The organism is Streptomyces sp. NPDC033229, assembly GCF_055576875.1.
In genome coordinates, this window is sequence record NZ_JBVIQR010000037.1 from 1 (window position 1) to 55,492 (window position 55,492).

General features: G+C 70.9%; 54 protein-coding genes and 3 pseudogenes (1 of these 57 cut by a window edge). 35 read left to right on the plus strand and 22 right to left on the minus strand.

All coding sequences use genetic code 11. The features are described from left to right. Window positions 1-78: 78 nt before the first annotated feature. Entirely contained in the window at window positions 79-945 is an 867-nt protein-coding gene (locus ACZ53N_RS27555; RefSeq protein ID WP_469143503.1) for a leishmanolysin-related zinc metalloendopeptidase, read from the minus strand. 735 nt (window positions 946-1,680) lie between these two features. On the opposite strand from ACZ53N_RS27555, the pseudogene ACZ53N_RS27560 reads away from it, so the two are divergent. Next, a pseudogene (locus ACZ53N_RS27560) lies at window positions 1,681-1,995 on the plus strand (allantoin permease); the annotation flags it as partial. A gap of 164 nt (window positions 1,996-2,159) precedes the next feature. Here ACZ53N_RS27560 and ACZ53N_RS27565 read toward each other — a convergent pair. Further along, on the minus strand, window positions 2,160-2,444 hold the full coding sequence (locus ACZ53N_RS27565; RefSeq protein ID WP_469143504.1) for a hypothetical protein: 285 nt from the start codon (window positions 2,442-2,444) through the stop codon (window positions 2,160-2,162). 40 nt (window positions 2,445-2,484) lie between these two features. After that, window positions 2,485-3,171, minus strand: a complete 687-nt coding sequence (locus ACZ53N_RS27570) for a helix-turn-helix domain-containing protein (protein WP_469143505.1) — start codon at window positions 3,169-3,171, stop codon at window positions 2,485-2,487. Between ACZ53N_RS27570 and ACZ53N_RS27575 the strand changes: the two genes are divergently transcribed. Further along, on the plus strand, window positions 3,165-4,055 hold the full coding sequence (locus ACZ53N_RS27575; RefSeq protein ID WP_469143506.1) for a terpene synthase family protein: 891 nt from the start codon (window positions 3,165-3,167) through the stop codon (window positions 4,053-4,055). The two genes, ACZ53N_RS27570 and ACZ53N_RS27575, sit on opposite strands and share 7 nt — an antisense overlap. 123 nt (window positions 4,056-4,178) lie before the next feature. Here ACZ53N_RS27575 and ACZ53N_RS27580 read toward each other — a convergent pair. Further along, window positions 4,179-4,322, minus strand: a pseudogene (locus tag ACZ53N_RS27580) (peptidoglycan-binding protein); the annotation flags it as partial. Window positions 4,323-4,639: 317 nt separating this feature from the next. Here ACZ53N_RS27580 and ACZ53N_RS27585 point away from each other — a divergent pair. From ACZ53N_RS27585 to ACZ53N_RS27600, 4 genes are all read left to right on the plus strand, one after another. Continuing rightward, window positions 4,640-5,002 carry a tyrosine-type recombinase/integrase gene (locus ACZ53N_RS27585; protein WP_469143507.1) on the plus strand — a complete coding sequence of 121 codons (363 nt, stop codon included), beginning with the start codon at window positions 4,640-4,642 and terminating at the stop codon, window positions 5,000-5,002. Between the two features lie 29 nt (window positions 5,003-5,031). Next, a complete protein-coding gene (locus tag ACZ53N_RS27590; RefSeq protein WP_469143508.1) occupies window positions 5,032-6,648 on the plus strand; it encodes an alpha/beta fold hydrolase in 1,617 nt (538 codons plus the stop codon). A 32-nt stretch (window positions 6,649-6,680) separates the two neighbouring features. After that, complete coding sequence (locus ACZ53N_RS27595) at window positions 6,681-7,325, plus strand: MBL fold metallo-hydrolase (RefSeq protein WP_469143576.1); 645 nt, start codon at window positions 6,681-6,683, stop codon at window positions 7,323-7,325. Window positions 7,326-7,398: 73 nt separating this feature from the next. Next, window positions 7,399-8,178 (plus strand): exodeoxyribonuclease III, encoded by a 780-nt coding sequence (locus ACZ53N_RS27600; protein ID WP_362214820.1) that lies wholly within the window; start codon window positions 7,399-7,401, stop codon window positions 8,176-8,178. A gap of 70 nt (window positions 8,179-8,248) precedes the next feature. Here ACZ53N_RS27600 and ACZ53N_RS27605 read toward each other — a convergent pair whose 3' ends face one another. Beyond that, on the minus strand, window positions 8,249-10,114 hold the full coding sequence (locus tag ACZ53N_RS27605; RefSeq protein WP_469143577.1) for an SGNH/GDSL hydrolase family protein: 1,866 nt from the start codon (window positions 10,112-10,114) through the stop codon (window positions 8,249-8,251). A 148-nt stretch (window positions 10,115-10,262) separates the two neighbouring features. On the opposite strand from ACZ53N_RS27605, the gene ACZ53N_RS27610 reads away from it, so the two are divergent. Further along, window positions 10,263-10,703, plus strand: a complete 441-nt coding sequence (locus ACZ53N_RS27610) for a DUF6278 family protein (protein ID WP_469143509.1) — start codon at window positions 10,263-10,265, stop codon at window positions 10,701-10,703. Between the two features lie 297 nt (window positions 10,704-11,000). Here the strand turns inward: ACZ53N_RS27610 and ACZ53N_RS27615 are convergent, their stop codons facing one another. Next, entirely contained in the window at window positions 11,001-11,750 is a 750-nt protein-coding gene (locus ACZ53N_RS27615; RefSeq protein WP_370422339.1) for a GntR family transcriptional regulator, read from the minus strand. A 197-nt stretch (window positions 11,751-11,947) separates the two neighbouring features. Here ACZ53N_RS27615 and ACZ53N_RS27620 point away from each other — a divergent pair, with 197 nt between their 5' ends. The 4 genes from ACZ53N_RS27620 to ACZ53N_RS27635 are packed head-to-tail and all read left to right on the plus strand — an operon-like array spanning window position 11,948 to window position 15,188. After that, a complete protein-coding gene (locus tag ACZ53N_RS27620; protein WP_469143510.1) occupies window positions 11,948-12,691 on the plus strand; it encodes an amino acid ABC transporter ATP-binding protein in 744 nt (247 codons plus the stop codon). Window positions 12,692-12,709: 18 nt separating this feature from the next. Then, a complete protein-coding gene (locus tag ACZ53N_RS27625) occupies window positions 12,710-13,654 on the plus strand; it encodes a glutamate ABC transporter substrate-binding protein (RefSeq protein ID WP_469143511.1) in 945 nt (314 codons plus the stop codon). A gap of 29 nt (window positions 13,655-13,683) precedes the next feature. Further along, the gene (locus ACZ53N_RS27630) at window positions 13,684-14,328 is read left to right on the plus strand and encodes an amino acid ABC transporter permease (protein WP_469143512.1); all 645 of its coding nucleotides are present in this window, start codon (window positions 13,684-13,686) and stop codon (window positions 14,326-14,328) included. Further along, on the plus strand, window positions 14,325-15,188 hold the full coding sequence (locus ACZ53N_RS27635; RefSeq protein WP_469143513.1) for an amino acid ABC transporter permease: 864 nt from the start codon (window positions 14,325-14,327) through the stop codon (window positions 15,186-15,188). The genes ACZ53N_RS27630 and ACZ53N_RS27635 overlap by 4 nt, the downstream gene beginning before the upstream one ends. A gap of 183 nt (window positions 15,189-15,371) precedes the next feature. On the opposite strand, the gene ACZ53N_RS27640 is transcribed toward ACZ53N_RS27635, so the two are convergent. The 6 genes from ACZ53N_RS27640 to ACZ53N_RS27665 form a co-directional block, all read right to left on the minus strand. Further along, window positions 15,372-16,967 (minus strand): CocE/NonD family hydrolase, encoded by a 1,596-nt coding sequence (locus tag ACZ53N_RS27640; protein ID WP_469143514.1) that lies wholly within the window; start codon window positions 16,965-16,967, stop codon window positions 15,372-15,374. Window positions 16,968-17,142: 175 nt separating this feature from the next. After that, window positions 17,143-18,333 (minus strand): globin domain-containing protein, encoded by a 1,191-nt coding sequence (locus ACZ53N_RS27645; RefSeq protein WP_469143515.1) that lies wholly within the window; start codon window positions 18,331-18,333, stop codon window positions 17,143-17,145. A 94-nt stretch (window positions 18,334-18,427) separates the two neighbouring features. Further along, entirely contained in the window at window positions 18,428-18,889 is a 462-nt protein-coding gene (locus ACZ53N_RS27650; RefSeq protein WP_469143516.1) for an RrF2 family transcriptional regulator, read from the minus strand. 111 nt (window positions 18,890-19,000) lie between these two features. After that, window positions 19,001-20,908: a trypsin-like serine peptidase gene (locus ACZ53N_RS27655; protein ID WP_469143517.1), complete on the minus strand. Its 1,908-nt coding sequence runs from the start codon at window positions 20,906-20,908 to the stop codon at window positions 19,001-19,003. A gap of 150 nt (window positions 20,909-21,058) precedes the next feature. Further along, window positions 21,059-22,645, minus strand: coding sequence for a S1 family peptidase (locus ACZ53N_RS27660; RefSeq protein WP_469143518.1), 1,587 nt, complete (start codon window positions 22,643-22,645; stop codon window positions 21,059-21,061). A 152-nt stretch (window positions 22,646-22,797) separates the two neighbouring features. Then, window positions 22,798-23,304, minus strand: coding sequence for a hypothetical protein (locus tag ACZ53N_RS27665; protein WP_469143519.1), 507 nt, complete (start codon window positions 23,302-23,304; stop codon window positions 22,798-22,800). A 781-nt stretch (window positions 23,305-24,085) separates the two neighbouring features. Here ACZ53N_RS27665 and ACZ53N_RS27670 point away from each other — a divergent pair. The 7 genes from ACZ53N_RS27670 to ACZ53N_RS27700 all read left to right on the plus strand — a co-directional run bounded on the left by ACZ53N_RS27670 (window position 24,086) and on the right by ACZ53N_RS27700 (window position 32,197). Beyond that, window positions 24,086-24,259, plus strand: coding sequence for a hypothetical protein (locus ACZ53N_RS27670; RefSeq protein WP_469143520.1), 174 nt, complete (start codon window positions 24,086-24,088; stop codon window positions 24,257-24,259). A gap of 176 nt (window positions 24,260-24,435) precedes the next feature. Continuing rightward, a complete protein-coding gene (locus tag ACZ53N_RS27675) occupies window positions 24,436-25,329 on the plus strand; it encodes an SGNH/GDSL hydrolase family protein (RefSeq protein ID WP_469143521.1) in 894 nt (297 codons plus the stop codon). 113 nt (window positions 25,330-25,442) lie between these two features. Beyond that, window positions 25,443-27,275 (plus strand): gamma-glutamyltransferase, encoded by a 1,833-nt coding sequence (ggt, locus tag ACZ53N_RS27680; protein ID WP_469143522.1) that lies wholly within the window; start codon window positions 25,443-25,445, stop codon window positions 27,273-27,275. Between the two features lie 320 nt (window positions 27,276-27,595). Then, entirely contained in the window at window positions 27,596-28,438 is an 843-nt protein-coding gene (locus ACZ53N_RS27685) for a nitrilase-related carbon-nitrogen hydrolase (protein WP_469143523.1), read from the plus strand. A gap of 77 nt (window positions 28,439-28,515) precedes the next feature. Then, entirely contained in the window at window positions 28,516-29,790 is a 1,275-nt protein-coding gene (locus tag ACZ53N_RS27690; RefSeq protein ID WP_469143578.1) for an aspartate aminotransferase family protein, read from the plus strand. Further along, a complete protein-coding gene (gene hydA, locus ACZ53N_RS27695) occupies window positions 29,787-31,187 on the plus strand; it encodes a dihydropyrimidinase (RefSeq protein WP_469143524.1) in 1,401 nt (466 codons plus the stop codon). The genes ACZ53N_RS27690 and hydA overlap by 4 nt, the downstream gene beginning before the upstream one ends. Window positions 31,188-31,198: 11 nt before the next feature. Then, window positions 31,199-32,197 (plus strand): TIGR03842 family LLM class F420-dependent oxidoreductase, encoded by a 999-nt coding sequence (locus ACZ53N_RS27700; RefSeq protein ID WP_469143525.1) that lies wholly within the window; start codon window positions 31,199-31,201, stop codon window positions 32,195-32,197. Window positions 32,198-32,216: 19 nt separating this feature from the next. On the opposite strand, the gene ACZ53N_RS27705 is transcribed toward ACZ53N_RS27700, so the two are convergent. Then, a complete protein-coding gene (locus ACZ53N_RS27705) occupies window positions 32,217-33,272 on the minus strand; it encodes a lipoate--protein ligase family protein (RefSeq protein WP_469143526.1) in 1,056 nt (351 codons plus the stop codon). A gap of 727 nt (window positions 33,273-33,999) precedes the next feature. Here ACZ53N_RS27705 and ACZ53N_RS27710 point away from each other — a divergent pair. Next, the gene (locus tag ACZ53N_RS27710) at window positions 34,000-34,827 is read left to right on the plus strand and encodes an inositol monophosphatase family protein (RefSeq protein WP_469143527.1); all 828 of its coding nucleotides are present in this window, start codon (window positions 34,000-34,002) and stop codon (window positions 34,825-34,827) included. A 28-nt stretch (window positions 34,828-34,855) separates the two neighbouring features. Then, the gene (locus ACZ53N_RS27715) at window positions 34,856-36,280 is read left to right on the plus strand and encodes a phytoene desaturase family protein (RefSeq protein ID WP_469143528.1); all 1,425 of its coding nucleotides are present in this window, start codon (window positions 34,856-34,858) and stop codon (window positions 36,278-36,280) included. 174 nt (window positions 36,281-36,454) lie between these two features. On the opposite strand, the gene ACZ53N_RS27720 is transcribed toward ACZ53N_RS27715, so the two are convergent. Then, window positions 36,455-37,048, minus strand: a complete 594-nt coding sequence (locus ACZ53N_RS27720) for a Clp protease N-terminal domain-containing protein (RefSeq protein WP_469143529.1) — start codon at window positions 37,046-37,048, stop codon at window positions 36,455-36,457. Window positions 37,049-37,050: 2 nt separating this feature from the next. Beyond that, window positions 37,051-37,275, minus strand: a complete 225-nt coding sequence (locus ACZ53N_RS27725) for a hypothetical protein (RefSeq protein WP_469143530.1) — start codon at window positions 37,273-37,275, stop codon at window positions 37,051-37,053. A gap of 145 nt (window positions 37,276-37,420) precedes the next feature. On the opposite strand from ACZ53N_RS27725, the pseudogene ACZ53N_RS27730 reads away from it, so the two are divergent. Together ACZ53N_RS27730 and ACZ53N_RS27735 are read left to right on the plus strand one after the other, a co-directional pair. Next, window positions 37,421-38,892 (plus strand): annotated as a pseudogene (locus ACZ53N_RS27730) (AlkA N-terminal domain-containing protein). A gap of 151 nt (window positions 38,893-39,043) precedes the next feature. Then, the gene (locus tag ACZ53N_RS27735) at window positions 39,044-39,550 is read left to right on the plus strand and encodes a methylated-DNA--[protein]-cysteine S-methyltransferase (RefSeq protein ID WP_469143531.1); all 507 of its coding nucleotides are present in this window, start codon (window positions 39,044-39,046) and stop codon (window positions 39,548-39,550) included. Between the two features lie 41 nt (window positions 39,551-39,591). On the opposite strand, the gene ACZ53N_RS27740 is transcribed toward ACZ53N_RS27735, so the two are convergent. Continuing rightward, entirely contained in the window at window positions 39,592-41,352 is a 1,761-nt protein-coding gene (locus ACZ53N_RS27740; RefSeq protein WP_469143532.1) for a BCCT family transporter, read from the minus strand. Window positions 41,353-41,652: 300 nt separating this feature from the next. On the opposite strand from ACZ53N_RS27740, the gene ACZ53N_RS27745 reads away from it, so the two are divergent. Further along, the gene (locus tag ACZ53N_RS27745; RefSeq protein ID WP_469143579.1) at window positions 41,653-42,774 is read left to right on the plus strand and encodes a glycerate kinase; all 1,122 of its coding nucleotides are present in this window, start codon (window positions 41,653-41,655) and stop codon (window positions 42,772-42,774) included. Window positions 42,775-42,984: 210 nt separating this feature from the next. Next, window positions 42,985-43,788 carry an SGNH/GDSL hydrolase family protein gene (locus ACZ53N_RS27750; RefSeq protein ID WP_469143533.1) on the plus strand — a complete coding sequence of 268 codons (804 nt, stop codon included), beginning with the start codon at window positions 42,985-42,987 and terminating at the stop codon, window positions 43,786-43,788. 136 nt (window positions 43,789-43,924) lie between these two features. On the opposite strand, the gene ACZ53N_RS27755 is transcribed toward ACZ53N_RS27750, so the two are convergent. Both ACZ53N_RS27755 and ACZ53N_RS27760 read right to left on the minus strand, forming a co-directional pair. Continuing rightward, window positions 43,925-45,112, minus strand: a complete 1,188-nt coding sequence (locus tag ACZ53N_RS27755; protein ID WP_469143534.1) for a site-specific integrase — start codon at window positions 45,110-45,112, stop codon at window positions 43,925-43,927. After that, window positions 45,105-45,617, minus strand: coding sequence for a helix-turn-helix domain-containing protein (locus ACZ53N_RS27760; RefSeq protein ID WP_469143535.1), 513 nt, complete (start codon window positions 45,615-45,617; stop codon window positions 45,105-45,107). Before ACZ53N_RS27760 ends, ACZ53N_RS27755 begins: the two co-directional genes overlap by 8 nt. A 115-nt stretch (window positions 45,618-45,732) precedes the next feature. Between ACZ53N_RS27760 and ACZ53N_RS27765 the strand changes: the two genes are divergently transcribed. The 9 genes from ACZ53N_RS27765 to ACZ53N_RS27805 all read left to right on the plus strand — a co-directional run bounded on the left by ACZ53N_RS27765 (window position 45,733) and on the right by ACZ53N_RS27805 (window position 50,805). Next, the gene (locus ACZ53N_RS27765; RefSeq protein ID WP_469143536.1) at window positions 45,733-45,954 is read left to right on the plus strand and encodes a DNA-binding protein; all 222 of its coding nucleotides are present in this window, start codon (window positions 45,733-45,735) and stop codon (window positions 45,952-45,954) included. Next, window positions 45,951-46,196, plus strand: coding sequence for a helix-turn-helix transcriptional regulator (locus ACZ53N_RS27770; protein WP_469143537.1), 246 nt, complete (start codon window positions 45,951-45,953; stop codon window positions 46,194-46,196). Before ACZ53N_RS27765 ends, ACZ53N_RS27770 begins: the two co-directional genes overlap by 4 nt. Beyond that, window positions 46,193-46,492 carry a hypothetical protein gene (locus tag ACZ53N_RS27775; RefSeq protein ID WP_469143538.1) on the plus strand — a complete coding sequence of 100 codons (300 nt, stop codon included), beginning with the start codon at window positions 46,193-46,195 and terminating at the stop codon, window positions 46,490-46,492. Before ACZ53N_RS27770 ends, ACZ53N_RS27775 begins: the two co-directional genes overlap by 4 nt. Next, window positions 46,489-47,364, plus strand: coding sequence for a bifunctional DNA primase/polymerase (locus ACZ53N_RS27780; RefSeq protein ID WP_469143539.1), 876 nt, complete (start codon window positions 46,489-46,491; stop codon window positions 47,362-47,364). Before ACZ53N_RS27775 ends, ACZ53N_RS27780 begins: the two co-directional genes overlap by 4 nt. Further along, window positions 47,361-48,779, plus strand: coding sequence for a DNA primase family protein (locus ACZ53N_RS27785; protein ID WP_469143540.1), 1,419 nt, complete (start codon window positions 47,361-47,363; stop codon window positions 48,777-48,779). Before ACZ53N_RS27780 ends, ACZ53N_RS27785 begins: the two co-directional genes overlap by 4 nt. A gap of 207 nt (window positions 48,780-48,986) precedes the next feature. Next, window positions 48,987-49,133, plus strand: a complete 147-nt coding sequence (locus tag ACZ53N_RS27790) for a hypothetical protein (protein ID WP_469143541.1) — start codon at window positions 48,987-48,989, stop codon at window positions 49,131-49,133. 14 nt (window positions 49,134-49,147) lie between these two features. Continuing rightward, a complete protein-coding gene (locus ACZ53N_RS27795; RefSeq protein ID WP_469143542.1) occupies window positions 49,148-49,849 on the plus strand; it encodes a hypothetical protein in 702 nt (233 codons plus the stop codon). Window positions 49,850-50,092: 243 nt separating this feature from the next. Further along, on the plus strand, window positions 50,093-50,497 hold the full coding sequence (locus ACZ53N_RS27800; RefSeq protein WP_469143543.1) for a phage terminase small subunit: 405 nt from the start codon (window positions 50,093-50,095) through the stop codon (window positions 50,495-50,497). A gap of 47 nt (window positions 50,498-50,544) precedes the next feature. Continuing rightward, window positions 50,545-50,805: a hypothetical protein gene (locus tag ACZ53N_RS27805; RefSeq protein ID WP_469143544.1), complete on the plus strand. Its 261-nt coding sequence runs from the start codon at window positions 50,545-50,547 to the stop codon at window positions 50,803-50,805. Window positions 50,806-51,071: 266 nt separating this feature from the next. Here the strand turns inward: ACZ53N_RS27805 and ACZ53N_RS27810 are convergent, their stop codons facing one another. Beyond that, on the minus strand, window positions 51,072-51,431 hold the full coding sequence (locus tag ACZ53N_RS27810; RefSeq protein WP_469143545.1) for a DUF6415 family natural product biosynthesis protein: 360 nt from the start codon (window positions 51,429-51,431) through the stop codon (window positions 51,072-51,074). A 91-nt stretch (window positions 51,432-51,522) separates the two neighbouring features. On the opposite strand from ACZ53N_RS27810, the gene ACZ53N_RS27815 reads away from it, so the two are divergent. Together ACZ53N_RS27815 and cyaB are read left to right on the plus strand one after the other, a co-directional pair. Then, window positions 51,523-52,368 (plus strand): helix-turn-helix domain-containing protein, encoded by an 846-nt coding sequence (locus tag ACZ53N_RS27815; RefSeq protein WP_469143546.1) that lies wholly within the window; start codon window positions 51,523-51,525, stop codon window positions 52,366-52,368. A gap of 15 nt (window positions 52,369-52,383) precedes the next feature. After that, window positions 52,384-52,938, plus strand: coding sequence for a class IV adenylate cyclase (gene cyaB / locus ACZ53N_RS27820; protein ID WP_469143547.1), 555 nt, complete (start codon window positions 52,384-52,386; stop codon window positions 52,936-52,938). Between the two features lie 53 nt (window positions 52,939-52,991). Here the strand turns inward: cyaB and ACZ53N_RS27825 are convergent, their stop codons facing one another. From ACZ53N_RS27825 to ACZ53N_RS27835, 3 genes are all read right to left on the minus strand, one after another. Continuing rightward, window positions 52,992-53,141: a hypothetical protein gene (locus ACZ53N_RS27825; protein ID WP_469143548.1), complete on the minus strand. Its 150-nt coding sequence runs from the start codon at window positions 53,139-53,141 to the stop codon at window positions 52,992-52,994. A gap of 145 nt (window positions 53,142-53,286) precedes the next feature. After that, entirely contained in the window at window positions 53,287-55,305 is a 2,019-nt protein-coding gene (locus tag ACZ53N_RS27830; RefSeq protein ID WP_469143549.1) for a cell division protein FtsK, read from the minus strand. A gap of 180 nt (window positions 55,306-55,485) precedes the next feature. Then, a protein-coding gene (locus ACZ53N_RS27835) for a hypothetical protein (protein ID WP_469143550.1) crosses the window boundary here: on the minus strand, window positions 55,486-55,492 show its end. The gene runs 224 nt beyond the window's last position; the window shows 7 of its 231 coding nt (coding positions 225-231); its start codon lies off the right edge, out of view; the stop codon is at window positions 55,486-55,488.

A 55,492-nucleotide genomic window follows, 5' to 3' on the forward strand; every position in this document is an offset into this window, starting at 1 on the left:
CGTCAACGTCATCTGGGCACTCATCCGTGACCGACGGTGCTACCAAGTGGTACCGCCCGTCACCTCCATGGCTTGACTTCAGCATTGGGAAGCGGTGACCAGGCTGTCCGAGGGCAGCACGGTCGGAATGGTGGGCAGCACGATGCCGACGTCGATGGGGGCGATGTGCGTCCGCAGCTGGCCCTCCTCGGCGAGCGCCAGGAGGCTGGGCAGGCTGTAGTCGTCGGCGGCCTCCAGGTCCACCACGTAGCCGAGGTCCCTCAGGCCCCCCGCCGTCATACGGCTCAGCGGATTGGGCGCTTCCTTGACGAACCCGGTCATCAGCTCGTTGGCGAACACCTTCTCCCTCCAGTGCGCGTCGCGCGTGCCCGGCTGCCCCTCGTTCTCCACCGGTACCGGCTTGAGCTGGTCCGCGCCCCTCAGCTTCCGGTATTCCTCCTGGGCCTGCTGACCACGGAAGACGGGATTGTCGCCGCCGACGCCCTGGACCAGCCCCTTCTTCAACGCGGGTGCGGTGACGAGGCCGACGACGTGCCCCATCTCGTGGGTGATCACATCCACCAGTGTCCCCTTGGCCTGCATGCTGGCCAGGTCGTCCTTGTCGAAGGACATGATGCCCGTCGCGGGAAGGAACTCCCCGGGCCCGTCGGCCGGTCTGAGCAGCCCCGGTCCCGCCTGCCCCAGGATGGTTCCCGGTCCGTCGATGGTCGCGCCCTGGGCCCGGATCAAGAGGTCGTCGATGATCCTGCCGTTGACGTTCACGTCCGGCAGATCTCCCACGATGACCTTGGCCCAGCGGTCCGCCGCGGTGGCGAACGCGGCCTTCTGGGCCTCGTTCAGACCGCCGAGGAACTCCACCTCGATCGTGTACGGGGATGTGGTCGAGGCGAGTTCGCGGGCACGCGCCTCGTCGGCTCTCGCACAGTAGGTCTCGTATTCAGCCATGATCTCCCTCCTCCACGGAAGGGCCTCCGCGGCCGCACCGGAGCACCACAGGAGATGCCTGCGGAAGCAGGGGCCGTGCGGGGAGTTGTCCATGGAGATCGGCTATGTGTGCCTCATGCGGCGAGGGCAAGCTCTCAACAGGTCCCGATCAGGCTTCGACAGGCCCCGGCACATCGCGCATCGGCTCTACGCTGTGTCGTCTCGCTGACACGGCGGCCGTCGATGCTTCCCGAGCAACGGTCGGGTCGCCGCCCAGTACTTACTACGCTACGCTCCCTCGCCCGCGTATCAACCCAGAAGAGGCCGGAGTCGAGGTGGCCGCCGCCCCCGCCCCGACGGGGGAATCGCCCTTCACGTGGCCGTGCGGTGCGGGGAGCTGCACCGCGTGTGCGAGCGCCAGGGTCACCTCGCGCACCACGGCCGCCGACGAGACGTCCAGCAAGGGCCGCGGCCATTCCGGCTCGACTGCCCCGAGTGCGCGCAGACCTGATCGGACCGGCGGCGCGAAACACTCCCTTCATGCACGAGGGGCGAGCCGGAAACACAGCCTCCTTAGCCTTCCGGGCATCCGCGAAGCCCTTGCGGTGACACCGCGCCCGGGAGGCACCATGAGTACCGAGCCACGGCTGATGGAGAACGACAGCCGTCGACACGCTCCGCGTGCGGGGGGCGCCCCCGACCACGCGGCCGAGGAGACCTTGGAGGACTACACCCTCCGCTTCGCCCCGCGTACTCCACGCCTGGGGCGACACCCTTCAGCCGTACTCGCCGGTCGCGGCGGCCCTGATCGCCTTTGTCCTCACGCCGCTGATGGCCGTACTGACCAAGGGGCGCTACTACCTGCGCCGCGCCACGGACGGCATCGACGAGCCACTGCTCGACGAGGACGGCAACCCGAGCGCCACCCTGCACCAATGCCACGTATGCCGCCAGGAATTGGAACGCCCCGACGTGGCGGCCTGCCTGACGCACGGAGCTGTCGTCTGCTCCCTGTGCCTCAGCACCGACAAGATCGGCGACCATGTGCTCCCGGCGGCGCCCACCGGATGAAACGCCGTGGACAGCCGCCCACCCCGCCTACGTCGGCCCCGAGGGATCGAGGCGCACGAGCGCGCCCGCGGTACGCGGGCCGCTCGCACCGCTCTGCACGTCATGGAAGGGGGTAGGCCTCCAGCGAGCGGCGTGGCCGCCCTGTCCCCGCCCGGGGGAGTCGCTCAGATCGGACCGAGCAGGTCGGCGTCCAGGCGCGGTCCGACCACACCACGCACGACCAGCCATTGGGTCAGCTCTTCAAGCCGGAGAAGCGGGACCTGGCCGCCCCATGGCGGCCAGTCCAGGCCGCCGCCGCTGTGATGTGTCAATTCACCCAGTACTGTTCCCAGTTCGCCCCGAACCGTGAAGCTCACATCTCCCCAACACATGCAGTCGAAGGGGCTGGCCGACAAATCGACTTCCAAAAGGCCGGCCAGCTCGGCGATCTCACCGAAGCCGCCCACCATGACCGACCGCTCGCTCCCTCGCGGCCACCGAGGGGAGACCTCAATGGAACGGGCAGCCGCCCACAAGGCATCGACCCGCCGCAGTCCGAATGACCTCACGTGCCTCTCCTGCCTTGGTCCTACTCCTCGCCAAGAGGATATGGCGTGGAAAACAGGGCTCGGCTCGGCCCACTCGCGTATCGCTGTTCCTACGAACGGCACCGGCCCGTCGTCGGCACCCGTGTCCACCTGGTCGGTGTGCGGCTGCATCGCTCCGGACGGCCTCGCGGGCCGGCTCCGGGGCCGACCAGCGGGCCGGCGGCACCCCACTCCCGGCGGGCAGCTGGCAGGCCGGCGCCTTGACCTGGGCGGTCTGCAATGCAGTGAACGTGCGCGGGCGGCCGGTGCGCTTGCGGTCGGCCGGGCCCGGTAGGCCGTGGCCGGCGAACCGGCCCCGCCAGGTGCGTACGGTGTCCAGGAGCAACCCCGTCTCGCGGCAGATGCGCGCGTTGGAGCGTCCACGCGCGGTCTGCAGCACGACCTGCGCGCGCAGGCGCAGCCGGTACTCGGTCCTGTGTCCGTAAGCCAGCTTCTTCAGCCGCTCGCGCTCTTGGGCGGTCGGGGCTATCGGGAGGGCAGCGGCAACAGGCAATGCGCACGAACCGATCGGGAGAAGCGGATCAAGACGGGCGGGCCGTAGCCTGCCGCGTGGGCTCCTGGCCCGTTGGGCAGGATGGCCGCATGTCAACCGACGGTCAGTTCACCCTGCCCTCACTGACGTTGCCCTTCCCTCAGCAGATCCACTCAGGAGCCGTCGCGGCTGCCGCTCACGCCCGCGCGTGGGCGAACCGTATCGGTCTCTACGCCACCCCGCAGGCGGCCGACCGCGCCCACAGCCAGCAGTGCGACCAGTTCGCAGCATGGGTCTACCCCACCGCGCCTCGCGACCGCCTGGAAACCCTCGCCTGCCTGGACCTGATGATGTTCCTCGACGACGACCATGCCGACGAGGGTGTCCTGCGACCTCATCCCCTGACGGCCTCCCCGCTGCTGGAGGACATCGAAGAGACTATGAGCCCAGCCTGGCGGGCACGATTCCGCACCCACCTCGCCGACTGGGAGCACGCCAATATCCAGTCCGGCTCCCGCCGCGCCCGCGCCGGCCCTCCACCGGCCTTGGACGACTACGTTCCCTGGCGGCGCATTTCCTCCACCCTGATCTGGCACTTCGATCTCGTCGAATACGCCTGCGGTCAGGAGCTGCCCGACGCCTTTCTCTCCAGCGACCTGCATCGCCGCCTGGTGGACAGCGCGGCCGACATCACTGCTTGGACGAACGACCTGTTCTCCGCGCCGAAGGAACTCTCCCAGGGAGAGCAGTGCAACCTTGTGGCGGTCCTCGCCCATCACCACCAGATCAGCGTGCAGGACGCCGCCCAGTTCACCGTCGCCCGGATTACCGACCGCGTCCAGGAGTTCCTTGCCGCCCGCACGGCCTTGAAAGCCCAAGCCAACGAGAGTTCGGCCGCCGCCAACGCTCTCCTGGAGTGGACCGACAGCCTCGGCCGGTGGGCAGGCGGTAATCTCGGCTTCTGCATGATCTCCGGCCGCTACCCGGCGCAGTGCCCCTGATACAGGGGATGAAGGTGCCCATGATCTTTCAGTTTCCGTAGGCGACCTTGTGGAGCAGGGTCCCAGCCACGGCGGCCGATCGCCGGGTCGTACGGCTGGCCGGTCGTGTAGAGATTCCGGGTCCGGCAGAGACTCCTCGGCGATCACCGCCCGCAGCACATCACCGTCGCCACGCCCAGCGTGGTTCGCCCGGCCGTTGCCGATCAGATAGACCGTGCCGTCCTTATCGATCACCTCGTGACACAGCGGGCCCCGAAGCGGCCAGTGGGAACGCTGCATGCTCGAACGCCAGCAGGCACGTTTCTCTGCCCCACGCGTCTGCGCCGAGATTGCCGCTGCGGTCGTCCAAGACGTACCGCGTACGCGGGAAGCTCGGGCACATCCGGCTCCAGGAACTCACCGAAGACCACGTGGTTGATTGGATGCGACGGGCGCTCCAGCGAGGGCGTGCACGCGGCGTGAAGGCGGGGTACGGGCCTCGGGGTGACCTCCGTGGACATGAGCCTGGCCAGGCTGAAGCACGCCCTGAACCGGGCCGTCACGCGCCGCCTGGTGACGGTGAGTGTGGCGAGCGACGTGCCGCGATGAAGGGGGACCGCCTGTACGCGCCGCTGCTGCTTTCCCTGATGGGGGCTCCGTCCGGCGAAGGGGACGAGAGCGGCGGGTACGTGCTCGTGGATGAAGTCGGCGCCGCGCTGAACGGTCGGCAGCTCCGGGTGCGGGCCTACAACATCATGGACGAAAACGGCCTTCGCAGAGCACGTCTGTACGATGCTCGGGCGTCGTGCTTGACCTACCTCGGGAACAACGGGGTGCCGGATCACCTGCTTGCCATGTGGGCCGGGCACACGAACGTGAAGACGACCAAGAAGTGGTACGTGAAACCGGACGTGGCGGACCTGCTTCCAGCAGCGGAGGCATGGGGAGGTCTCGCGGGGGGCGTGTGACAGATCGTGACAGATGAAGGTGTGAACCCGTGAGCGAGACCAAGATCGATACGCTGCAATACCGCTCTGACGGGCCAGAAGACGCCCCGGTCCTGGTCCTGGGACCGGCCCTCGGTACTACATGGCACATGTGGGACCGGCAGGTCCCGGAGCTGGCCCGGCACTGGCGGGTGCTGCGCTTCGACCTCCCCGGTCACGGCGGCGCCCCCGCCCGGCCGATCGGCTCCGTCGGCGATCTCACCGATCGGCTGCTGGCCACCCTCGACGGGCTCGGCATCGAGCGCTTCGGCTTCGCGGGCTGCTCCATCGGCGGCGCGGTGGGTGCCGATCTCGCCCTGCGCCATCCGGGGCGCCTCGCCTCCCTCGCACTCGTCGGAACCTCTGCCCGGTTCGGCACCGCCGAGTCCTGGCGGCAGCGCGGCGACGTGGTCCGCACGAGCGGCCTCGACCCCATCGCGCGGTCCGCGCCCGAGGCGTGGTTCACCCCCGCCTTCCTGGCCGCCCAGCCCGCCATCGTGGAGTGGGCCGTGCAGATGGTCCGCACCACCGACCCACTCTGCTACATCGCCGCGTGCCAGGCACTGGCCGCCTTCGACATCCGGGACGACCTGGGCCGTACGGGCTCTCCCGCGCTGGTCCTCGTCGGGGCCGAGGACCAGGTCGCCCCGCCCGCCGACGCCCGGGTGCTGGTCGCCGGTATCCACGACGCGCGGCTCGCCGTCGTGCCGGCCGCGTCCCACCTCGCGCCGGTCGAGCAGCCGGCGGCCGTCACCGACCTGCTGGTCCGTCACTTCACGACGGCGTGGCAGAGTGCCCCCACGCCTGCTGCGGGCACCGTACAGGCGGGGCCCGTCGGCCCTCGGACGCCTGCTCCCGCCGGTGCTCAGGCGCCTGTGCCGAGCGGGCCGTTCGCGGCAGCCGCACCCGTCGGGCTTCAGTCACGCGAACCGGCCGGCCCCATCGCGGCGCCCGAGCAGACCCCCGCAGCGGGCCCGCCCCCGGTGCCGCAGCCCGCTGCCGAGCCGACCGTCACGCCGCCGTCGGCCGTGACCCCGGCCCCGGCCCAGGGCGCCGGCCCCTTCGCAGCGCCCGCGTCCGCCGCCTCCATCCCGCCGTCCGTGCCGGCCCCCTCGGTCCCCGCCCCCGCCGTGGCCGGGCATCTGCCGGCCGACGCGGGCGACAACCCGTACGCCACCCCCGCGGGCCCCAACCCCTACGCCGCCCCCGCCCCCGCGACCGCCCCCGCCGCGGACGCGGACGCGGACGCGCACGCCACAGGCGTCCGCGTCCGCCGGGAAGTGCTCGGCGAGGAGAGCCCGAGGGACCCGGAGGGCTTCGGGGCCGAGTACGACGACTTCGTCACCCGCGTGGCGTGGGGCGGGACGTGGGCACGCCCCGGGCTGGACCGGCGTACCCGCTTCCTCATCACCCTGACCGCCCTCACCGCGGGCGGCCACCTCGACGAGCTGGCCCGGTACCTGCGGGCCGCGCTGCGCGACGGCGTCGCCGCGGACGAGATCAAGGAAACGTTCCTGCACGCCGCCCTCTACTGCGGTCTCCCGGCGGCTGACGCCGCCTTCGCGGTGGCCGAGCGCGTCGTCGCCGAAGAGGACAGCGAGCCGGCCAAGCCCGCCCCGGAGGCGTAGCGGGACGGGGTGGAAGGAGCAAGATGGGTTCCATGAAGCTGACCAAGAACAGTCACGCATGCGTTCGGCTGGAGAAGGACGGCCGCACGCTGGTCATCGACCCGGGTGCCTTCAGCGAGGAGGACGCGGCCCTCGGCGCGGACGCGATCCTCGTCACCCACGAGCACCCCGACCACTTCGACGAGAACCGGCTGCGGGCGGGCCTGGAGGCCAATCCGGCCGCCGAGCTGTGGACGCTGCGCAGCGTCGCGGACCAGGTGTCGGCGGCCTTCCCCGGCCGGGTGCACACCGTCGGCGAGGGGGACACCTTCACCGCCGCCGGCTTCGACATCGAGGTCCACGGCCAGCTGCACGCCGTGATCCATCCCGACATCCCGCGGATCACCAACGTCGGGTACCTCGTGGACGGTTCGGTCTTCCACCCCGGCGACGCGCTGACCCTGCCCGGGCGGCCGGTGGACACCCTGATGCTGCCGGTCATGGCCCCCTGGAACAAGGTCTCCGAGGTCATCGACTACGTACGGGAGGTCAAGCCGCGGCGCGCGATCGACATCCACGACGCCCTGCTCACCGACCTCGCCCGGCCCGTCTACGACCGGATGCTGGGCCCGGCCGGGCCGGGAGTCGCGGGGGCGGACCACTCCCGGCTGGCGCCCGGCGAGACCGTGGAACTCTGACCGCCGCCGGTCCGGGGCGGGGCGCCACCGCCACCGGCCGGTGACTGTCACACCCGGCCGTTAGGGTTGGCCCATGCGCATCGCCACCTGGAACGTGAACTCGATCACCGCCCGTCTCCCGAGGCTGCTGGCCTGGCTGGAGAGCAGCGGCACGGACGTGCTGTGCGTGCAGGAGACCAAGTGCACCGCCGAGCAGTTCCCGACGGACGAACTGCGCGAGCTGGGCTACGAGGCGGCGGTCAACGCCACCGGCCGGTGGAACGGGGTCGCCCTGCTGTCGCGCGTGGGCCTGGAGGACGTGGTGACGGGCCTGCCGGGCGGCCCCGACTACGAAGGCGTCCAGGAGCCCCGCGCGATCGCGGCTACCTGCGGGGGCGCCCGCGTCTGGTCGGTCTACGTGCCCAACGGCCGCGAGATCGGCCACGACCACTACTCCTACAAGCTCCTCTGGCTCGAGGCGCTGCGGGACGCGGTCGCGGCCGACGCGGCGGCGGAGCGGCCGTTCGCCGTGCTCGGTGACTACAACATCGCCCCGACCGACGAGGACGTCTTCGACCCCGCCGTCTTCGAGGGCGCCACCCATGTCACCCCGGCCGAGCGCGCCGCGCTCGCGGCCCTGCGCGACACCGGCCTGTCCGACGTCGTGCCCCGCCCGCTGAAGTACGACCGTCCCTACACCTACTGGGACTACCGCCAGCTGTGCTTCCCGAAGAACAGGGGCATGCGCATCGACCTGGTCTACGGGAACGCCCCCTTCGCCGGTGCCGTCAAGGACGCCTACGTGGACCGTGAGGAGCGCAAGGGCAAGGGCGCCTCGGACCACGCCCCGGTCGTCGTCGACCTGGACGTGTGAGCCCGGACGCCCACGCCCCTCGTTCCCTCGCCCCTCGTTCCCCCGCCGCGCACCCCGCCGGGCCGGACCGTCAGACCAGCACGCGCAGGTCGACGGAGTCGGCGAACGCCTTCATCCCCGCGTCGTTGGGGTGCAGATGGTCGCCGCTGTCGTAGGCCGCCAGCATCCGGTCCGGCTGCCGCGGGTCGCGGATCGCGGCGTCGAAGTCGAGGACCGCGTCGTAGCCGCCGCCTGACCGCACATGCGTGTTGATGGCGGCGCGCCGGGCCTCCGCCGCCGGGGTGCAGTCGTAGAAACCGCCGCAGGGCGCGATGGTCGACACCACCACCCGCATCCCGCGCGCGTGGGCGCGCTGCGCGATGGACCGCAGCCCGGCGATCACCTGATCGGCGGACGTGCCGGCGCGGATGTCGTTGACGCCCTCGAAGACGATGACCGTCCGGGCGGCCGTCTGCGACAGCACGTCGCGCTCCAGCCGGTGCACGGCGCTGACCCCGCTGCTGATGGTGCTGGTCCCGTTGCCCGGGTAGCGGTCGCCCACGACGCGGTTGCCGGAGATGCCGTGGTTGAGCATCCCGAACCGGGGCACCTCGCGCTGTTCCCGGAGCCGCCGGGCGAGCTGGTCGGGCCATCGCCGGTTGGCGTCCGCCGTGGAGTTGCCGCCGTCGGTGATCGAGTCGCCGAAGGCCACCACCGAGCCCGGTCCGCCGGTGACGTCCACGCCGGTCAGCAGCGGCCAGCCGCTGAGCTTCTGGCCGTAGGCATCCGCGCCGCGGTCGCCCGTGCGGTCGCCGCTGCCGTCACCGCTCAGATACGAGACCTGGTTGCTGTAGCTGTGTACGGGCACGGCCCGTACTGTCCCCGGCAGATGGATGCTCACCAGCAGATTCGTGCCCGGCGGTACCCGGAAGCCCACGGGGTCGCTGAACTGCTGGGCCCCCGCCGGTACTTCGGCCCCCGCCCGGCCGCCGAAGGTCAGGGCCCGCGGTTTGCCGGCCGCCGTCGCGCCGCCGCTTTGGACCGCGACGCTCGCGTGCCCGATCCGCACCGGCGTCGCCGCGAAGGTGTTCTCCAGCCGGATCCGGGTCCGGGGCCCGCCCGCGCTGCTGTGCACGATCAGCCGTAGCGTCCGGTCGGTCCAGGGCCCCACCGCGATGTACCCGGAGGTGGACGCCGCCCAACTGCCGGTCCACCCGTTCGTGGGGGTGCGCAGCGCCGCCGAGAGGACGTGCAGATCGGTGGCGGGCCCGGGGTCCTTCGGCAGGACGACGGCAGTGATCTCCCGGCCGCGTGCGACGGGCACGGTCACCGCGTACAGCCGGGCGGTCTCGGAGCGTTGGCCACCCGGGGCGTTGACGTGGGGCAGCCCCACGGCCTTGGTGGTGAGTGGGCCGCCGCGCCAGTCCGGCGCGGTGAGCGTGTACGTACTGCTGGAGCCGTCGCGGTAGCGCACGGTGCCGGTGCCGGTGGTGTCGCTGCCGGGGCCGGCCTTGGCGCTGCCCGCGACGAGGAAGGTGAGGGCGTCGCCCCGGCCGCTCAGCTTCAGGCTCTGCCCGGCGGCCCGTACGTTGTCCGGCCGGCCGGCGGCGGAGGCGGGCCAGCGCAGCCGGGCCGTGTCGATGGCGAGTGCGCGCCCCGGCGTCCAGCCGGCGGCGCGCAGGTCCTGGGCGGAGAGGGAGTTGCCCGCCCCGTCGAAGTCCGCCTTGCCCGGGCGGGAGTTGTCGCTGATGGCCGTGTTGTCGAAGAGCCGCTCCAGGGGGAGCGGCTCTCGGGGTGCGCGTGCGGTGTCGGCGAGTGCGGGGGTGGTCGCGGCGGCCACGGCAGCGGCCGCCACCGTCGCGACGATCCCCGTCGTCGTCCACCGTCTGTGCCGGTCGCGCCGTCTGCCGTGTCGATGGCCGCTGTGGTCCTCGCCGAGCCGCGTTGATCGGAGCATGCGTGTCATGCCTCCCAGCGTTCCCCGCACTGTATGTGGCGGGATGAAGCTAAGGAGACGTATGGGCAACGTCAAGGAGGCCAACCGGCCACGTCGCGCACCGCGCGCCGGTGGTGCGGCCATCCGAACGAATGCGATCCTGGCCGGTATGAACATTCCTTTCTGGGACAGCTGGCGCAAGCGGCACGGGCCCGCGCACGGCGTGGCGCTGTCGGGCGAGGCCGACCGGGACCCGGCGGGGCTGGCCGAGTTGCTGTCGGAGTGCGAACTGCTGCGCGCGCACGCGCAGTCGGCCGGGGTCGCGCTCGACGACGCGCCGTCGTCCCTGGAGGAACTCGACCAGTTGCAGCCGCGCTGGCGCGACGACCCGGAGCTGCTGCCCTGGCTGGGCAACGACGCGGGGCTGTATCTGGGGACGGTCATCGTCCGTACGGTCACGGGTGCGGGGTGGCGGATCTGGCCCAACGGGCAGCCGGTCGTCCGGCTCGCCAACGGCCGGGAGATCGACGTGGTCGAGGCGGGCCAGGCGTGGGCGGCGGACGGTGCGCCGGAGCTGTCGCAGCTCTACGCCGAGCTGTCGGAGCACTGACGCACCCGCCCGGACCCCAGGGTCCTGACGCACCCGCCCAAACCCTGGGGCCCCGACGCACTCGCCCGCGTCGTACGGCCCCGACGCACCCACCCGGGCCCTAGGGTGTGTCCGCGAAGTCGCGCCTGGCCCGCGACGCCTGGCACGCACGCTCGCTGCGTTGTCGGGCCCGCCCGAGTACGCCCGGTACGAGGGCGACCCTCCGCCTTGCGATCGCACGCCCCAGACGCCGCGGACCACGCCCTTCGGGCGTACGCCGCGACTTCGCGGACACACCCTACGGCCCGGCCCGCCGCTTCAGCCGATGATGAACGGAATGTCGTACTCCAGCCGCCAGCGGTCGGCGCGCACCACGATGTCGGAGGTCTCCACGGCCCGGTCGTCGCCGTCGAAGTGGGTGCGCTCGACGACGGTGACGCAACTGCCGGCCGCGCAGCCGAGCGCCTCGGCCTCGGGCGTGGTCGCCGGTCGTGAGCCGACGAGCTCCCGCGCCCGGACGACCCGGACGCCGATGGCCGCGAGCCGGCCGCGCACCCCGCGCCGCGCGTAGGGTCCCCGCTCGGGGTGGGCGACGTCGGTGCCCTCGGTGATGGTGAGCGGCTCCCAGCTGGTGGCGAGCTGGACCGGGTGCCGGTTGGCCAGGTACTCGTACTGGGTGCACAGCACCGGCTCGCCCGGCCCGATGCCCAGCCGCTCGGCGATCGGCTCCGGGGCGGGCGTCTCGCTGGAGGATGCCTCCCAGGTCAGCGCGGTGTCCCGGGCGGTGATACGGGCGGCGAAGGGGGAGTCGACCGCGCCGGTCGAGCGGAGCAGGGAGCCCAGCGGCGCCCGGTCGGTGACGAACACGCCCCGCCCGAACTGCCCTTCCGCGTATCCGGCGGCCTTCAGCACCCGCACCGCGCGGTCCACGGTCTGGTCGCTGGCCGCGTAGGTCCGCTTGAGCTCGGAGCGGGAGGGTATGCGATCGCCCACGGCGAGGGAGCCCTCGTCGATGCGCTGCCGCAGATCGTCCGCGATGCGCTGGTAGACGGGCCTGCTGTCGCCCACGCCGGGCTCCTTTCCCCCCACTGTTCCCCCCGTCGGCCCCCACAGGCTAGGTACCCAGGCTCCATCTGTGTACCTAGGGCAAATGGCGGTTAATGCAGTGTGAATACCCGTATGTGTGCGTGTCTCCAGTGAAGTCCCGTATTGAGCTGGATAGTTTGCGTCGACTGCGAGACAGCTGAGAGTGGGTAGGGCTGGGTATGGCCGTCGATCCGTTGATCGAACTGCGTGACGTCAATAAGCACTACGGAAAACTGCATGTTTTGCGGGACATCAACCTCACGGTCGGCCGGGGGGAGGTGGTGGTGGTCATCGGCCCGTCCGGCTCCGGGAAGTCCACGCTGTGCCGGGCCATCAACCGGCTGGAGCCCGTCGAGTCCGGCACCATCCTGCTCGACGGACAGCCGCTGCCCGAGGAGGGGCGGGCGCTCGCCAAGCTCCGCGCCGAGGTCGGCATGGTCTTCCAGTCCTTCAACCTCTTCGCGCACAAGACCGTGCTCGCCAATGTCTCCCTCGCCCCGCTCAAGGTCCGTAAGCGCGGAAAGGAGGAGGCCAACAAGCGCTCGCGCGAGCTGCTGGAGCGGGTCGGTCTGCTCGACCAGGCCGACAAATACCCCGCCCAGCTCTCCGGCGGCCAGCAGCAGCGCGTCGCGATCGCCCGCGCGCTCGCCATGGACCCCAAGGCGCTCCTCTTCGACGAGCCGACCTCGGCCCTGGACCCGGAGATGATCAACGAGGTGCTGGAGGTCATGCGCCAGCTCGCGGCGGACGGCATGACGATGGTCGTCGTCACCCACGAGATGGGCTTCGCCCGCTCCGCCGCCAACCGGGTCGTCTTCATGGCCGACGGCCGCATCGTGGAGGACCGCACCCCCGAGGAGTTCTTCACGGCCCCCGAGAGCGAGCGGGCCAAGGACTTCCTCTCCAAGATCCTCAAGCACTGAGCGGGGGGTACCGTGCTCATGAGACGCAATGGCACGCGGCAGCGTGACCTCGGGCGCACCCGCCGGTGCGCCGCGGCCCTGGCGCTCGCCGGTCTGGCCCTGCTGGCCGGTGCCTGCGGCAAGGAGGGCAGCCCGCCCGTCAAGGGCCCGCAGCCCGACCAGCTGCCCGACTACCACGTCGACACCGGCTTCCAACTGCCCGCCTCTCCCACCTGGCGGAAGGCGAAGAACCGCGGCCACCTCGTCGTCGGCGCCAAGGAGGACCAGCCCTACCTGGGCGAGAAGGACCCCGCCAGCGGTGCCTACTCCGGCTTCGACATCGAGATCGCCCGGATGATGTCCGCCTCCCTGGGCTTCGACCCCAAGACCATCGCCTTCCGCACGATCGCCTCGGCCAACCGGGAAACCGCCCTCCAGAACGGCCAGATCGACTATTACGTCGGCACCTACACCATCAACGACCTGCGCAAACGCCAGGTCGGCTTCGCCGGGCCGTACTACATCGCCGGTCAGTCGCTGCTCGTGAGGGCCAAGGACACCGACATCGACGGCCCACAGGACCTGGACGGCGAGAAGGTCTGCTCGGCCGCCGGCTCCACCCCGCTGCAGCGCATCGAGCGCGAATACCCCAAGGCCGTCGCCGTCGCCTACGACACGTACTCGATCTGCGTGGACAACCTGCTCAGCCTCCAGGTGGACGCCGTCACCACCGACGACAGCATCCTCATGGGCTACGCCGCCAAGGTCCCCACCGAGCTGAAGGTCGTCGGAAAACCGTTCTCCAAGGAGCCCTACGGCATCGGCGTCCCCCGCGCCGACAACGCCCTGCGCTTCGCCCTCGACGACGCACTCGTGGCACACGAGAAGAACGGCGACTGGAAGAAGGCGTACGACGCGACCCTCGGCCTGTCCGGAGTGCCCGCCCCACCTCCGCCGCCCGTCGACCGCTACCCGGCCGGCTGAGGTCGGCACGACACCGGTAGGTCCCCTCGATGAACGTACTCACTGACAACTTCTCCCTCTACGGCAAAGGTCTGCTCGGCACCGTCGAGCTCACCGTCTACGCCTCGCTGCTCGCACTGGTCCTCGGCTTCGTGATGGCCTCCTTCCGGGTCGCGCCCGTCGGCTCGCTGCGCGTCTTCGGCACGGTATGGGTGGACGTGCTGCGCAACACCCCGCTCACGCTGCTCTTCTTCGCCGTGCTGCTCGGCCTGCCGCGCTTCGGTGTCGTGCTGCCCTTCCAGCTCTTCGCGGTCCTCGCCCTCGGCTGCTACACCTCGGCCTTCATCTGCGAGGCGGTGCGCTCCGGCATCAACACCGTGCCCACCGGACAGGGCGAGGCGGCCCGCAGCCTCGGCATGACCTTCGCGCAGACACTCGGCGACGTCGTCCTGCCGCAGGCCTTCCGGTCCGTCATCCCGCCGATCGGCTCGACGCTGATCGCGCTCGCCAAGAACTCGGCGATCGCCGGTTCGTTCAGCGTCACCGAGCTGCTCGGGGTGTACAAACCGCTCAACGAGATGGGCTACAGCATCATCTGGTCCTTCATCTGGATCGCCGTCGGCTATCTGATCGTGACCCTGACCATCAGCGCGATCTTCAACGTGCTGGAGAAGCGCTACGGAGTCGCCCGATGACCAGCACCGCGTTGTACGACGTCCCCGGCCCCCTGACCCGGCGTCGGCACCTCGTCTACGGTCTGGTCTCGACCGCCGTGATCCTCGGCCTGCTCGGCTGGATCCTCTACCTCCTCTTCGACACCGACCAGTTCACGACCGCGAAATGGCGGCCCTTCGAGTACGAGGGCATCCAGGAACTGCTGCTGCGCGGCCTCGGCAACACCCTGAAGGCCTTCGCGTACGCCGCGGTCCTCGCCCTCGCCCTCGGCGGGCTGCTCGCCTGCGGACGGCTCTCGGTCCACCGGCCGCTGCGCTGGGTGGCCACGCTCCTCGTGGAGTTCTTCCGGGCCATGCCGGTGCTGGTGATGATCTTCTTCATCTTCGTCGCACTCAAGGTGCAGCCGCTGCCCGCCCTCGTCGCCGGGCTCACCCTCTACAACGGCTCCGTGCTCGCGGAGGTCTTCCGCACGGGGGTGAACTCCGTCGAGCGCGGCCAGCGGGAGGCGGCGTACTCGCTGGGCATGTACAAGACGCAGGTGATGTCCTTCGTCCTGGTGCCCCAGGCGCTGCGCGCCATGCTGCCGACCATCATCAGCCAGCTCGTCGTCGCCCTGAAGGACACCTCGCTCGGCTTCCTCATCACCTACGAGGAGTTCCTGCACGCCGGCAAGCTCATCGCCGGCAACCTCGACTACGACCTGCCGTTCATCCCCGTCGTGATGATCATCTCCCCGATCTACATCGGGATGTGCATGCTCCTGTCCTGGTTCGCCCACTGGGTCTCCAAGCGGCAGAAGCGCAACCCCAAGACGGAGGCGGTCGACGTCGCCGACGCCGAGCCCGGCACGTTGTTGCCCGGCGCGGGCCCGCAGGGGTAACCCCGGCCGCCGGTCCTGGCGGGCGTGTGCCTGGCCCCGCGGGCCGAGTCGTGTGCACCTCCGCTGCGCGGCGGTGTCCTCGATCGCCGGACGGGCTGCTGTGCTCTGTCCTCAGGCGCCGGCCGGGCTGCTGTGCTGTGTCCTCAAGCGCCGGACGGGCTGGTTTGGCTGAGGTCGGCCCGACTACTCCCGGACGGGGATCGACAGCGAGGAGGGGTCGTCCTTCGGGGAGGAGAAGTCCAGCCGCGCGCCGTCCGGGTTGTGCTCGATGTAGAGCGGGTCCACCGTGTCGACCACAAGCGCGAGCCGGTGGCCGGCCGGGACGTCGTAGGAGGTGGCGAGCAGCTTCAGATCGACGCCGAAGGGCTGCCCCGGGGCCTTGTCGTGGAAGGTGTAGGGGGCGTGGCTGACGAGCTTGCCCACCCCCAGCGGGCCCACGTCGTAGAGATAGGCGACCACCGTGCCGCTCTCCTTGTCGCTGGTGAGCGTGGTGTGCAGCCGCGCGCTGCCCCGCACGCGCTGCACCGCGGCATAGCGGTCGGACTGCCACACGGCGGCGAACGCCCGCGGCAGCAGCGGCACCGAGACCATCGGCGGCAGCTTCAGGAACTGGTCGAGGACGTTGGACAGCAGGGCCGTGCCGCCGTTCGCGCCCGAGTCGACGCCCGCGCGGATGCTTCTGCCGCCCTCCAGCGGCAGGGTGCGCCGCGTCCGCTCCACGGCCGCCCAGTCGGGATAGGACTCGTAGCCGCCGCCGGTGCGGGACTTCAGCTGGACGGGCTGCTCGCGGTCGATGCCGTTGGCCGTGCCCTTGAGGTGGTGGTCGAACCAGCGGTGGGCATTGGTCCACACGTCGTTGGGCAGCCCGAACAGCCCGGTGCCCTCGGCGGTGGCGTGGTCACCGGGGCGCAGTTCCAGCCGCTTGGGGCCGGTGAGCCGCTCGTAGAACTTCGCGTACTGATCGGGCGGGAAGACCGTGTCGCCCCAGGCGTTGCCCATCATGATGGCGGCGCCGCCCGCGTTGATGTCCTTGAGATAGGTGGCGGGGGAGCGCTTGGCACCCCAGTCGAGCATCTCCTTCTCCTTGGCCAGGTTCGAGCCGAGGAAGTCCTTCAGGATCCCCTGCAACTCCTCGCCCGGCCGCCCCGTCAGCGCGCCCAGGCCGCCCAGCAGTTCGGCGGCCTGACGGTGCTGGGTGCGGTCGCCGTAGATGGCCTCGATGAGGTCGGCCCAGCCGCTCATCGCGACCACGGCCTTGATGCGCTTGTCGAAGCCGGAGGCCAGCAGGCTGATGCCCGCCCCGTACGAGATCCCGGCCATGCCGATCCGCGCCGGGTCGGCGGGGGTGTGGGCGAGCGCCCAGTCGATGACCTTGGAGGCGTCGGCGATGTCCGGCGGCCCGGCCGTCTCGATCTTCCCGCCGGAGAGCCAGAAGCCGCGCGAGGTGTAACTGACCACCACGTAGCCGGAATCGGCGAGCTGCTTGGCCTGGGCGAGGTATTCGAGCTGCGGCATGGCCCAGCTGGTGGGCAGCACGAGCACCGGGTAGCGGCGTGAGCCGTCGGCGTCGCGCGGGGTGAAGACGTTGCCCTTGAGGGTGATGCCGCCGGAACCGGGTATGTCGGTGAACCGGACGTTCGCGGAGCCCGCTTGCGGTGCCACGGCGGCGGGCCCGCGCTGCGGGGCGGCGAGCGCGGGCCCGAGGGAGGTGAAGGCGAGCAGCGCGGCGCAGGCGGCGCCGACTGCCGTGGTGCGCAGGGCCTGTCGAGGGTGTCGCACGGGCACTCCTGACGTCGGTGCCGTGGGGGGTTCGGTACGGCACGCCGATGCAAAGTGACCCGACGGTAACCTCGTTTGTTTACCCGGGGTAATAGTTGTGTGAGTTACGCATGGGTAACGATTGATCGTCTCGGACTGGCTGGATTCTTGCGGCTGTTGGTACGGGTGTGGGGGGTCACCCGGCCTCGCCCAGCCACAGGTCGGGGCCGAAGACCTCGTAGTGGATGTCGGCGGCGGCGACGCCCGCCGTCAGCAACTGGGCGCGTGCCGAGCGGAGGAAGGGAATCGGCCCGCAGAGGTAGGCGATGGTGCCGGCGGGGATGTCGAGGCCGGAGAAGTCCGCCCGGCCGGTCCGCTCGGCGGGCCAGGGGCCCTCCGGCTGCTCGTACCAGACGTGCGCGACCGCGTTCGGGAGCTTGTCGGTGAACAGGGCGAGGTCCTCGCGGAAGGCGTGGGTGGCCTCGCTGCGGTCGGCGTGCACGGTGATGATCCGACGGGTCGAACCGGTGGCGGCGAGGTGGGAGAGCATGCCCGTCATGGGCGTGCAGCCGATGCCCGCGGAGGCGAGCAGTACGGGGGCGTCGCCGTCGGCGAGCGTGACGTCGCCGAAGGGGGCGCTGACGGTCAGGTGCGCACCCACGCCGACGTGGTCGTGGAGGTGGTTGGACACCTCGCCGTCCGGGGCGCCGGTGACGCGCTTGACGGAGAAAGCCAGGGCGTCGTCCGGGTGGCTGGAGAGGCTGTATTGACGGATCTGCCGGGCCCCGTCGGGGAGTTCGACCCGGACGGAGACGTACTGGCCCGGGCGGGCGGCGGGTATCGGACGGTCGTCCAGCGGCCGGACGAGGAAGGTGGCGACCTCGGCGGTCTCCGTCAGCCGGGCGACGACGCGGCAGGGGATCCACACGTCGCCGTCGGGGGCGCCCGCCCGCTCGTACAGTCGGGCCTCGATGGCGATGAGGGCGTTCGCCATCAGCCAGTACACCTCGTCCCAGGCCGCGGCGACCTCGGCGGTGATCGCGTCGCCGAGCACCTCGGCGATGGCGGCGAACAGGTGCTCCTGGACGAGCGGGTACTGACCGGGCGTGATGCCGAGCGAGGCGTGCTTGTGGGCGATGCGGGAGAGCATCGCGTCGGGGCGGACCTCGGGGTGCTCGACGAGGGCGGTGGCGAAGGCGGCGATGGCGCCGGCGAGGGCCTGGCGCTGGCTTCCGTTGGCCTGGTTGCCCCGGTTGAACAGATCGCGCAGCAGCTCGGGGTGGGCGGCGAACAACTTGTCGTAGAAGAGCGGAGTGATCTCGCCGATGGCCCCGCCGACGGCGGGCAGGGTGGCGCGGACGATCTCGGTCGACTTCGGGGACAGCATCGGCGACTCCTGTCGTTCAGGCCTGAGCGCTTAATTGGCATCTCAGACTCGTATTTAAGGATGTGCGGAAGGGGGGTGGGGCTCGATGGGGCCCTCAGTCCTCCGGGCGGGTGCTGAGGCTCAGCAGGACCGGGCCGGCGGGTTCGGCGATCAGATCCTCGATGGTGATCGGGTCGAGTGCGGCGAAGAACGCCTCCTGTGCCGCGCGCAGGGCGCCGCGCAGTCGGCAGGCGGACCGCAGGGGGCAGGGTGGATCGTCCTCGCAACCGACGACGTCGCCGGCCCCCTCCAGCTCGCGCACCAGCCGGCCGACCGAACCCGTGCGCCCGGCGGTGGTCAGGGCGAGTCCGCCGCCCCGGCCCCGGCGGGCCTCGAGGACCCCGAGGTGCTGGAGCCTGCTGACCACCTTGGCCGCGTGGGTGTACGGCACGCCGACCGCGCCCGCCACCTCGCGGGTGGTCGGTGCGGCCGTGTCCGCGGGGCCCGCTGCGCCTTGGGTCACCGCCAGGCGCATGGCGATGCGCAGGGCGATGTCGGTGCTCTTGGTCAATCGCACACGTGCACCGTAACTAATTGGATTCCAGGAATCCAATTAAGTGCGGACCCGCGACGACAACGGGCCGGCCTCCCCGGACGGGGAAGCCGGCCCGAGGGCAGGGGCTGTGGATCAGCCGACGAGCTGGACCTCGGCGTGCGTACCGGCGGCGTCGACGCCGGTGTACATGCTGAGGTTGCCGTTGGTCCACCGCACGAGGATGTCGTTGAGGCGGCTGCCGGGGGAGAAGGACCCCACCGTGATCACGTCGGCCTTGGTCCACGCGGACTTGGCGGGCCTGATCTTGATCTCGCCGTGCAGACCGGCGGCGTCGACGCCGGGGTAGATGGTGCCCTCGCCGTCGCTCCAGCGGACCATCAGGTCGCCCGTGCCCTTGCCGGTGAACTCGCCGGCGCTGATCTGGGTGGCGTTGGGCCACGTCGAGTTCGCGCCGACCAGCTGGGTGTCCTTGCTGATGGCGTTGGTGTCGACATCCGGGTACAGGGTGACCGAGCCGTTGGCCCAGACGACGAGCATGTCGTCGCGGAGCGCGTTGGCCGTGTAGCGGCCGGAGGTGATCAGCTTGGCGTTCTTCCAGGTGGCATTGGGGTCGGACAGCTTCTTCTCGTCGTGGAAGCCGCCGCGGTCGACGTGGGTGTACTCGGTGAGCTCACCGTCGGACCAGCGCACGAGGAGACCGTCGGTGCCGTTCTCCGTGAAGCGGCCGCCGCTGATGGTGCGCGCGTACTGCCATACGCTGCCCGGACCGGCGAGCTTGACCTCGGCGGAGAACGGGTGCTTGGCGTCCTTGGTCTCGGCGCCTTCGAAGAGGCTGGCCGAGCCGTCGGCCCACACCGCGATCAGATCGCCGCGGCCACTGCCGGTGAAGTCACCGGCGGCCGTCATCTTGGCCTGCTGCCACTTCTCCGAGCCACCGAGGGAGAACGGCAGCTGCGGCTGGCGGTACGGGCCGGGGTCGGAGTGCCGGCCGTGCTCGGCGTCGTCGTACAACTGGAAGAAGCGGTCGCCGTACATCGGGCTGTAGCTGATGCGGTTGTACATCGGGTCGCTGCTCGGCACGGCGGGGCCGCCGCCGTTGTAGCCGCCCACGTTGCCGATGATCTCGCCGGTGCCGGTCGCCCGGTCGATCTTGGAGAACCAGGGGCCGCCGGAGACGCCGCCCCACATGCCCGCGCAGTCGATGCGCATCTGGTTGAAGCCCGGCAGCGCGGCCGTCGGCGTGGTGCACTGGACGGGAAGGTCCTGCGGGTTGTGACCGACCGAGGGGTAGCCGATCACGGTGGTGGTGTTCTCGAAGCCCGGCGTACGGGCGAGGGTGCTGCCGCCCACGACGTCCTGGAGCTTCTTGCCGTCGTTCTCCTTGACGCGCGCGAACGCGAAGTCCAGGTCCGACTCGGGGCCCTTGGCGTTCTTCCCGTAGCTCTTGTCCGCGAACCACTCCTCGACCGGCCAGATCCCGTACGGCTGGTTCTGGAGCGACTTCGTCGGGTCGTACTGCGGGACGAACACCGCCTTGGAGTTCTGGCAGTGGCCCGCCGTCAGCATGAGACTGCGGGTGCCGCTCTGCACCGCGCTCGCCGAGCAGTAGTGCGCGCGCATGTCCTTGTCGACGGCGAAGAGCATGCCGACGGACTTGATGCCGGGGAAGTGCTCGGAGGTGTCCGGCTTGGCGCCCGCCAGCGACCGGGCCTTCGGCGCGGCCTTGGGGGTGGCGGTCGTCGCGGGCTTGGGGGCGCGGCCGGAGGGGTCGGTCGCGGAGGTGATGCGCTGCGGGGTCCAGAACCGCAGGGCGTCCTCCACCGACCAGTCGCCGCCCTCGACGGCTTCGGTGCCGGTGCCGGTCCGCGGCTTCGCCGTGGGTACCGCGCGGGTGGCCGAGGGGCTCGCACCGGGAGTCGCCTTCGGGCCCGCACCGGGGGTCGGCGCGGTGGCGGCCGTCGCGGTGGTGCCACCGGCGACGGTGAGGAGGGTGCCGCAGGCCGCCGAGACGGCGAGACGACGCAGGCGTGACGTACGCAAGAACAGATCTCCGATCAGGAGGGTGGGGGTCATACGGGCCCGAGACGGCGACGCGGCCCTTCCGCCCGGTTCGGGCGGAAGGGCCGCGTCGATCCGCACGCCGGGCCGGCCGTGTCGGAAGGGGCGGCCGGCCCGGCGCGGTCACAGGGGTCAGCCGACGAGACGGACCTCGTTGTGGGTGCCGGCGCTGTCGACGCCGGGGTACATGGTGAGGCTGCCGTTGGCCCAGCGGACGATGACGTCGTTGGGGACCTTGTTCGCGTCGAACGCGCCGACGGTGATCACCGTGGCGTTGGTCCAGGCGGACTTGGGGTCACGGATCTTGATCTCGCCGTGCAGGCCCGCGGTGTCGACGCCCGGGTAGATGGTGCCCTCACCGTCGGACCAGCGGACCATCAGGTCGCTGGTCTTCTTGCCGGTGAACTCGCCGGCGCCGATCTGCTCGGCGTGCGTCCAGGTCGAGTTGGCCTTCTGGATCTGGGTGGCCTTGCGGATGCCGTTGGCGTCGATGTCGGAGTACATCGAGATGGAGCCGTCGACCCACACGACGAACATGTCGTCGCGCAGCGCGTTGCCGGTGTAGCGGCCGGCGGTCACCAGCTTGGCGTTCTTCCAGGCGGCGTTGGGCTCGGCGAGCTTCTTCTCGTCGTGGAAGCCGTTCTGGTCCACGTGGGTGTACTCGGTGAGCTCACCGTCGGACCAGCGGACGATGAGGCCGTCGCTGCCGTTCTCGGTGAAGCGGCCGCCCGAGATGGCCCGCGCGTACTTGAAGGTGCTGCCGGCCTCGGCGAGCTTGTACTCCGAGGAGAAGGGGTACTTCGGGTCGTTGAACTCGGCACCCTGGTACAGGGTGACGGAGCCGTCGGTCCAGCGGACGATCATGTCCATGTGGCGCTTGCCGCCGGCCGAGCCGCCGGTGAAGTAACCGGAGGCGAGAAGGTCGGCGTTCTTCCAGTTCGCCTTGTTCAGCAGGCCGCGGGAGTAGACCGAGGACACCCAGCCGGCGACATCGTCGACGCGGGTGTTGACGGCGCCCTTGCGGGTCTCGGCCGCGTCGGTGCCGAAGCAGCCGCCCTGCCACGAGGCGGTGTTGATCGAGGCCAGCTCGGCGCGGCCGGCGTTCTCACGGAAGGCCGGGCCACCGGTGTCGCCCTTGCAGACGACCGCGTCGGCACCCTTGCCGGCGAGGCCGACCGAGGTGTCCTTGACCGAGTCGACGGTGAAGGAGTTGCTGTGCAGACGCTGCGGTATCCACTCGGTCTTGGTGCGGCCGTAGCCGGCGACCCGCACCTCGTCACCCTGCTGGGGGGCGGTGGAGGAGACGGCGACGGGGGCGACGCCGGTCACGGGCTGCGCGAGCTTGACCATGACGAGGTCGCGGTCGTCACGCGGGACGAGCTCGACGGCCTCGGTCACGACGCCGGCCGTCGAGGAGAGGTTCGTGCGGCCGACCGTCACGGTCGTCTTCAGCTTGGGCGCACCCGCGGCGATCTTGAAGCCCTGGGCCGGGCTGTCGGCGAAGCAGCTGGCCGCGGTGATGACCCAGCCCTGCTCGACGAGCGCGCCGGAGCAGCTGCGCTTGCCGCCGATGTCGAGCTTCGCGGTGAAGGCGTAGGTCCCGTCGGCCGGGTTGTCACCCACGACGGCGTTCGCCGGTGCAGCGGTCAGCAGCCCCGCGGCGACGGTGGTGGAGAGAAGAGCGGTGACCCACGCTGCGCGTGAACGTCTGCCGGACATGTTCGTTCCTTCTGAGGTGGCTAGAGGTGCGAGAGGGCCGGTGGGGCCGTCGCGGCCGGGGGCGCGGATGTGCGTCCCAAGCCTGGGGGCGCTGACCGGGTGGGTCAGCCGGTGCCCGTCACGCCGGAGTCGCGGCCGGGCGGTGGCGTGGGTCAGCCGGTGACGCGGAGCTCGACGAGCGCGGTGGGCTCGCCGCCGGGGATGCCCTCGCCGACGCCCTTGAGGTCGTTCTTGGGCACGTCGACGGTCTGCGAGGTGCCGCCGGCGGTGACGGTGGCCCGGACCGGGTGGTCCTCGGTCTGGAGGCCGAACACGCGGGGGATCTCCAGCGTGAGGTAGCCCGACTTCTTGTCGCCCGTGAGACGGAAGCAGTACTTGTCCGCCTTGGTCTGGGGGGTGGGACGCGTCATCACGATGATGTCGCTGTCCGTGGCGCAATCGCCCAGCAGGATGCGGCCGTCGCCCTTGCGGAGGGTGATGCCGGTGTCCTTGAGAATCTTTGCCGCGCCCGGGTACTCGAAGTCCTCGATCGCCGAAGGCGGAGTGGCCTCGTCCGCGGCCGGGGCAGGGGCCGCGAAAGCGATGGCGGAAGCAGCGGTGACGGCGGAGACGCCACCGATAACGCCGGCAAGCAGCATTCTGCGCGCGCGAGATATCACCAGGGATTCCTTCCGGATGCGTGCAGCACGGCACATGCCGTTGCACGTAATGGTGGGATAAAGGCGGGTGGCTGGAACCTATCACCTGTGGTGGCTTTGCTGGTTCTTGAAGGTCCGTCAGGTGTCCTTGGGCCCCATTTCACAGGCGTACTGCCAGTAACGCTTTCGTTGTGAGCATGACATTGTCAACGCCCTATGGGTGGCTGGAACTTGTACCCAGGAAGCGGAGTTTCCACTTCCGATTTTCCTGTTCGGGGAACCCGGTGAGGCGGTTATGTTCGCCGGGCCTATCGAGGCAATGGACAGGTAAAGGGAAGGGATTGCTCGGTGAGAGCGACTCGGAGAGATCGAGGAGAGGCCGGCCGCACGGCATATTCCGGCCGACGAGAAGGAGATCGCCGAGAAGCACGACGACCGCATCGCCTCGGTGCAGCTCGTCAGCATCGGCGGCCATGGGGGTGCGGGAGGCCGCGGAAGGCGCCGGCCGGTCCGCCCAGGACGTGCGCGCGTTCCTGCGGGCAGGCCCGGCACGTCACCCGCGATCGCGACCAGGAGCGGGCCACCGTGGCCTGGGGCCAAGCGCGGTCCGCCCGTCCCCGGTGACCCCGCGGCCTCTATAGTCCCGATGGCAAAGCCGTGGGAACGGCGGGTGAGCGGAGTCCGCGCATCGTCGTCGCCCCGGGTACCGACACAATTATTTCGGCCTGTCCATGGCCTGGGAAAGAGGCCACGGATGGACTGGTGCCCCCGGTGTGATCAAGGGTGGGTCGTCAGACGTCGCGTGCGCGAGCAGGCCGACGTCATCAAGGTCTGCAAGGAGTGCGACACCGTGTGGCTGGACGACCAGCCGGTGAGCAGGGACGCCTACACCGATCTCGACCCGTACATGAGCGGCTTCGGCAAGGAGCCGTTGTGGTCGAACCTCGTACCGCTCGAAGGCGGTACTCAGCGTTGACCAGGGAGAAATCCCGGGGGCCGCACGCGAAGGCGTGCGGCCCCGGTTTTCGTCGGGGGAGGCCGTGCCCACCCGCACCCGTAGACGGCTCACGTTGACAGACAGTCACCGCGGAGCGAGTCTGACTCCCGCGCGGTGATCATCGGCGGTCACCCGACACACCTTCGGAGGCAGTAGTGGCAGAGGCTTACGCACGCGGTGGGCGGTACGGGAAGGCGCTGGCGGCGCTCGGCGCGGTAGGGGCGCTGGCGGTCGGCGCGGCCGCTCCCGCGGGGGCCTCCGAGGCCGGCACGGGCACGGGCGGGGAGCGCTACGTCGCCCTCGGCGACTCGTACACCTCCGCACCGGGCGTGCCCGAGCAGACGGGCGGCGACTGCGCGCGGTCCAGCGTCAACTACCCCTCGGTCACCGCCAAGTGGCTGCACACGCGGACGTTCAAGGACGTCAGCTGCAGCGGCGCCACCACCGACGACATGTGGCGGACCCAGGGCGCCAACCCGCCCCAGCTGAACGCCCTCGGCAAGCGCACCACGCTCGTCACCGTCGGTATCGGCGGCAACGACATCGGCTTCGGCGACATCATCGGCAGCTGCGCGCAGCTGTCCGCGACCGACCCGGCCGGCGCGCCCTGCCGTACCAAGTACACCGAGGGCGGCAAGGACCAGCTCACCGCCCGCATCGCCGCCGCCGCGCCCAAGGTCGCCCGGGTGCTGAAGGACGTGCGCAAGCGCGCCCCGCACGCGCGCGTCGTGATCGTCGGGTACCCCACGATCATGCCGGACAACGGGGTCGGCTGCTTCCCGGCCGTACCGATCGCCGCCGGTGACGTGGGCTACCTGCGGGACACCGAGAAGCACCTCAATACGATGCTGAGGCAGCAGGCCGCCAAGGCAGGCGTCCGCTACGCCGACACCTACGGCCCGACCGTCGGCCACGACGTCTGCAAGCCCGCCGCCGACCGCTGGGTCGAGGGCGCGAACCCGGAGAACCCGGCCGCCCCCTTCCACCCCAACGCCAAGGGCGAGGAGGCCATGGCACGCGCGGTCCTCGGCGTCGCCAAGAAGCGCTGAGGCAGCGGCACCGAGCCGGACGCGCCGAGCGAGGTCACCATGCGCGGCACCCTGTCTTCCGGCCCGCCCTCCGAGTAGGCTCCGGGGCTCGTTCGCCCCGCTTGGAGGTAGGGATGGCCCGCGCGAGATCGACCGCCCAACGACGTCTGCCCGTACTCGCCGTGACGGCCGCGCTGGTCGCCACAACCGTCGTGCCCGCCGCCTCGGCGGCGGGCACGACGGAGCACCCGCACACCGCCCGCACACCCGCGAAGTCCCCCGTCGCCGTCGGTTACGGCGGCGCTGTGGCCAGCGTCGACCCCGACGCGTCGGCAGCCGGCATCGAAGTGCTGCGCAAGGGCGGTAACGCCGTCGACGCGGCGGTGGCCACCGCTGCCGCGCTCGGCGTCACCGAGCCGTACTCGGCCGGGATCGGCGGCGGCGGCTACTTCCTCCATTACGACGCGAAGCGGCACCGGACCTCGATGATCGACGGCCGTGAGCGCGCCCCGCTCAGCGCCGGCAAGGACCTCTTCCTGGAGGACGGCAAGCCCATCCCGTTCGCGGACGCCGTCACCAGCGGCCGCAGTGTCGGCACCCCCGGCACCCCCGCCACCTGGGACACCGCCCTGCGCACCTGGGGCAGCCGGTCGCTCGCCCAGGTGCTGCGCCCCGCCCAGCGCATCGCCCGCGAGGGCTTCACCGTCGACGCCACCTTCCGTAAGCAGACCGCCGACAACCAGGCGCGTTTCAAGGACTTCCCGGCCAGCGCCGAGCTCTTCCTGCCGGGCGGACAGCCGCCGGCCGTCGGGACGACCCTGAAGAACCCCGACCTCGCGCGCACCTACGAGCTGCTGGCCAAGAAGGGCACCGACGCGCTCTACCGGGGCGAGGTCGGCCGCGACATCGTCCGGACCGTGCGCAAGCCCCCCGTCGCCCCCGGGGCCAAGCGCGTCGTGCGCCCCGGTGACCTGACGGCACGGGACCTGCGCGCGTACACGGCGAAGAAGCAGGACCCCACCCGGACGTCCTACCGGGGCCTCGACGTCTACGGCGTCGCCCCCTCGTCCTCCGGCGGCACCACCGTCGCCGAGGCGCTCAACATCCTGGAGCGCGGCGACCTCTCGAAGCTCGACAAGAAGACTTATCTGCACCGCTACATCGAGGCCAGCCGGGTCGCGTTCGCCGACCGCAACCGCTGGGTCGGCGACCCGGCGCACGAGAACGTGCCCACCAAGGGGCTGACCTCCCAGCACTTCGCCGACACGCGCGCGTGCCTGATCAAGGACGACGCGGTGCTGACCAGCCCGCTCGCCCCGGGCGACCCGCGCCGCCCGGTGCCCTGCGGCACACGCGGCAAGGCCGCGCCCACCCCCTACGAGGGGGAGCACACCACGCATCTGACGACCGCCGACAAGTGGGGCAACGTCGTCGCCTACACCCTGACCATCGAGCAGACCGGCGGCAGCGGCATCACCGTGCCCGGGCGCGGTTTCCTGCTCAACAACGAACTGACCGACTTCTCCTTCGTGCCGGTCAGCCCGGGCGTCCACGACCCGAACCTGCCCGGCCCCGGCAAGCGCCCGCGCTCGTCGCTCTCGCCGACGATCGTCCTGGACGACGGGCGGCCCGCCTTCGCGCTCGGCTCGCCCGGCGGCGCGACCATCATCACCACCACCCTGCAGACCCTGCTCAACCACGTGGACCGCGGGATGCCGCTGGTCGACGCGATCGCCGCGCCGCGCGCCAGCCAGCGCAACGCGGCGGTGACCGAGCTGGAGCCGGGCCTGTGGGACAGCCGGCTCAGAGGACGGCTCGAAGCCCTCGGCCATGTGTTCAAGCAGAACCCGGAGATCGGTGCGGCCACCGGCGTCCAGCGGCTGCCGGACGGCCGCTGGCTGGCGGCCGCCGAACGGGTCAGGCGCGGCGGCGGCTCCGCGATGGTCGTCCACCCGTCGGGCCGGTAGGCGGCACCGCCGGACGACACGACAGCACACGACGTCGCGCGTACGCCGTGCTCACGGGCGGCGGGCTTCCCGGCCCGCCGCCCGCTTCGCGCTACCTCCCCGGGCGCGCCTGCTGGTCTGCCCGCGCCCCTTGCGGTCCGTACGCGCCCCCTCCGGTCCGACCGCGCCCGGCCGCGCGAGGCGGGTTGTCCACATCCGCGCGACGCGGGTTATCCACAGGAAGCCGGATGGTCTTGCCACGAGTCGGGGCGGGTCATACGGTCGCATCCACACGTGATCTACGTGACGGGCTGGCTGACGCCCCGGCAAAGGAGCAGCTCATGGCCAACGTTGTCCGCGCCGCACTCGTCCAGGCGACCTGGACCGGTGACACCGAGTCGATGATCGCCAAGCACGAGGAACACGCCCGTGCCGCCGCCGCGCAGGGCGCGAAGGTGATCGGCTTCCAGGAAGTCTTCAACGCCCCCTACTTCTGCCAGGTGCAGGAGAGCGAGCACTACCGCTGGGCCGAGCCGGTCCCGGACGGCCCCACCGTGAGCCGGATGCGCGACCTCGCCCGCGAGACCGGCATGGTGATCGTCGTGCCCGTCTTCGAGGTCGAGCAGTCCGGCTTCTACTACAACACCGCCGCCGTCATCGACGCCGACGGCAGCTATCTGGGGAAGTACCGCAAGCACCACATCCCCCAGGTCAAGGGCTTCTGGGAGAAGTACTACTTCAAGCCCGGCAATATCGGCTGGCCCGTCTTCGACACGGCCGTCGGCAAGGTCGGCGTCTACATCTGCTACGACCGCCACTTCCCCGAGGGCTGGCGTTCACTGGGCCTCGCCGGAGCCCAGCTGGTCTACAACCCCTCCGCCACCTCACGCGGCCTCTCCGCCCACCTGTGGAAGCTGGAACAGCCCGCGGCAGCCGTCGCCAACGAGTACTTCATCGCAGCGATCAACCGGGTGGGCCAGGAGGAGTACGGCGACAACGACTTCTACGGCACGTCGTACTTCGTCGACCCGCGCGGCCAGTTCGTCGGTGACGTCGCGAGCGACACCAAGGAGGAGCTGATCGTCCGCGACCTCGACTTCTCCCTGATCGACGAGGTGCGCCGGCAGTGGGCGTTCTACCGGGATCGCAGGCCCGACGCGTACGACGGGCTGGTCCAGCCGTGAGCGCGGGGGCCCCCGGAGGCGCGGCCTCCGCCCCGGCTCCTGCCCCCTCCGGTCTGCGCGACCGGCACCGGGCCGTCATGCCCGAGTGGCTCGCCCTCTACTACCGCGACCCGCTGGAGATCACCCACGGCGAGGGCCGCCATGTGTGGGACGCCGAGGGCAGACGCTACCTCGACTTCTTCGGCGGCATCCTCACCACCATGACCGCCCACGCCCTGCCGGAGGTCACCAAGGCCGTCGGTGACCAGGCCGGCCGCATCCTGCACACCTCCACGCTCTATCTCGACCGGCACATGGTCGAGTTGGCCGAGCGGATCGCCGCCCTCTCCGGCATCCCCGACGCGCGGGTCTTCTTCACCACCTCAGGCACCGAGGCCAATGACGCCGCCCTGCTGCTCGCCACCACCCACCGCAGCTCCAACCAGATCCTGGCGATGCGGAACAGCTACCACGGCCGGTCCTTCGCCTCCATCGCCGTCACCGGCAACGCCGACTGGTCGCCCACCAGCCTCTCCCCGCTGCAGACGCTCTACGTGCACGGCGGCATCCGCACCCGCGGCCCCTTCGCCCATCTGTCCGACGCGCGGTTCATCGAGGCCTGTGTCGCCGACCTTGAGGACGTGCTCGCCCAGACGCACGGCAACGTCGCCGCGCTGATCGCCGAACCCGTCCAGGGCGTCGGCGGATTCACCGCACCCCCCGACGGGCTGTACGCGGCCTTCCGCGAGGTCCTCGCCCCGCGCGGCATCCTGTGGATCACCGACGAGGTCCAGACCGGCTGGGGCCGGACCGGCGACCACTTCTGGGGCTGGCAGGCCCACGCCCGAAGCGGCCCGCCCGACGTGCTCACCTTCGCCAAGGGCATCGGGAACGGCATGTCCGTCGGTGGCGTCGTCGCCCGGGCCGAGGTCATGAACTGCCTGGGCGCCAACTCCATCTCCACCTTCGGCGGCAGCCCCGTCACCATGGCGGCCGGCCTCGCCAACCTCACCTACCTCCTGGAGCACGACCTCCAGGGCAACGCCCGCCGGGTCGGCGGCCTCCTCATCGAGCGGCTGCGGGCCGTCGCCGCCGGCCTGCCGGTCGTCCACGAGGTACGCGGCCGCGGCCTGATGATCGGCATGGAGCTGGTCGGGGACGACGGCTCGCCCTCCCCGGAGGCCGCCGCGCTCACCCTCGAAGCCGCCCGGGAGCTCGGTCTGCTCGTCGGCAAGGGCGGGCGCGACGGCAATACCCTGCGCATCGCCCCGCCGATGACGCTCACCATCACCGAGGCCGAGGAGGGCGCCGCCCTCCTCGAAGAGGCACTGCGCCGGGCGCAGCACGCGATCTCCGGAAAGGAACGGCCATGACCAGGACCGTCATCCGCGGGGGGCTCGTCATCACCGCGGCGGAGGAGGGCCGCATGGACGTCCTCGTCGAGGACGGCAAGGTCGCGGCCCTCGCCACGCCCGACAGCACCTTCGCCGAGGGCTGGACCGCCGACCGGACGATCGACGCCACGGGCAAGTACGTCATCCCGGGCGGCGTCGACGCCCACACCCACTTCGACCTCCCCTTCGGCGGCACCGCCTCCAGTGACACCTTCGAGACGGGGACCCGCGCCGCGGCGTGGGGCGGCACCACGACCGTCGTCGACTTCGCGGTCCAGTCCCGCGGCCGGTCGCTGCGCGAGGGCCTCGACACCTGGCACGCCAAGTCCCAGGGCACCTGCGCGATCGACTACGCCTTCCACATGATCGTGTCGGACGTCAACGAGCACACGCTCAAGGAAATGGACGGACTCGTCGAAGAAGGCGTGACGTCGTTCAAACTGTTCATGGCGTATCCGGGGGTCTTCTACTCGGACGACGGCCAGATCCTGCGCGCCATGCAGCGGGCCTCCGGCAACGGCGGCCTGATCATGATGCACGCGGAGAACGGCATCGCGATCGACGTGCTCATCGAGCAGGCGCTGGCCCGGGGGGAGTCGGACCCCCGCTACCACGGCGAGGTCCGCAAGGCGCTGCTGGAGGCCGAGGCCACACACCGCGCCATCCAGCTCGCCCGCGTCGCCGGCAGCCCGCTGTACGTGGTGCACGTCTCGGCCGAGGAAGCCGTCGCCGAGCTGGCCCGGGCCAGGGGCATGGACCTGCCCGTCTTCGGTGAGACATGTCCGCAGTACCTCTTCCTGTCCACCGACAACCTCGCCGAGCCGGGCTTCGAGGGCGCCAAGTACGTCTGCTCGACACCGCTGCGGCCCCGCGAGCACCAGGCCGCACTCTGGCGCGGACTGCGCACCGACGACCTCCAGGTCGTCTCCACCGACCACTGCCCCTTCTGCTTCTCCGGCCAGAAGGAGCTGGGCCGCGGCGACTTCTCCAAGATCCCCAACGGGCTGCCCGGCGTGGAGAACCGCATGGACCTCCTCCACCAGGCCGTCGTCGACGGGCACCTCTCCCGCCGCCGCTGGATCGAGATCGCCTGCGCCGCCCCCGCCCGGATGTTCGGCCTCTACCCGCAAAAGGGCACGATCGCCCCGGGTGCCGACGCCGATGTCGTCATCTACGACCCGAACGCGCGGCAGACGCTCTCCGCCGAGACCCACCACATGAACGTCGACTACTCGGCTTACGAGGGGAAGACCGTGACCGGCCAGGTCGAGACGGTCCTCTCGCGCGGTGAACCCGTCATCGACCGGCGCGAGTTCGTCGGACGGGCCGGCCACGGCCGCTTCACCCCCCGTTCCACCTGCCAGTACCTGAACTAGGAGACACCCGCGTGGACTTCGGACTCGTCCTGCAGACCGACCCGCCCGCCAGTGCCGTGGTGGACCTCATGCGCCGCGCCGAGAGCGCCGGGTTCCGCTACGGCTGGACCTTCGACTCCGCCGTGCTGTGGCAGGAACCCTTCGTCATCTACAGCCGCATCCTGGACCACACCGAGCGACTGATCGTCGGTCCGATGGTCACCAACCCCACCACCCGCGCCCCGGAGGTCACGGCCTCCACCTTCGCCACGCTCAATGACATGTACGGCAACCGCACCGTGTGCGGCATCGGCCGCGGCGACTCGGCCATGCGGGTGGCCGGCCGCAAGCCCAACACCCTGGCCACCCTGCGCGAGGCGATGAGCGTCATCCGCGACCTCGCGGAGGGACGCGAGGCCGACGTAGGCGGCACGACGCTGCGCCTGCCCTGGGTGCGGGACGGCAAGCTGCCCGTCTGGATGGGCGCGTACGGGCCGAAGGCGCTCGCCCTCGCCGGTCAGGAGGCCGACGGCTTCATCCTCCAGCTCGCCGACCCGACGCTGACCGCGTGGATGGTCCAGGCCGTCCGCACCGCCGCCGCCGACGCCGGCCGCGACCCGGCGTCCGTCACGATCTGCGTGGCCGCGCCCGCGTACGTCGGTGACGACCTGGCGCACGCGCGGGAGCAGTGCCGCTGGTTCGGCGGCATGGTCGGCAATCACGTCGCCGACCTGGTCGCCCGCTACGGCGAGGGCTCCGGCATGGTGCCCGAGGCCCTCACCGCGTACATCAAGCAGCGCGAGGGCTACGACTACAGCCACCACGGCCGGGCCGGGAACCCCTCCACCGACTTCGTGCCCGACGAGATCGTGGACCGCTTCTGCCTGCTCGGCCCGGCCGAGGCGCATCGCGAGCGGCTGGAGGAGCTACGGTCCCTGGGCGTCGACCAGTTCGCGGTCTACGCCATGCACGACGCGAAGGAGACCACGATCGACGCGTACGGGGAGCACGTCATTCCGGCACTGAGCTGAACGTCGGCTCCTTTTGGCGTCACGGCACGCGCGCGGTCCACTCGGCCGAGGCGAACTTCGTCGCCGCCAGCTCCTCGGCCCGCGCCATCTCCTCGGGGGTGACCGTGCCCTCCACCAGCCCGTACCGGCCGCGGAAGGACGCGACCATCTTCTCGATCACGGCGGAGCGCGGCAGACCGGTCTGGCGGCGCAGCGGGTCGACGCGCTTCTTGGCGCTCTTGATGCCCTTGTCGGACAGCTTCTCCTTGCCGATGCGCAGCACGTCGAGCATCTTGTCGGCGTCGATGTCGTACGCCATGGTCACGTGGTGCAGCACCGCGCCGTCCGTGCCCACGAGCCGCTTCTGCGCCGCGCCCGCGATCTTTCCGGCGTCGGTGGCGATGTCGTTGAGCGGCTGGTACCACGCCTTGACGCCCATGTCGTTCAGAGCGCCGAGCACCCAGTCGTCGAGGTAGGCGTAGCTGTCGGCGAAGGACAGGCCCTGGACGAGCGCGTCGGGGACGGACAGCGAGTACGTGATGGTGTTGCCGGGCTCGATGAACATCGCGCCGCCGCCCGAGATCCGGCGCACCACCGTGATGCCGTGCCGCGCGGCGGCCTCCGCGTCGACCTCGTTGCGCAGCGACTGGAAGCTGCCGATCACCACGGCGGGGGCGCCCCACTCCCACACCCGCAGCGTCGGCGGCCGCCGCCCGGCCGCGACCTCGGCCGTCAGCACCTCGTCCAGCGCCATGTGCAGGGCGGGGGGCTGCGGACCGACGTGGATGAGCTCCCAGTCGTAGTCCCGCCAGTCGGTGGCGTGCGCAAGCGCCCGGCGGACCGCGATGCCCACGGCCTCGGAGGAGAAACCGAACATCACGGTTCCCTCGGGGAGTGCCGCGTCGATGCGCGCCGCGAGCTGCGGGGCGGGGGTGTCGGCGGGGGCGCCCTCCAGGGCGCGGTCGATGTCGAGGATCGCCTCGTCGGGCTCCAGAAAGAAGTCGCCCGCTACTCGGACATCACGGAGCGCTCCGTCCGCGACCTCCAGGTCCACGACGACGAGCTTGCCGCCCGGCACCTTGTATTCACCGTGCACGGCGCGTCCTCCAGTGTGATTCGTCCCGGCCGGCCCTGTCGGCCGACAGCGTCGTCAACCGTAACGCCGGGCGTTCACCGGGCGCCGCGCACCATGCGTCGTGCCCACGGGACCGCTTCCCGCGCCGGCCCCGCAATGCGGTCTTGCCACAGGAGAGAAATAATTCTCCATAGGCGTTTCTTTCGATTCCGGGTGATGGGGAGGGTGCGTCCCGCTGGCACGGGTGGGTCGAGGGTAGAGAAAAACAGGAGGCAGTTCCATGTTCTTCTTCTACGACAGGCAGACGCGGGCTGCCGGGTAGGGCAGCCTTGATGCTGGCGGTGACTTCGTCAACCTGAAAGACTTTCCCGCGGGACAGTTCGGGGAACTGGACCCACATCATCGACGTCGGCGGCGACCTCTTCCCCCGCTTCTTCTTCTACAGCCGGGACACGCGCGCTGCCGCGTCGGGCGAGCTCAACGACGGCGGTGACTTCGCCCATCTGAGGGACTTCCCTGCTGGACAGTTCGGCGACTGGACCCACATCGGTGTGACCCAGGAGGGACTCCCTGACCACAGGGCCGTGCATGGACTCCAGCCTTTGTCGTACCTGGAGCGCATGCCGGTCCCGTGACTTCGGCACCGGAAACCACAGCGGGCAGAGCCCTGCCGCAGCGTTCACGTCAGCGTCACCGCCACGTCGCCGGGCCACCACCGGTTGTCGGTGCGGCGTGGTTCGATGGGCGTATGATCGATGAATTTCTCGCAGGTGACCTGACCGATGTCGAGGAGGCCGTACGCAAGGCGGCCGCCGTCGAGATCATGCCCCGCTTCCGGCAGCTCGCCGCGCACGAGATCGTCGAGAAGAACGGCCCGCACGACCTGGTGACCGTCGCGGACCGGCTCGCCGAGCGGCACCTGACGGCTTCGCTCACCGCCCTGCTGCCCGGTTCCGTCGTGGTCGGCGAGGAAGCCGTGCACGCCGATCTGACGCTGCTGGAAGCGCTCCGCGGCGAGGACCCGGTCTGGATCGTCGACCCCGTCGACGGCACCCGCCAGTTCGTGCACGGCGACCCCGCCTTCGCCATGCTCGTCTGCCTCGCCCACCACGGGGAGCTGCTCGCCTCGTGGACGTACGCCCCGGCGCTGGACCGGATGGCCGTCGCGCGGCGCGGCAAGGGAGCGCTGCTCAACGGCTCGCCGCTGCGTTCGGGTTCGCCCGAGCCCGGCCAGGACCTCCACGTGGCGGTCTCGCACTACGACTTCACCACCGACGAGGAGAAGCACGTCCTAGGGAAGCTGCTCACGGACGGCGTCGTGCCGCGCCCCTGCGGCTCGGCCGGGCTCGAGTATCTGCGGGTGGCGGAGGGATCCCTCGACGCGGTGGCCTTCTCCTGGGAGAACGCATGGGACCACGCGGCCGGGCTGCTGCTCGTCGCCGAGGCGGGTGGCGCGAGCGCGACCCTCGCGGGGGAGCCGTTCCGGATAGCGGGCGGCAACACCCTTCCCTTCACCGCGGCGAGGGATGCCGCGACGGCTCGGCATATCCTTGATCTGCTGGCGTCCGCCGGTTGATCTGCAGGGGACGAGGGGAGTCCGTGCGGTGCCCACGATGCTCGACGCGGTCGTCGTAGGGGCCGGGCCCAATGGGCTGACGGCCGCGGTCGAACTGGCCCGGCGGGGGCTGCGGGTCGAGGTCTTCGAAGCCGCCGACGCGATCGGCGGCGGAGCCCGCACAGAGGAGCTGACCCTCCCCGGTTTCCGCCACGACCCGTGCTCCGCCGTGCACCCGCTCGGCGCGGGCTCGCCCGCCTTCAACGCCATGCCGCTGGCCCGGCACGGACTGGAGTGGCTGCACCACGAGCTGCCCCTGGCGCACCCCTTTCCCGACGGCACGGCCGCGGTCCTCTCCCGCAGTATCGGCGAGAGCGCCCACTCCTTCGGCCCGCGCGACGCCGGCGCGTACCGAAGGCTCGTCGCGCCGTTCCACGGCAAGTGGGACACGGTGGCGGCGGACTTCCTGCGCACCCAGTGGGACGGGCTGCCGCGCGACCCGGTCGGCTACGCCCGGTTCGGCCTGGTCGCCGCCCAGTCCGCCGCGCTGCTCACCCGCCGCTTCCACGACGAGAAGGCGCGCGGGCTCTTCGCGGGGCTCGCCGCGCACGGCATCGCGCCGCTCAGCGGCCTCGGGACCGGTGGCATGGCGCTGATGTTCGCCCTCGCCGCGCACGCGGGCGGCTGGCCGGTGCCGCGCGGCGGCTCGCAGTCGATCGCCGACGCGCTCGGCTCGTACCTGCGGGCGCTGGGCGGTGCCATCCACACGAACTTCGAGGTCAAGCGGCTCGACGACCTGCCGCCCGCCCGCGCGTACGTCTTCGACACCTCCCCGACCGCCGTGGCCCGGATCGCCGGCCTGGGTGACGCCTACCGCCGCTTCCGCTACGGACCGAGTGTCTTCAAGATCGACTACGCCCTGGACGGGCCGGTGCCGTGGACGGCAGAGGAGGCCCGGCGGGCCGGTACGGTCCACGTCGGGCCGACGTACGGCGAGATCTCCGCCGCCGTGCACGCCGCCTTCGACGGCCACGACCCCTCCGTCCCGTTCCTGATCACCGCCCAGCCCAGCCTCGTCGACCCGTCCCGCGCCCCCGACGGCAAGCACACCTTCTGGGTCTACGGGCACGTACCGAGCGGCTGGGAGGGCGACGCCACCGACGTGATCGAGCGTCAGATCGAGCGCTTCGCCCCCGGCTTCCGCGACCTCGTCCTCGCCCGCGCCACCGCCGGGCCGCCCCAGCTCGCCGCCCGCAACGCCAATTACATCGGCGGCGACATCGCGACCGGCTCCGTCGCGGGCCTGCGCCTGCTGATCCGTCCGAAGCTCGCCCGCGTCCCCTACGCCACGGCCCACCCCGCCGTCTTCCTCTGCTCCTCCGCGACCCCGCCGGGCCCGGGTGTGCACGGGATGTCGGGGCACCATGCGGCGAAGGCCGTATGGCGGCGGCTTGCGGGTCGCTCCGCGGGCTAGGCCCGGTTTCTGCGGGCCGTCTTTGCCGCCTGCGGCGGCGAGCGCCCTGCGGGCGCGTCCTCAATCGCCGGACGGGCTTGATTGGGCTGAACTCAGCCGAAACCAGCCCGTCCGGCGACCCCGGACACCGCCGCGCAGCGGTGGTGCGCACGCAACCGCACGCGCCACCCGCGGCTACGCCGCCCGGTCCAGATCGGCCACGAGCCCCGCACGTACGGTCGCCGGGTCGGTGCCGAGCCTGCGCAGGATCCCGGCCGTCACGGCGTCCTCCGGGTGGAGGACGCCCAGCAGCACATGTTCGAGGCCGATGCGGTGGTCCTTGCGGGCCAGCGCCTCGCGCAGCGAACGCTCCAGCGCCTTTTTGGCCCGCGGGGTGAACGGGATATGGCTCCGGGGCCCCTTCGCGCCGCCCCGGCGCCGGCCGAACGGCAACCCTCGCTTCTTTGCGGGCTCCTCCTCCCGGGGACCCAGCGCGCCCGGCCCGAACCTCTCCTCGGCACGGGCCCGCACCGCGTCGAGGTCGATCCCGAGCGCACGCAGCGCCTCCGCGTCACCGGCGTCGAGCGGGCCCGCCGGTGTGAGGGCCGCGCGGCAAGCGGCGGGTGTGATGCCGAGCCGCGCCAGCGTGGCAGCCCCCGGCGCCCCCTCCTGGGCGGCCACGGTGACCAGCAGGTGCTCGCTGCCGACCCATGTGTGGGCCAGGTCGCGTGCCTCCTCCTGCGCCTGGATCACCGCGAACCGGGCCTCTTTGGTGAACTGTTCGAACATGGCTACCTCCTGGCGTGTTTCTTGTGCACTGCCTGCCTGCTCACACCCAGCGCGGCCCCGATCTCCTCCCAGGACCAGCCCTGCCGCCGCGCGCTGTCGACCTGGAGCGCCTCCAGGCGCTCGACCAGCCGCCGCAGCGCGGCGACGGCGCGCAGTCCCACGTGGGGATCACCGTCCATGGCGGCCTCTGTGGTGCCGACCGCTTCCTTCGCATCCGTTCCGGCCATGCTGTCAACCTAGGATGACAAGCGTCGGGCGTCAACCACCGTTGACAAGAGGAGGGGTGGGTGAATGACGACCCCCGAGGCCGGCCCGGTGTCCATGTCGGATTCCCGCGAGCCAGGGCGACCCCGGACGGGCGATCCTTGACGCATGCACACCGACTTCGACCGCTGCGTACGGGCCGTGCGGTCCAAGGACGCCCGCTTCGACGGATGGTTCTACACCGCGGTTCTCACCACCCGGATCTACTGCCGGCCGAGCTGCCCCGCCGTACCGCCGAAGGACCGGAACATGTCCTTCTACCCGAGTGCGGCCGCCGCCCAGCAGGCCGGCTTCCGGGCCTGCAAGCGCTGCGCGCCCGACGCCAGCCCCGGCTCACCGCGCTGGAACGAACGCGCCGATGTCGTCGCCCGTGCCATGCGGCTCATCGGCGACGGCACGGTCGACCGCGAGGGCGTCCCCGGACTCGCCGCCCGCCTCGGCTACAGCACCCGCCAGATCGAACGGCAGCTGCTCGCCGAGCTGGGCGCGGGCCCCCTCGCCCTCGCCCGCGCCCAGCGCGCCCAGACCGCGCGGATCCTCATCGAGACCAGCGAACTGCCCATGGCGGACGTCGCCTTCGCCGCCGGATTCGCCTCCATCAGGGCCTTCAACGAGACCGTCCGCGAGGTCTTCGCGCTCGCCCCGACCGAGCTGCGTGCCCGCGCCGCCCGGGGAACCGCCCCGCCACCCCCGGTGTCCTGACGCTCCGGCTGCCCTTCCGGGCGCCCATGAACCCCGACAACCTCTTCGGCCACCTCGCCGCCACGGCCGTACCGGGCGTCGAGGAGTGGTGCGACGGTGCCTACCACCGCACCCTGCGGCTGCCCTACGGGCACGGCACCGTCGCCCTGCGCCCGCGCCCCGACCACATCGACTGCCGGCTCGCCCTCTCCGATCAGCGCGACCTCGCGGGTGCCATCAGCCGCTGCCGCCGACTCCTCGACCTGGACGCCGACCCGGAGGCCGTCGACTCGCTGCTGCGCACCGATCCCCTGCTCGGCCCCCTGGTCGACAAGGCGCCGGGGCGGCGGGTGCCCCGCACGGTGGACGCCGAGGAGTTCGCCGTACGCGCCGTGCTCGGCCAGCAGGTGTCGACCGCCGCCGCCCGCACCCTCGCCGCCCGGCTCGTCCTCGCGCACGGCGAACCGCTGGCCACCCCGCACGGCGGCCTCACCCACCTGTTCCCCACCGCCGGGGCGCTGGCCGGCCTGGACCCCGCCGCCCTCGCCATGCCCACCGGGCGCCGCGCCACCGTCGTCCGCGTCGCCAGTGCCCTCGCGGACGGAGAGCTCGCCCTCGGCGTCGGCAGCGACTGGGAGCGGGCCCGCGCCCACCTCACCGCCCTCCCCGGCATAGGCCCCTGGACGGCGGAGATCATCGCGATGCGGGCCCTCGGCGACTCCGACGCCTTCATCCCCACGGACCTCGGCGTACGGCGCGCCGCGGCCACCGCGGGCCTGCCCGCCACACCCGGGGCGCTCACCCGGCACGCCGCCGCGTGGCGGCCCTGGCGCGCGTACGCCGTCCAGTACCTGTGGTCGGCCGACGACCACGCGGCGGCCAGCATGCCGTCGGCCTGACCGGCCGGGCAACGACCGGCGCAGGGCCGCCGCGATCGGCGGACCCGGTGTGCCCCGCCCGGCCGCCCGAAGCGTCCATCCCAGGCGCCGCGGCCTCCGCCCGCCTCCACCACGCTCCTCGTCCGCCGCGATCCGAACGGAAACGCTCCTCATGACCCGCGCCCACACCGTCCTCGACAGCCCCTACGGCCCGCTCACCCTCGTGGCGACCGACGGCCTGCTGTCCGGTGTCTATATGACCGACCAGCGGCACCGGCCGCCCCTGGAGACCTTCGGCGAGCGCGACGGCACGCCCTTCCCCGAGGTGGTGCGCCAGTTGGAGGCCTACTTCACCGGCGCGTCCACCACCTTCGACCTCCCCCTGCACCTGGGAGGCACCCCGTTCCAACGCCGCGTCTGGGACGGTCTCCAGCAGATCGCCTTCGGTGAGACGCTCTCCTACGGTGAACTCGCGGAGCTCATCGGGGCACCGGGCGCCTCCCGCGCGGTCGGGCTCGCGAACGGCAAGAACCCCATCAGCATCATCGTCCCCTGCCACCGCGTCATCGGTGCGAACGGCAGCCTCACCGGCTACGGCGGTGGCCTGGACCGCAAGCGCCGGCTGCTGGACTTCGAGCGCGGCGCGGCCGAACCGTCCGTGCAGGACGGGCTGTTCTGAGGCCGTTCAGGCCCCGGGGCCGCCGTCGGTTCCGAGACCGTTCAGGCCCGGGGGCCGCCGTCGGTGTCGTCGCGGCCGCGGACGCTCTCCGCGACCCGGCGCAGCCGGTGGTGCCGGGTCGGGCCGTGCTCGGTGATGGCCTCGCCGATCATCGTGCGCATCGCGTCCCGCAGCCCGTGCGCCGCGTGATGGCGGGCCGGACCCGCGCCCGGGTCCGCGCGCAGCTCCGTCAGCAGCGACCAGCACAGCGCCAGCATCACCAGCACGAACGGCAGGGCGACCAGGATCGTCGCCGACTGCAGGGAGCCGAGCCCACCGGCCACCAGCAGCACGGCGGCGACCGCCGCCATGAGCACCCCCCAGGTCACCACGAGCCAGGTGCGCGGGTGCAGCGCGCCCCGGCTGGACAGCGAGCCCATCACCAGCGACGCGGAGTCCGCGCTGGTGATGAAGTACGTCATCACCAGCAGCATCGCCACCCATGACACGAGCGTGGCCAGGGGCAGGGTGTCCAGCAGCGCGAACATCGACGCCTCCGCGCCGTCCGCGACCGTCCCCGCCATGTCCGCCGCGCCGGTCATGTCCAGGCGCAGCGCGCTGCCGCCCATGACGCAGAACCACACCACCGTCGCGCCGCTGGGCACCAGCAGCACGCCGACGAGGAACTCGCGGATCGTACGGCCGCGCGAGATACGGGCGATGAACGTGCCCACGAATGGGGCCCACGACAGCCACCACGCCCAGTAGAAGATCGTCCACGCGCCGAGCCACTTCGAGTCCGTGAACGCCCCCGTGCGCGTCGCCAGTACCAGCAGATCGTGCAGATAGCTGCCGGTGGCCGCGGGGATGGTGTTGAGGATGTTGACCGTCGGCCCGAGGAGGAAGACGAAGAGCATCAGACACGCGGCGAGCAGGATGTTGATCGTGCTCAGCCACTTCACGCCCTTGTGCAGCCCGGAGAAGGCGGACAGGACGAAGGCGCCCGACAGCCCGGCGATGATGATCAGCTCCAGGGTGGTGGAGTCCTCGACGCCGGTCGTGATGTTCAGTCCCTTCGACACCTGGAGCGCGCCCAGGCCCAGGCTGGTCGCCGTCCCGAACACCGTCGCGAAGACGGCCAGCAGATCGATGGCCCGGCCCGGCCAGCCGTCCGCCCGCCGCTGCCCGAGCAGCGGTACGAACGCCGAGCTGAGCCGGTTGCCGCGGCCCTTGCGGAAGCCGGCGTAGGCGAGGGCGAGGCCGGCCATTCCGTAGATGGCCCACGGGTGCAGGGTCCAGTGGAAGAAGGAATACTCCAGTGCCGTCCGGGCCGCGGCGGGGGTCCCGGCGGGGACGCCGCTGCCGGGCGGCGGGGAGACGAAGTGCTGGAGCGGCTCGCCGACCCCGTAGAACATCAGGCCGATGCCCATGCCGGCGCTGAACATCATCGCGATCCACGCGAGGCTGCCGAATTCAGGCCGGTCGTCGTCCTTGCCCAGCCGGATCCGGCCGAACCGGCTCGCGGCGATGACCACGCACAGCACGAGGAAGACATCGGCGGCGATCACGAACAGCCAGGCGAAGTTCGACAGCACCCAGCTCAGGGCGGACGACGACACGCTGTCGAACGAGTGCTTGCCGAGCGCGGCCCAGCCGACCACCGCCAGTACGGCGGCGCCTCCGATGGCGACGACGGCGAGGTCGGGGGGCCCGTCCTGCGGTGGGCCGTCCTGCGCCCCGTCCCGTGGTGGGCCGCCCCGTGGTGGCTCGGACGGGCCGGACGGCGGGATCGAGCCGGGCGACTCGGATGCGTCGGTGCTCATGACGCCCCACTATGGCCGGGACAGTCCCAATTGGGCGGCCTGGCACGCCGCCCGAGGGCATGGGCAACGCCATATGCCGCCGGGTAGGGTCGCTGCGGCGCGACTGCCTGTGCGCGAGCAGGCCCGGAGAACAGGGGATGCAAGGTGGCAGACGCTGCGAGGACGACCGGCACGGACGCTGACGACGACCGGCCGGGACCGACGATGACCGCCTCGGTGGGACGGCCGGCGGACACGGACGCCGCAACGGCGCCGGGCCCCGTGCCCAGCGGCGCGAGCGCCGAGGGGGCGCTACCCCGGGTGCTGATCGCCGCGGACAAGTTCAAGGGCTCGCTCACGGCCGTAGAGGTCGCCGAGCACGTCACGGCCGGACTGCGGCGCGCGGTGCCCGGGCTGACCGTCGAGTCGCTCCCGGTCGCCGACGGCGGGGACGGCACGGTCGAGGCGGCCCTCGCGGCGGGCTTCGAGCGCCGCCGGAAGCACGCCAGCGGGCCGCTGGGGGCGCCGGTCGACGCCGCGTACGCGCTGCGCGGCGATACGGCCGTGGTGGAGATGGCCGAGGCCTCGGGCCTGCGGCACCTGCCGGAAGGCGTCTGGGCCCCGCTCACGGCCACCACGTACGGCACCGGCGAACTGCTGCGGGCGGCGCTGGACGCGGGCGCCCGGCGCATCGTCCTCGGCGTCGGCGGCAGCGCCACCACGGATGGCGGAGCCGGGATGCTCGCGGCGCTCGGCGCCCGCTTCCTGGCCGCCGACGGGCAGCCGCTCACGCCGGGCGGCGGGCCGCTGGCCGGGCTGGTGACCGCGGACTTCACCGGGCTGGACCCACGCCTGGCGGAGACCGTTGTCACCCTCGCGAGCGATGTCGACAACCCGCTGACGGGCCCGACGGGCGCCGCGGCGGTCTACGCGCCGCAGAAGGGCGCCGAGGAGGGGGACGTCGCGGAGCTGGAGACGGCCCTCGCGCACTACGCGTGGATCCTGGAACAGGCCGTCGGCCCCCAGGCGGCCGAGTACGCGCGCGCCCCGGGCGCGGGGGCCGCGGGTGGCCTCGGCTACGGGGCGCTCGTCGGCCTCGGCGCGCGCTTCCGGCCGGGCATCGAGGTGATGCTGGAGGTCCTGGGCTTCGAGGCGGCCCTGGACCGGGCGGACCTGGTGATCACGGGGGAGGGGTCGCTGGACGAGCAGACCCTGCACGGGAAGGCCCCGGCGGGCGTGGCGACGGCGGCCCGCGCCCGCGGCCTGGAGGTCATCGCGGTCTGCGGCCGCCTGGCCCTCCCTCCGGAGTCCCTGGGCCGCGCGGGCATCCGCCGCGCCTACGCCCTCACCGACCTGGAACCCGACCCCGCCCGCTGCATGACGGAGGCGGCGTCGCTGCTGGAACGCACGGCCCAGCGCCTGGCCGGCGATTTTCTGACGTAACCCACCGCCACACCGGCCGCTACGCCGGCTGTCCGCACCACCGCTGCGCGGCGGTGTCCTCAATCGCCGGACGGGCTCGATGTGGCTGAGCCCAGCCACAACAAGCCCGTCCGGCGATTGAGGACGCGCCCGCAGGGCGCCCTGCGGCCGCAGGCGGCGAAACCATCTCGCAGCACGGCGGCACCGCCGAAGGGTAGGATCGCCCGCGCCATGCAGATCAATGCGACCTACACATACACGAGCTTCGTCGCCGTCGGTGACTCCTTCACCGAGGGCATGTCCGACGAGCTGCCGGACGGCTCGTACCGCGGCTGGGCCGATCTCCTCGCGGCTCGGCTCGCGGCGCTCGCCCCCGGCTTCCGCTACGCGAACCTCGCCGTGCGCGGCAAGCTCATCGGCCAGATCGCCGACGAGCAGTCGGCGCCCGCCGCCGCGATGGGCGCCGATCTGGTGACGCTGGTCGGCGGACTCAATGACGTCCTGCGCCCCAAGTGCGACGTGGACCTGGTCTGCGCGCGGCTGGAGGAGGCGGCGGCGCGGCTCGCGCCGAGCTGTCGTCAGCTGGTGCTGATGCGCAGCCCAGGGAGGCAGGGCCCGGTGATGGAACGATTCCGGCCGCGCATGGAGCAGCTCTTCGGCTTCATCGACGACCTGGCCGGCCGGCACGGCGCGCTGGTCGTCGATCTCTTCGGCGCCGAGGTGCTGGGCGACTCCCGGCTGTGGGCCGAGGACCGGCTGCACTTGAACGCCGAGGGGCACCGGCGGGTGGCCGAGGCCGTCTGGCAGGCACTTGGGCACGAGGCGTCGTTCGACTGGAGCGCACCCCTGCCCCCGCTGGTCCGCCCCGGCTGGGCGGCCCGCCGGACCTCGGACGCCCGGTTCGCCCGCGAGCACCTGGTGCCGTGGATCGGCCGCCGGCTGACCGGACGCTCCAGCGGGGACGGCCGGCCGCCCAAGCGGGCCGAGCTGACGCCGTACGGGGGCGACGCCGAGCCCGCCGAGCCGCTCTCGTAGCAACGCACAAATCGGGGCGGGGCGCTGGCCTGCGTAAAACGCCAGTAGAATCCGGTCACTGTTCTACGGGCAGAGAGGTTCGCGCAGGTCAGATGCGGTGAGCACCCCCGCGCGAGAGATCGAATCTCACAATTTCTCACCTGAGGGCTTTTTGATCTACGCCGTGGAACACGTCGAGCGCGTCGGCGGCGCCCCGCATGTCCTCTGGTTCGATGGACACGTACTTGCGCTTGGTGAAGGCCGCGTTCGTGTGGCCAGCCCACGCTGCGAGGATCACGTCAGGTACGCCGGAGAGCGCCAGCGCCTTCAGCACAGCGTGACGGGCGTCGTACAGGCGCACCTGCCGTAGGCCGAGTTTCCGCATCAACCGGTAGGCGTACTCCCGTAGCTGCCGCGTGTTCAGCGGCAGACCGAGCTCGTCGACGGCGACGTACCCCGTGTCGGTGTACCCCTCGCCCGCGAACTCCTTCTCTCGCAGCTGTAGCACCCGGAAAGCGCGCAGGGCTTCCCACGGGCCGCGGGGCAGCGGCAGGCCGCGCTCGCCGGCCGCGGTCTTGGTGTCCTTTTCCAGCACCAGGTGATTGCCCACCATGGTCCGCGTCAAGGTGATGAACAGCAGGCCGTCGTCCAGGTCGACGTCGGGCCAGCACTGCCCGCACACCTCCGCCGGCCGCATCCCCATCAAGGACAGCAGCAGCGGCGCGTACAGCCGGTCGTCAGCGATGCCCCGGATGAACGTCTGCACCTCGGCCACGGTCCACGGCTTGGGCCGATCCCGCTCCCGCTTGTCCGTCTTCTTGTCGGCGAGGGAGACCTTGACGTACTGGGCGGGGTTCACCGGGATCAGCTTCCGCACGACCGCGCGCCCCAGGGCCTCCCGCAGCCGCGTCAGGATGCCGTCGGCCGTCGACACGGCCAGCCGAGTGCCAGGCTCGCCACCCTTGCGGCGCCCGGTCGACACGAGCGCGTCCAAGAACTCCTGGACCTGGTCCTCGGTGAGTTCCTGCAACCGCACGTGTCCAAGGCGTTCATGGACGTGGACCAGCGCCATGCGGTACGTGCGGATGGTCGTCTCCTCGACGTCCCGGCGCTTGTACTCCAACCACTGGTCAAGCCACTCCCCCAACGTGATCTTGTTGGGGGAGATGAACGTCCCGGCCGACCGCTGGTGTGCGATCCGGTCACGCTCCGCCCGGCACTCCTTCGCGGTGTCCCTCGTGACCGTGACCTGGATTCGCTTGCCGCTCTCGTCACGGCCAGCCTCGACCATCAGGCGATAGCGAACCTTCCCGTTCGCGAGGACGATCCGCTTCGGCTCAGCCATCACCCTCTACCTTCGGGCGCTCCTCGACAACTCGTTCTTCTTCGCTGAGTTCCCGCAGCGGTGTCACATGGAGACGCCGACGGATGGGCCGGGAGTACAGGTCGTACTCAAGCAGCTCCGTCTCCTCGTTGCCACGGGTCAGCCGAAGCGGACGCTTACCATCCATCCAGTCCCAGGCCACATCCGCGTGCACAGGCAGCCTTCCCGCCCCAGTGACCTCGACAACGCGGTTGGGGGCGTCTTCCAGCGGCAACAGCAGCGCAGACGGGCTCACACCGAAGGCGATGGCGAGCGCTACCAGTTCGTCGCTGGTGACGACGCGTTCACCCTTCTCCATACGGGTGACACCCGAGGCAGGGACGTGCCGCCCAGCCCGCTCTAGGGCGCCGGCCAACTGTCGAGTTGTCATGCCGCGACGCTCACGCAGGCGAGCAATGTTCGCGGCCACGGTCTGGCCCGTGGGTCCTACCTCGATGGCGCGACGTCCGCGCTGCTGCTCAGTCATAGGTCTCAGCGTAAGCAACAACGATCCCCTTGTAATGCAGCCGGTGTTGGGTGCTATCGTCTTCACGGGTGCAGCATAGGGGCTTTTGGTCCTTATAAGCAACACACGTTCCTACATGGAGGTCGCGGTGGAGGACGAGTTCCTTTCGACCAAGCAAGTCGCACGCGAGTACCCGGTCCTCGGTGGCGTCGCAGCACTCGCCGAACGGCGGTGGCGCGGCGACGGTCCGGCCTACATCAAGACCGCAGAGGGTCGCGCAGGCCGCGTCTGGTACCGCCGTAGCGACATCGAGCGGTGGCTCCAGAACTGCACGGTCCGGCCGAGGAGCGCGGCATGACCAAGCCCTGCCGCCCCACCCTCGCCGACGTCCGCAAGTGGCCCGCCACCGTAGCCGTTTCACAGGCCGCCGACGCGATCGGCTGCAGCAAGAGTCACTTGTACGAGCGCATCAAGAGGGGCATCTCACCCGTCAAGACCATCCCCTTGGGGGCCCGACACGTCGTCATCACCGCTGACCTCGTGCGCCTTCTGTCCGGTGAGACGACGCAAGCGCCGGGGGAGGAGACGGAAGCGGCATGACCCGGAACACAGAAACGCCCCGGGGGCTGACCGGGGCGTTTCCAGAAGACCTCGCGGCGGGCGAAGCTGGGCCCACCGTAGCGCAGGGCGACCCGCCTCGCGTAGAGGGCAGGCTCGACACCTACCGCTCCCGCTCGCGGAAGTGGCACCGGCAGGTCAAGGTCGAGAAGTGCCCCGGATGCGGGCACCCTCACCTCCACCGCGCGCCTTTCCCGCTTGTCCGCTCCGTGCTGAAGACCGCGCCCTGCGGGCTCGTGTATGTCGTGGTCCTGCGCGCCGAGGCGGTGGCCGCGTGAACGAATGGCAGAACGCCCTCGACAACGCCCTCGAAGCCGCACAGCGCGGCTTCCCCACCTTCCCACTCTCCCGCGGCAAGGTACCCGCTATCGCCTCCCCGCACGAGAAGGGGCACCGCTGCAAAGGCGAGTGCGGCCAGCCAGGGCACGGTGTCTACGACGCCACCACCGACCCTGACCGCATCCGTGCCCTGTTCCAGGCCGCGCACCACGCGGCCGGCTACGGAGTCGCCTGCGGCTCCGGACCCACCCCTCTCATCGGCCTGGACGTCGACCGCAAGAACGGATTTGACGGGGTCGACACCCTCGCCAGCCTCTCCCGCAAGCACGGCTTCGACGTGCCCCGCACGCTCGTCGTCTGCACCCCCTCCGGGGGGTTCCACCTGTGGTTCACCGGCCCCCGCGGCACCCGGGTCCCGTGCTCCGCAGGCAAGATCGGGGCCGGGCTCGACGTCCGCGGCACCGCCGGGTACCTCGTCGGCCCCGGCAGCAGGGGCAAGAACGGCTGGTACCGGGTCAGTCCCCACACTGCCGAACCGACCGTCCTGCCCATCCCTGAGCCTCTCCTGCAGCTCATGAAGCCCCCGCCAAAGCCCCCGGCGCCCCACAACCCCGTCAAGGCGCCAAAGGACGGAGGGCGTGCCCTCATGGGCCTTGTGCAGACCATCCTCGACGCCCGTGAAGGGAGCCGCAACGACCGACTGTTCTGGGCTGCCTGCCGCGGCTACGAGCACGCGGCGGCCGGACGCCTGGACCAGGCCGCCGTCGAACTCGCCCTCGTGCGAGCCGCCGTCGACGTGGGGCTGCCAGAACACGACGCCATCCGTACCGTCGCGTCCGCACGCGGCACCAGCACAGGAGCCGCCCGGTGACCAGCGCGAAGCACACCAGCACGGCCCGCGCCCTGGAGATCGTCACCGGCGCCGGAATCCCCGTCCAGCCGCGCGGCCACCGCGGGCAACTCCGGATGGCCGAGCGGTTCGTCGACGAGCACGCCGCACAGCTGCGCCACGTCCACGGCATCGGCTGGCACGAGTGGGACGGCGCCCGATGGATGGCCGACGAGAAGCGAGCCGATATGGAAGCCGCGGTAGCCACCATTAAGTCCGCCCTGCGCGAACTCGACCTTCTCCCGGAGAAGGAGCGAGACGAGTTGTACGTCGATGTCCGCCGCTCCGAATCCGCCTCCGGCCTGGAGGGCATGCTGCGCATCGCATCGGCCCTGCGGCCCATCTCTACGGCCAGCAAGGCCCTCGACGCCGACCCCCACCTCTTTAACACCCCCACGGGCACCGTGCACCTGCTCACCGGCACCGTGCGGGACAACGACCGGGAAGACCTGATCACCAAGGTGGCCGGCGGAGCCCTCGGGGACGAGACGGATCCCGAGTGGGAGACCTTCCTCAAGCGCATCCTCCCCGAAGAGGACGTCCGCGCGTTCGTCCAGCGCCTGTGCGGCTACGCGATGCTCGGGAAGGTCACCGAACACGTGATGCCAATCTTCACCGGCACCGGGGCGAACGGCAAGGGCACCCTGCGAGACGCCCTCATGGCCGCGTTCGGCGACTACGCCATCGAGGTCGACCCGGCCATCCTCATGGAGTCCAAGCACGAGCGGCATGGGGCGTTCAAGATGCGCCTGCGCGGCGCCCGGCTGGTCTTCTGCTCCGAGACGGAGAAGGGACGCCGGTTCGCCGAGGCCACCATGAAACGGCTCGTGGGCGGAGACCAGATCGAAGCGAACCTGATGCACAAGAACCCCATCACGTTCGACCCCTCCCACACACTCATCATGCTCACCAACCACCTCCCCGCCGTCTCCGGTGACGACCCTGCCGTCTGGCGGCGCATCCTCGTCGTCCCCTTCGACGTCGTCATTCCCCCGGAGGAGCGCGACGGGGACCTGCCCACCCGGTTGAAGAGGGCAGCCCCCGCCGTCCTCGCGTGGGCACACCGGGGGTGGCTCGCCTACCAGCAGCAGGGGCTCAACCCCCCTGAGGCGGTACGCGTGCGCACCGAGCAGTACCGAACCGACAGCGACGCCCTCGGGCGCTTCCTGAACGAGCAGACCATCCCGACGGCCCACGGGCACGTGAAGTCCCGTGAGCTGTTCACGGCGTGGACGAACTGGTGCCACGAGAACGGCATGAGGAACGAGGAGATCGGATCGGAGGTGTCATTCGCGGCGTCGATGAAGGCCCGCGGCTACGAGAAGAAGCGCAGCAGTGCCGGGCAGGTCTACCGGGGCTTCATGCTCGTCGGTCCTGAGGACCCCGAAAGCCTCTGACCTGCACGAGTGCAGGGTTGTGGAGGGTTTCCCGTTAATCCTCATGCGCGCATACATGGAGAGTTTCGGGAAACCCTCCACAACCCTACACACCCCCTTGATCGAGTAACCGGAATCGGAGGGCCTGTGAGCTACGCACTGCGCGCCGTCGTGGCGCCCGCGAACGAGAACCCGACGCCCCCCGCGGCCTGAACGCAGGAGACCGACATGGACCCACAGACGGACCCGCCCGCCGATAACCCCAACAACGCAAAGCCGGACGGCTACTACAAGACTGCGACTGCCGAGGAGTTCCACGAAGCGCTCGCCAAACTCGGCGTCTACCAGGCCCGCTTCCGCACCGAGAAGCACTGACCTCAGGAGAGCTCATGCGCATGAACCAGATCACGGCAGACCTGCACAACTCAGGTGTCGCCACCCTCGTCGGCAACGCCCGATTCGGCTACCACAGCCTGCCCGACGGCATGGTCGAGGAGTACACCCAGCTCGAACAGCACATCGAGGACCACAGCGACCGCTGGGGCGTAGCCGACGAACTGCCGCTGCGGACCGCCCGGGGGATGGCCGACAGCCTCATGCAGCGCATCGCCTATGGCAACGGCGAACACATCCTCGTCAACCACCTGCAGCCCGCCATGGCCAAGGCCCTCGACCATGTCCAGGCGGACATCACCCTCGCCGGACGCCACGCCCGCGCATCCGGCCCGACCGTCGACATGCTCGATGAGAGCGCCGACATCCGCGCGGCTATCGTCCGCCTCCACAGCCTCCAGCCGCCTTACGGTGCGCTGCGTGCCAGCTGGCAGGTCCTCCGGCTCCGGGACCGCATCCCCACCCGCGACCCCCTCGGCTGCCTCAGCCCGATCGCGGAGGTAGCGAACATGCCCGAGCTGTTCTCGGACTGGGAGAAGGCCCACCACGGCCGTGCCTCATGGCCGTGGAGCTCGCCGGTCATCCACATCAAGGTGGGCTGGCTCCTTGCCCAGGGCGGGCGGATCTGGCTGCCCACGGCTGCTGAGCAGACCGAGGCATGGTCCCGGTACCACCCGCAAGCCAGGGCTGCGGCCTGACCCCCACAGACCGGCGGCCGGCACGTGGTTACTCCTGGCCCGCACCGGCCGCCCCTGAACAGACGCTCGTCCCTGATGCCTGCTTCGCCTGGTGACAGCCAGTGAGTGAAGGCGATCAAGGGGGCAGGGGGTGACCCCTTGATCATGATCCACGCCGGACCGCCGGGGAGGTGGCTCGCTGACCGCCGCAGCGGATGGACTCAACCAGCCGATCTTGGAGTGACTGAGAGTGAGGTGATCCCGATGCCGGGACCAAGGCGGAACCCTGCCAAGCCGTACAGCCGATACCGAGCCAAGGGAACGCGGGCCGCCCTGGTGGAGCTGTCGGCCACGTGTGACCTGCCGGTGCCGCCCCTGCCGCCTGGCAGGGAGTGGTCGGAGCCGGAGCGGCAGACGTGGGAGGAGCTGTGGTCGGGCCCGCAGGCGAACCAGTGGGACGACTCCTTCATCCCGGCTGTCGCGATGTTCGTGTGCCACTGCTCGAACATCCTGGGCGGCCGCGCTTCGGCGTGGATGGCACAGGAGGCCCGGCACCTCTCGGACCGGCTGGGCCTGACTCCGCAGGGCATGGCCGCTCTGGGGTGGGTGATGACTGAGATGAACGACACCGCCCCGGTGACCCCGCTCCGGTCGATTGGGGGCAGGTGATGCTGTCGGAGCGACGCCGGGCCCGGATGCGGGCCACGGCGCCCCCGATGGAGGAGCGCCCAGCCTGGCTGAACTCCTTCAACCCACCCAAGTGGGGATTCGGCACCGAACACCCGCCGGCAGGGCGCGGGGAGATGCCGGAGCCGTTCGACGTGTTCACCTGGCAGATCACCCGGGCACGGCGACGCTGGAAGAACGCCTGCGCTGACTGGCTCCGGGAACACGGTGAGCCGGTGCCGTGGGCGCTGTGCGGCTACGGGAAGAACCCTGAGCGGCTCACATGGGAAGAGTATGGGCGGCGCCAGTGATCGGCACCTATCAGGCTTTCACCGGGATGACGAGCGCGCATAAGGCGACCACGACAGGACCACTCCTGATCCTCGAACGAATTCGTTGGAATGGTCAGGGTGGTGCCCCGGCCGGGACCCATTTCCGGCCGGGGCTTCTTGCTGCCCGGGGTCTCCCCCACGGAGTTCCCGGGCGTGCCGCCCCGGAGGGAGCCACCTCATGGCGGGGCGGCGCCTGGTGCCGTCTGCGGCCCGCCCATCGGGGGCGCGCGGGCCGCAGACGGCGGTCAGTGGGGCCCGCGGTCCTGGGCATGGTGCCAGTTGAGGAGCCACTGGCAGTCGCGGGCAAGTAGAGCGACGTGGGAAATGTCGGCGAGTGCGCCGTGCCCGAGGCTGTGCTGGGCTTCTCTGGCGATCCGGTCGAGGACTGTGCGTGCCGTGTACCACTCGAGGCTGCCCTGCCACAGCCGGTTGATCCTCACGCCGGCCTCGGGTAGCAAGTCCGCGATGTGGCCCAGCAGGAGCTCTTCCAGCTCCTGCAAGACCTCACGGTCCAGGGGACTGGATCGGAGGACGAGGGCTCGGCTCGTGTTTCGCTCGATCGTGGCGAGATCGGCAGGGCTGGTGTGGGGAGGTCTACTGCTCACGCGCACAGAGTGATGGCAGGGCAGGGTGTAGCTCGATACCCAGTCGGTAATCTCACGGTGAGATGACTTCTTGTGACTGTCGGGGGCCCGGGTGTCGAATGTGCAGTTACCGATTGAATTGCCCGAGTGGGCGTGGCAGCGCGCGGAGGTCAGACAGGCGCTTCGAGCCCGGAACGTGGGGTTGTTGTTCCGGCATGTGCAGCAGTTCGGTGGAGTGAGTCAGGCCCGGATTGCGATGGCGGTCGGGATGGGGCAGGCCCGCGTCAACGAGATCATCAACGGTCGCCGAGAGGTGGCCTTGCTCGACGTCTTCGAGCGGATCGCGGACGGGCTTAGCCTTCCCGATGACGCCCGGCACCTGCTCGGCCTGGCCGCAGGGCGGGAGGTCCGTAGCGGCGGTACGGCGTTCGATCTGGCCGCGTTTCCCGAAGTGGTTCGGGTGTACCCGTCGCAGGCGTCGGCGGCCGAGGAGATCCGGCGGCAGGCCCGCGGCGCGGCCGAGGTGGACGTCCTGGCCGTGCGCGGCCTTGGCCTGATCGGGCTGAATGATTCCCTGCTGCGCGGGGCCATGACGCGAGCCGAGACGCCCCTGCGCGTGCGCGTGCTGCTGCTCGACCCGGATGCCCCCGCCTTGGCTAAGCGGGCGGCGGAGATCGGGGAGTCCGCCGAATCCATGGCGAGCGGCGTGCGGTTGGCCGAGGCCCGCTTGCGAGAGCTTGCGGAAGCGGGGGATGTGCAGGTCTACCGATATCGGATGTTGCCGACGTGGCGCGTGATCCGGCTCGACAACATCATGTTCGTGTCTGCCTTCGACGCCGGGTGGGAAGGGCATGAGTCGGCGGTGTACAAGGTGATGGAGACGCCACACGGCCCCCTCTTCCGGGGGTGCCGTCGCATGTTCGAGGCGCTCGTCGACGACGGGGAACGCACCGTCTGAGCGGAGGGGGTAGCGGTGATCGAGGCAGAGCTGAAGGCGTGCGTCCACCATCCGGAGGAGGTCATGCGTCGTCTCGACGCGCGCGCCACCGGGCGGGCGGAGGTCTACCAGGACACCTATTACGACGATGCGGCCGGCGCCTTGGAGAAGGGTGACCGGGAACTGCGGGTCCGCACGGTGCACGGCTCGGACGGCACCCGGTCGCTGCTGACGTACAAGGGCGCCCGGGTGGATGATGCGTCGGGCTCGAAGCCGGAGCATGAGACCCAGGTTGAGGACCCGGAAGCGGTGCACGCCATCCTCCGCGGCTTGGGCTATGTGCCCGCCATCGCGTTCGAGAAGCGCTGCCGGAATTACGAGTTCGTGGCCAGCGGCCGGACGATGCTTGCGACCTTGGTGCGGGTGCCGGAGATCGAGGGCACCTTCATCGAGCTAGAGACCCAGGCCGACGAGGACGAGCTGAAGACCGCGCTCAACGATGTCCGCGCGGTCCTTGAAGAGCTAGGCATCACCGAGGCGGACCTGACGAGCGAGCTCTACACCGACGCCGTGCGCGCCTGTCGGGGATGAGGCGGAACGCAAAATGAGGCCCTGCTTGGATCAGACAGGGCCCCATTCATGGTTCAGCGGGTGCCGTCGCGGTAGGTCTCACGCCAGGCGTTCCATAGCCGGCGGCCGAGGCGCACCTGGCCGGCAGGTCCGAACGGGCGGCTCACGCAGCACGCTGCGTAGCCGAGGAGGCCGGCCACGATGAGGCCGCTAGTGACGAGCATGGGCACTGGTACCCCCTTCTTTGTTGGGTGTTCCCGTTTCCCGCCGGGCCTCTGCTAGCCGCTAGGTGCCAGGTCAAGGCCAGGTTCGGGCGCTAGTGGGGGTGCTAGACCTAGCGGTGACGGCTGCTAGGTCTAGCACCCTGGATCAAGGTCGGGCGGCGTCCTGTTGGGCGATACGGCGGGTGACGGCGGTGACGACGTCAGCCCGGACGATTCCGCGCCGGTTCTTGCCCTCGCCCCTGTCGGTGGTGCCCCACACTTGGTCGACGGTCACGCCCCAGGGCTTGAGTGCGCTGGTGACGTTGGCCCCGGTCCACCCGCGGTAGGACTCCGGGCGGAGGTCTGCGAGGCGGGCGGCGACGCGCTCGCACCAGATCTTGTCCTCGCTGGCTGGGACTACCTTGAGGATGTCGCCGAGGACGTCGGCGCGGGCGCCCTCGTCGGGTTCGTGGCCGAGGGCGTGGCCGGTGATGTTGCCGTACTCCTCGCGCATCATCCGGGCCCGCTCGACGATGGCCTCCGCAGCGGGGGCGTCGACGTAGGCGCCGCACACGATGCGCGGCTCGTCGCCTTCGCCGGCCATCCAGCAGATACCTCGGTCGGAGCGCGCGAACATCGTCGCCCGAATGCCCGCCTTGTACATGCTGGTACCGAGGACCATGTCGTTGGCGGGCTGGCCCATGACCTTCAGGCAGAACCGCAGGACGGCGTTCGCGCTGATGCCCGTGGGCAGGGACTTGGCGTCGGGTCGCTGGGTGCCGAACATGCCCACGATGCCCAGGGCGGGGCCGCGCTTAGTGATGTCGGTGCAGATCTCCTCGAGCTCCGCCCCGTACTCCTTGTGCTCGAAGGGCACCTGGCACTCGTCCAGGCCCACCACGATCGGGTGGAGACCAAGGGACTTGTCGCTGGCCAGGGCGGGGGTGACCTTGTTCTCCGGGCACCTTGACCGCGGCAGGGACTTGATGACCTTCGCTCGGCGCCGCAGCTCGGCCCGCAGTTCCCGCAGGGACCGCAGGACGTACAGCAGGTCCTCGTCCTCCTCGCCGGCGCGGTAGCGGTGGGCGACGGGTTCGAGGGCGGAGAAGTCGCCGGTCCCCTTGAAGTCGAAGGCGTGGATCTCGGCCCGCGGGTCGAGTGCGGCAATGAGGAGGAACAGGCGCATCAGGAAGGTCTTGCCCATGCGGGGGATGGAGCCGACGACGACCGAGGCGAACATCAGTGTGACTTCGACCCAGCGCATGCGCTGGTCGTTGCCGAACACGACGGGCTTGAACAGGTCGACCTGGCCCTCCTTGGCCAGGGGCCATGTGGGCTTCTTTGTCTCGTTCATGGGCTTGTCGCCGACCCACAGGATCAGTCGTCCCTGGTGCTCGGTGGGGTCGCCGGAGGGCCAGACGCAGCCCAGCTTGCGGCGCAGCCCGGAGGCGAGGGCTTCCCGCTCTTCCATGACGTCCTCGGGCACAACGCCGTAGGGCAGGTCGAGGTCGGCGCGGTACCCGGGGCCATCGCGGGTGATCTCGGAGGTGAAGCGCATGCCGTCCATCTCGCCGCCCCTCTTGATGGCGGCCGAGATCTTCGCGTTGCCGATCGAGTTCAGTCCCCGCAACACGATCACGGACGTGAGCTTCTGAACCTCGGTCTTCACCACGGCCGGGCCAATGACGGGCGCGTCCTGCGGCTGAGCCCAGTAGCCCAGGGTCAGGACGCCTGCAGAGGCGAACGCCAGCAGGTAGCCGGGGGCCATGACGTACAGGGTGAGGGCGAAGCCAAGGCCGATAGTCAGTGCCACGAGGGCGACCAGGCCGCGCAGCCTGATGCGGTCCGATCGCAGCTTGGCGAGCCGCATGTACTCGTCGACGTCCTCGGCCCGCACGGTCGCGTCCCGGAGAGGTGAGGCTTCCCGATCCCACACCCATCGGTTCGTGGCAGTGATGAACCGGCAGGTGCCGCGCGGGGCCTGGAGGGCGAGCCCGGTGACGTAGTAGGGCAGGCGCACCCCGTGGTAGAGCGACGCGTAGCCGAGGTGCCCGCCGGCGCGACGTGCTGCGGCGAGGAAGTCGGCCCGATTCGTCAGCCACCCCGCCACCACCGGGCGACGCTTCTCGGCGGTCACGCCCGGGGCCGCCAGGTTCGGGTTGTCGACGGGCTTCGGCTCACCCATTCCAGCCGCGAGTGCCGGGCTTGGGGTGGATACGGGCCTGGCTCCGGGGGATTTACCCGGGGTGGCGGGTGTTGCGGGTACGAAGGTGTCCGTCATGCTGGTCTCTCTCCTGTACTCGTCAGGGTGCGGAGGACCAGGGCGGCCGGTGTCCTTGTCCGGGGTCCGGCCGCCCTGGGGCAATCAACCG

What these genes read in the sequence shown, in the direction of transcription:
- ACZ53N_RS27555 (WP_469143503.1), bottom strand. Translation starts at nt 945, where the DNA reads ATGGCTGAATACGAGACCTACTGTGCGAGAGCCGACGAGGCGCGTGCC.
- ACZ53N_RS27565 (WP_469143504.1), bottom strand. Translation starts at nt 2,444, where the DNA reads ATGGTGGGCGGCTTCGGTGAGATCGCCGAGCTGGCCGGCCTTTTGGAA.
- ACZ53N_RS27575 (WP_469143506.1), top strand. Translation starts at nt 3,165, where the DNA reads ATGTCAACCGACGGTCAGTTCACCCTGCCCTCACTGACGTTGCCCTTC.
- ACZ53N_RS27585 (WP_469143507.1), top strand. Translation starts at nt 4,640, where the DNA reads ATGAAGGGGGACCGCCTGTACGCGCCGCTGCTGCTTTCCCTGATGGGG.
- ACZ53N_RS27595 (WP_469143576.1), top strand. Translation starts at nt 6,681, where the DNA reads ATGAAGCTGACCAAGAACAGTCACGCATGCGTTCGGCTGGAGAAGGAC.
- ACZ53N_RS27600 (WP_362214820.1), top strand. Translation starts at nt 7,399, where the DNA reads ATGCGCATCGCCACCTGGAACGTGAACTCGATCACCGCCCGTCTCCCG.
- ACZ53N_RS27605 (WP_469143577.1), bottom strand. Translation starts at nt 10,114, where the DNA reads ATGCTCCGATCAACGCGGCTCGGCGAGGACCACAGCGGCCATCGACAC.
- ACZ53N_RS27610 (WP_469143509.1), top strand. Translation starts at nt 10,263, where the DNA reads ATGAACATTCCTTTCTGGGACAGCTGGCGCAAGCGGCACGGGCCCGCG.
- ACZ53N_RS27620 (WP_469143510.1), top strand. Translation starts at nt 11,948, where the DNA reads ATGGCCGTCGATCCGTTGATCGAACTGCGTGACGTCAATAAGCACTAC.
- ACZ53N_RS27625 (WP_469143511.1), top strand. Translation starts at nt 12,710, where the DNA reads ATGAGACGCAATGGCACGCGGCAGCGTGACCTCGGGCGCACCCGCCGG.
- ACZ53N_RS27630 (WP_469143512.1), top strand. Translation starts at nt 13,684, where the DNA reads ATGAACGTACTCACTGACAACTTCTCCCTCTACGGCAAAGGTCTGCTC.
- ACZ53N_RS27635 (WP_469143513.1), top strand. Translation starts at nt 14,325, where the DNA reads ATGACCAGCACCGCGTTGTACGACGTCCCCGGCCCCCTGACCCGGCGT.
- ACZ53N_RS27645 (WP_469143515.1), bottom strand. Translation starts at nt 18,333, where the DNA reads ATGCTGTCCCCGAAGTCGACCGAGATCGTCCGCGCCACCCTGCCCGCC.
- ACZ53N_RS27660 (WP_469143518.1), bottom strand. Translation starts at nt 22,645, where the DNA reads ATGTCCGGCAGACGTTCACGCGCAGCGTGGGTCACCGCTCTTCTCTCC.
- ggt (WP_469143522.1), top strand. Translation starts at nt 25,443, where the DNA reads ATGGCCCGCGCGAGATCGACCGCCCAACGACGTCTGCCCGTACTCGCC.
- ACZ53N_RS27685 (WP_469143523.1), top strand. Translation starts at nt 27,596, where the DNA reads ATGGCCAACGTTGTCCGCGCCGCACTCGTCCAGGCGACCTGGACCGGT.
- ACZ53N_RS27690 (WP_469143578.1), top strand. Translation starts at nt 28,516, where the DNA reads ATGCCCGAGTGGCTCGCCCTCTACTACCGCGACCCGCTGGAGATCACC.
- hydA (WP_469143524.1), top strand. Translation starts at nt 29,787, where the DNA reads ATGACCAGGACCGTCATCCGCGGGGGGCTCGTCATCACCGCGGCGGAG.
- ACZ53N_RS27710 (WP_469143527.1), top strand. Translation starts at nt 34,000, where the DNA reads ATGATCGATGAATTTCTCGCAGGTGACCTGACCGATGTCGAGGAGGCC.
- ACZ53N_RS27720 (WP_469143529.1), bottom strand. Translation starts at nt 37,048, where the DNA reads ATGTTCGAACAGTTCACCAAAGAGGCCCGGTTCGCGGTGATCCAGGCG.
- ACZ53N_RS27725 (WP_469143530.1), bottom strand. Translation starts at nt 37,275, where the DNA reads ATGGCCGGAACGGATGCGAAGGAAGCGGTCGGCACCACAGAGGCCGCC.
- ACZ53N_RS27735 (WP_469143531.1), top strand. Translation starts at nt 39,044, where the DNA reads ATGACCCGCGCCCACACCGTCCTCGACAGCCCCTACGGCCCGCTCACC.
- ACZ53N_RS27740 (WP_469143532.1), bottom strand. Translation starts at nt 41,352, where the DNA reads ATGAGCACCGACGCATCCGAGTCGCCCGGCTCGATCCCGCCGTCCGGC.
- ACZ53N_RS27750 (WP_469143533.1), top strand. Translation starts at nt 42,985, where the DNA reads ATGCAGATCAATGCGACCTACACATACACGAGCTTCGTCGCCGTCGGT.
- ACZ53N_RS27755 (WP_469143534.1), bottom strand. Translation starts at nt 45,112, where the DNA reads ATGGCTGAGCCGAAGCGGATCGTCCTCGCGAACGGGAAGGTTCGCTAT.
- ACZ53N_RS27760 (WP_469143535.1), bottom strand. Translation starts at nt 45,617, where the DNA reads ATGACTGAGCAGCAGCGCGGACGTCGCGCCATCGAGGTAGGACCCACG.
- ACZ53N_RS27765 (WP_469143536.1), top strand. Translation starts at nt 45,733, where the DNA reads ATGGAGGTCGCGGTGGAGGACGAGTTCCTTTCGACCAAGCAAGTCGCA.
- ACZ53N_RS27770 (WP_469143537.1), top strand. Translation starts at nt 45,951, where the DNA reads ATGACCAAGCCCTGCCGCCCCACCCTCGCCGACGTCCGCAAGTGGCCC.
- ACZ53N_RS27775 (WP_469143538.1), top strand. Translation starts at nt 46,193, where the DNA reads ATGACCCGGAACACAGAAACGCCCCGGGGGCTGACCGGGGCGTTTCCA.
- ACZ53N_RS27790 (WP_469143541.1), top strand. Translation starts at nt 48,987, where the DNA reads ATGGACCCACAGACGGACCCGCCCGCCGATAACCCCAACAACGCAAAG.
- ACZ53N_RS27795 (WP_469143542.1), top strand. Translation starts at nt 49,148, where the DNA reads ATGCGCATGAACCAGATCACGGCAGACCTGCACAACTCAGGTGTCGCC.
- ACZ53N_RS27800 (WP_469143543.1), top strand. Translation starts at nt 50,093, where the DNA reads ATGCCGGGACCAAGGCGGAACCCTGCCAAGCCGTACAGCCGATACCGA.
- ACZ53N_RS27805 (WP_469143544.1), top strand. Translation starts at nt 50,545, where the DNA reads ATGGAGGAGCGCCCAGCCTGGCTGAACTCCTTCAACCCACCCAAGTGG.
- ACZ53N_RS27825 (WP_469143548.1), bottom strand. Translation starts at nt 53,141, where the DNA reads ATGCTCGTCACTAGCGGCCTCATCGTGGCCGGCCTCCTCGGCTACGCA.
- ACZ53N_RS27830 (WP_469143549.1), bottom strand. Translation starts at nt 55,305, where the DNA reads ATGGGTGAGCCGAAGCCCGTCGACAACCCGAACCTGGCGGCCCCGGGC.